The sequence below is a fragment of the Microcoleus sp. w2-18bC1 genome (assembly GCF_036700365.1).
Lineage (GTDB): Bacteria > Cyanobacteriota > Cyanobacteriia > Cyanobacteriales > Microcoleaceae > Microcoleus.
In genome coordinates this window covers 115,343-171,313 of record NZ_JAUBOS010000004.1, presented here as the reverse complement: position 1 = coordinate 171,313, position 55,971 = coordinate 115,343, and the positions used below count along the sequence as shown (strand labels likewise).

The following is a 55,971-nucleotide window of genomic DNA, read 5'->3' as shown; positions in this document are numbered from 1 at the left end:
TGCTTTGGTAGAAAGGCTATTATTGGCCAAGCTAGTCAGCGGCAAAATATGCTGAATGCTTGGCATCGCCAAATCGATTTGATTTTTATTGTTTAAATTAGAAAGTGCTACTTCATTAAAACCATCTATATTGACGACCATATCCAGTTCTTGTCCTAAAGCCAAAAAATAATTTAAAATTAATAATTGCTGCGGTTGTTTATACCCTCCGGTAGCAAAAGACAAAATTATAAATTCTTTATCTTTCAAACCCGGAAGCTGCTTTATGTATTGAGGTAAAATTTTGTTTTGAACTTCAAATACTCCATAATTAGAAGCCACAGAACCGCCAAAAACTCCGATAATAAATTGATTTTTCTTAGTTTTTTTCAAAGGGTAATCGTAAGGAGAGATAAATCCGTAGTTGTTAACCTTAAAACCAGGGCGAAAATCGGGGCCTGGTTGTTGAATAAATCCCAAAAAAGGATGAAACCTTTCAACAATAGACTGATTCAGCCGCACTCCTTCTAAATTAATTCCTAAAGCCGACTTATCTTGCGTATTTTCCCTAGTATAGAAAAATTGCTTGTGCTTGACAAAATACCATGCCAAAGAGCCAAGTTCCAGGAAAAACAGTAAAAACGCTAAGTTAATTAAAGCAATTTTTAGAAATCCTTGCCCTTTTTTGATAAATTTAAAATCTTTCATAAACCTCTATTTCGACTCTCTTACTACTTTAATAATAGAACTAGAAACATAGTTTGCCAATACTTCGTCTCCGACTGAATTATAGTGGCAGCAGGCATCTTTGTAAACCGTTTCTTTTGTATTGTCTAAAATATTCACTGCGCTAAACACATTAACCCCAGCTTTTTGCAAATCATCGACTTTGGACAACAATACTGGATAACCTTTTTTCACACCTTCAATGTAAGGACTCTTCTGGTCGATCGCGATTTCGTTTTCCTTGGCGGTAAACGCTCTCTTAGTGGGATAATACTGGTTGGGCTGGATAAAGTGAAAATACTTAATCTTTCTACTTGATAAAATTTGATTCATCCCGATCGACGATTGGTACCACATCGATGCCATTTTGTCAAAAGCAGCGGCATCCTGCAAAACAAAGTCAGCTTTGGGAATATATACTATACCGCTATTTGCCGTGTCTGGGTTGGATTGTTTGACTTGTTGATCGTACTTGACAACTGCTTGCTGGTAATTGTTGACTAATTGTTTCACCTGTAGCGAGGTGACAGCGTGACACAAAGCAAGTTGACAAGTTTGCAATTTGTCAATACCTGCTTTCAATTGTTTTTTGTTTTCGTTAATTTTCACGATCGAGCTCATCGCTTCCGGTGACAAGTTATTGTTTGCTAAACCAGTCAGAGGCTGTATGTGCTGAACGCTGGGCATTCCTATTTCTACTTGGGCTTTGTTGTTTAAATTTGACAGGGCTACTTCGTTAAAACCATCAATATTTATGACTAAATCTAATTCTTGACCCAAAGCCAGAAAGTAATTTAAAACTAATAATTGTTGGGGCTGTTTGTAGCCGCCATTCCCAAAATTTAAAACAATAATTTCCTTGTTTGCAAATTCTGGATAAGTCTTCAATTTGTTAGACAATCTGCGAGTTACGTATTCATCAACTGCAAAATTATTCGCAACTGAACCGCCAAAAACTCCGATAATAACTTGATTTTTATTGGTTTTAATAAACGGATATTCGTAGAGTGAAAAAAAGCCGTGTTTGTTGACTTTTAACTTTAATTTTTCATTAGTAAAAGCACCTTGTTTGAGTACATAGCCAAAAAGTGGGTGCAGTCTTTCTACGATAGATTCATCAAGTCTAATGCCGATCCTTTCAATATCTTCTACTACTTTTTCTTTGGCTTTAGTTCGGGTATAAAAAAACTGCTTTTGGTTGATAAAATAAAAAGCTAGCGATAAAGCTTCCAGACAAATAAAGGCGATCACCAAATTAACCGCGACTATAATTAATATGTTTTTGCCTTTTTTCAAAGCCGTTGAATCTTTCATGAAATTTGACTGATTACGGTTGTTTTTTGGGTACTTGAGACTGCTTCAAATTTTCGCACAAATTTCGGTTGATGAGGATACTAGCCAGTCGGTGTCCGAGTTCATTCCAGTGACCCCCACAGGGGACAGAATTATCAAAACCGTGGGCGCAGACTTGATATTTTTCAGTGTAACCTTGGATCTGTTCGGATAAATTCAGTACCCGAAAACCCTCGCGCGCGCCCAAATTTTCCAGCCGCCTATCGGGATAAAACAAATCCTGAATGTTGTTCTTTCTCATAAAATTTTTTCGCCTCTCGGCCTCCGGTATAACTTGCATCGGATCGCCGATCGTCACAACCAAGAAATCAGCATTTTTCTGCACGACTTCATTCCGCATCGTCACAATCAAACCCTCTGTCACCCTCCAAGCCTCTTCCCAAGCTGCATTTTGAGGTTCTTTGAGGTTCAGGGTACTTAAAGTGGTAAAGTGTCCCGATAACTCCCGCTTTTTCCGATCTAAGTCTACTTTTTTAATGACCTGCAAAATGCGCGAATTGTTGACGATAAAACTGGGCATTCGGTCTACGAAAGAAACTGCTCTTTCGTTGCGATCGATCGGCGCCAGATTGCGAAAAGACATATCCGGTAATAACTTGCCGCTAGCATCATAAGCAAAAAATGGTCTGTATCGATCGTATTCCAATTGTGGCGAATTATTTATCACATCATTGCCAATAAAAAAAGCAAGAATTACAATATCAGGATTGTAATCCCATACTTTTTTTCGCAGCATTATCAATTCTTGAGCAGTACCGTAGCCCTGCACCCCGAAATTCATTACCTCAACATTTTGGCGTCCCTTAACAGTTTCGCAGTTGCCTAACTTTCGTTCCAATTTTGACCAGAAAGTTTGTTCGACAGGTACGTGAATTGCTTCGGTGAAAGAATCGCCCAAAACCGCAACGCGCAAAGTATTTGGAGGTTTTGCTTTTGTATGTTCACGATCGCGCAAACCCTCGCTATTCACCTGCACAAAACTTGCACCTTCCCCATTCCACTCCCCCGACGCGCCCGGTTTCAGCTTCCAGCCCAAATTTGGATCGGAAGTGTGGAAACGAGTTGGCGCCGAGTCTACAAAATCTCCTATTTTTGGATAGCCCTCGACTTTAGCAACTCGCAATCCAATTTCGCCAATTACCACCCCCATCAATAAACCACCGAGTGTCAAGCCCAAATTGACACCCAAATTTTTCAACTTGCTCATTATTTCAAAACAGCGTGTAAATAAATGGAGCAATCACAGAACCCTGACTCAATACAATCAAAGCTCCCAAAAAGACTAAAGTCACAATGAGCGGCAACAGCCAATACTTTTGGCGTTCTTTCATAAACGCCCACAAATCTTTGAGAAAATCTAAAGTTGCTTCAAACACTTAAAAAGGACGCTCCATACTAACTTTGGTTCTTTCTTTACTTGGGACGCGGTAAGTATCCATTTTCGGATTTAGTTTTCGCCGCATTGCATCTTCGCCGAAAATCTTTTTGATTGCTCCCATCGGCCAAATTATAAGGTAAAAAACTATCCCTAAGACGATCGGCGTTTCGATTTTGTTAAGAATAATTCCAAAGCGCATCCACGCGTGATAGATGGGATTCAGCGATTTCGGCGCAACTAATCCTAGCACGATTAGGACTGCGCCGATTGCCCAGGGCCACCAAGGTAGAGAATGCCGCCGCAGTAAAGGTACTGCTAAACCGAACAGCACTGCAATCAAGCCGCCAATTAGCAGCCCGAAATCGCGCAAGCCTTTTTTGTCGAGTTTTTTAATTTCGTCGCTCATTAGAAATGGGGAATGGGGAATGGGGAATGGGGAATTAGTTATTAGTTATTCGTTCCAACTAATAACTAATAACTAATGACTAATGACTAATGACTAATCTAGTTCAAATTCATTTTTCCAAGCATCATCTTGTTTCCAAGGAATTTGTTCGGACTTGGGAAGCAAGTAATTTTCCAAAACCAGATAGTCCATTTCGGTTCGCATGAAACAGCGGTAAGCATCCTCTGGAGTGCAAACAATGGGTTCCCCTCGGACGTTGAAAGAAGTATTTACCACAATAGAACAGCCCGATCGCTTTTCAAAATGGCTAATTAAGTCATAGTACCGAGGATTAGTTTCTTTGTGAACTGTTTGAATGCGAGCCGAGTAATCGACGTGGGTGACAGCCGGAATCTCGGAACGGGGAATGTTGAGCTTTTCAATGCCAAACAACTGCTCTTGTTCGGGAGTCATCGGAATGCGGAGACTGGATTTGACAGGTGCTACCAATAGCATATAAGGACTAGAATGGTCAATCTCGAAATAATCCGCAACTCGTTCGGCTAAGATTGACGGAGCAAAAGGTCGAAAAGATTCCCGATATTTAATTTTTAGGTTCATCACGGACTGCATTTTAGCACTGCGGGGATCGCCAATGATCGATCGACCGCCCAGAGCCCGCGGCCCAAATTCCATCCGCCCCTGGAACCATCCCACCACATTTCCCTGTTCCAAAATTTCAGCCAACTGCGGCATTAATTCAGCATCGTCCAATCGGTGATAGCTGGCTTTGACAGCATCCAAATATTCGAGAATTTCTGCGTCAGTAAACCTCGGCCCCAAATATGAGCCCCGCATTTGATCGTGACAAGTTAAATGAGTAACCGACTTCGCCACAGTTGCCACCGCTTGGTTGGCAGTGAGAACTTCAGTCCTCTCCTCAACCGCTGCGTTTGTAGTGGCAAGTTCAGTTTTGAGGGATTCTATACTATTTGCTGTCGAGTTGGCGCTCACAGTGCGAGTTTGTTCGCAATACTGATACCAAATCGCCAAAGCCGCGCCCAAAGCACCACCAGCATCTCCCGCTGCCGGCTGAATCCAAATATCTTTGAAAATACCTTCCCGCAAGAGTCTGCCGTTAGCAACACAGTTGAGAGCAACGCCGCCCGCCAGACAAAGATAATCGACATCCAATTCTTTTTTAACTGTTCTGCAAAGCCGCAAAACAACTTCTTCGGTAACAACTTGAATCGAAGCCGCAATGTCCATTTCTCGCTGAGTCAATTTTCCTTCAGCTTGGCGTGGCGGTCCTTCAAACAGTTCGTCAAACTTCTTGTTTGTCATGGTTAAGCCAACAGTATAGTTGAAATAATCCATGTCCAAACGGAAAGTTCCGTCATCTTTGAGGTCGATTAAATAGTTGAGAATCTTGTCTACATACTTGGGTTCGCCATAAGGTGCTAAACCCATGAGTTTGTATTCACCAGAGTTGACTTTGAAGCCAGTGTAATAGGTGAAAGCTGAATAAAGCAAACCCAAGGAGTGGGGAAAATCGATTTCCCACTGAGGTGTAAGTTGGTTCCCGTCTCCCAACCAAACCGAGGTTGTGGCCCACTCGCCCACGCCGTCGAGGCACAAAACTGCTGCTTTTTGAAACGGGCTGGGGAAAAATGCCGATGCTGCGTGGGATTGGTGGTGTTCGGTAAATAGCAGAGATGGCAGTTTATTTGTTTTGCAGTTTGCTATTGCTGCCAGATCTCTTTTGAGCATGGTTTTGAGGTAAAGCTTTTCTTTGAGCCATATTGGCATGGCTTTTAGGAAAGAGCTAAAACCTTGGGGTGCGTAGGCTAAATAAGTTTCGAGAAGGCGCTCGAATTTGACTAAAGGTTTGTCGTAAAAGACTATTCGATCAAGTTCCCGCAAATCTATTTTCGCTTCTTTCAAGCAATAAGCGATCGCATTCTTAGGGAATCTGGCGTCATGCTTTTTGCGGGAAAATCTTTCTTCCTGCGCTGCTGCTATAATTTCTCCGTCGCGAATTAAGGCTGCGGCGCTGTCGTGATAGTACGCCGAGATTCCAAGTATGTTCATCGCTCTCCTCACAAATCGCAATGCGTTTGCTTTTGACTATTTAGAATAGCTAACGATTATAGCTGCTTAAGTGCTGATTGGGAATTGAATTTTGCGATCGCCTCTAATTTTACCTGGATCGATGTCGGTGCAAAGTCCTCGGACGATCGGCTGTTGGACAGCATTGAAGCTAGCGTCGGCTTATCCTGCGCCTCCAAGCTCTGAAGTAAGTGACCACCGGGAATTGATAAAATTCACCTACCAACCACAGCACAATGCCTAAATGCGACAAAAAAGCTAAGCCTGTCCAAGCTAGGGGCAGCCATGACAACCGGCTGCCGGGAACCGGGGGAAAATAGTAAGCTGAAAGTCCCAGCAAGGTGGTGGGAAGGAAAATTAGACCCAAAGCCGCTGCCAAGTAGGGCCATCCGAATTCTACGCCTTCGAGGTGGGCTCCTATCCACTGTTTGCCGTTCCAGTGCCAAGTTACGGGCGGTTGGCGATCGGCCATTTGGAGCGATTGTCTTTCAACGCTTGCGGTATAAATGTGCTGGCAGAAGTTGCAAGCTAGGGCGTCCATCAGCGCTAGGGTGGAAATTTGACCGGTGCGGCACACGGGACAGGGATATGTATCTTGAGGGTTGAAAGGTCGGGTTGATTTTTTGAAAAGCTGCATAGATCAGGCTGTTTGTCAAGATATTGAGCGATCTTAACAAAGTACAAAGATTATGGGTTGGCTGAAGGTGGTTTTTGTATCTAGATTGTTGGTGATTTAACAGGTTTTTTCACGCTTACGGGCCCCACGGGTTAATGCGGGTTGATATTAGACCTCTCCAATCATTATTATGGTGGAACAGGCATCCTGCCTGTTCAAGACTAGCAATTCTTGCGATGTCTATTGAATGATTCGGATTAATTGCGGTGATTGTTGCTGTACCGAATTCGGGCTCCTGCCCAGTGAAGTTTTTCCCTCAAAGTGTTGAAATAAGAATAGTTTTCCCGCAAAATGATAAACTTGGCTTCGCAGTCCGCCCTCCGCACGTCTACGCGCTGTCCTGGCCAAATTGCAGTACCCAAAATGCCGTCTGTCCAGAGTTTGGTACTGAGTTCGTAATCTGCTAAAGGCCAAATGCTGACGACGGAACCGGGGGGGAGGACGATCGCCCGACTAGATAAACTCAAAGGGCAAATCGGAGTAACGGCGATCGCCTCCATTCCCGAGTGCATAATCGGCCCGTTGGCAGATGCGGTGTAGCAAGTCGAACCGGTGGGAGTTGCCACAATTAAACCGTCGCCTTGATACTGATCGACTACTTCGCCGTCAACTTCCATTTCTAGAATACAGCTCGGCATTCGATCGGCTGAAGCAGGTTTGACACACATTTCATTTAGTGCCAAAAATCGATCGCTTTGGGGTTCGAGATTGCTTCTGTTTCCCTCAAAAACTGTTGCCTGCAACATCATCCGCTTCTGCACAGCATACCTATCTTCCGAAAGTCTGTCCCAAATCTCCTCAGTATTTTGGAAATCCTCAAAAGACTCGGTTAAAAAACCCAGATGTCCCCCCACATTCGCTGCCAAAATCGGAATGCCGTCAGCCGCCAAATTCCGCGCGGCAGCTAGGGCCGTACCGTCGCCGCCCAGCACTACCGCTAAATCAATTGGGCTGTTACTAGAAGCTAAAAACACAGGATACGGGTTATCTTTCGGGCCACTGGGCCCCATTAAAACGTGACACCCGCGACTTTCTAATTGGCGAGCACACTGTTCTGCCCACCGCTGGCTGAGGGTATCTCTGGCTTTGTGGGCGATAATTACTTGTTTTAGTTGCACAACCTATCGATTTTAGATTTTAGATTTTGGATTGTGAGATTTTAGAGTGAGTGAAAGATCTTAAAATGTTCGATTGTCGATCGGCAAATACGGCAATGACATCAACCCTCTGCTCTATCGACACTGACAACTCCCTCTAATCCTTTCTGATTGTAATTTAAATCGCACTCACTGCGGTTAAATTGATAAATATTCATCATTGGGACGATATTGGGATTGCTATCAAACAACTTGCTGACATTTTTATCTGAATAAACCACAGCCCTGCCGCTCGTGGGGTGGTAACCACTAATAACAAGGAAACCCGGACGGTGGCTGTGATGGTGGTGCTGGAAAGGTTGAGGCTACTCAAAAGGTAGTTTGTTGCAATTTATTCATAATCATATACGCGGATCGTCGTATTGTTTCCAAAGTTTATTTTGAGCAGTATTGATCTACAACTAGCAGAAATAAAGGAGGCGTTAATTATGCCTGATAGCATGACGCAAATTCTCAAAGCTGGTCCTCCAGGAAATAAACGCAACATCGCTGTCCTTGGAGACGGCTTCGCAGAAGCCGACCAGAACGTTTATAACCAAAAAGTCAAAGAGATTCTTCTAGATGGAGTGTTCGGTCATGATTATTTCTATGAAGATGCTCAAGCTTTCAACATTTACCGAGTCAACCTGATCTCTAACGATTCAGGGGTCAGCCAGCGAGTTTATGACGAAAAGGGAACTCCCGCCGACCCCAGCGATGACGTAATTGTCAGTACGACCCTGCGAAATACAGCACTTAGGTACATTTTCAACGGTTCTTGGGCGCACTGTTGGTTGGAAGAGGGTGCTAACACGGCAACCCTCGTTCAAAATGCCCTCAACACCTGGGTCCCCGATTACGACCTTGTTTTGATTATCCTCAATGAATCTGGCTTCGGTGGCTGCGCGTGGGGGAATAAACAACACGTTACCCTTGGCTCAAGTTGGGAAGTGATGGCTCATGAATTTGGACATGGGATTGGCAATTTAGCAGACGAGTACTGCCAACCAGGCACTTATATTGGTGGAGAGCCAGGATCTGTCAATATTACCGTCAATAGTAACCGAGCAACGCTCAAGTGGAGGCGATTTGTCAACCCCGCGACCCCAGTTCCCACGGGAGTCAATGCCTCGCCAAACTCGGGAGCCTGCACTAACCATAATCAGGGAACGAAACCGTTAGGTTGGAGCAGTAGTCAGGATGTGGGTCTATTTGAAGGGGCACAATATCGCGACAAGGGTATTTACCGACCAGTGGAAAATTGTCGCATGCGCGGGAACTCGCCCCCATTTTGCCCGGTATGTTACACTGCGCTCAAAGAAAAACATCACCCGTATACGGGACGAACCTTTTCCAAGTGCTATGCGGGGGACTTTAACGGCGACGGTAAGGACGACCTGCTCGTTCATAACGACAACTCGATCCAAATCTACCGCTCCAATGGCTCTAAACTCGACATGGTTTTTAGTGTAGTGGAAAGAGTTCCAGGTTCCTGGCAATTTAAACCGAATGACCAATTCTATATCGGCGATTTTAATGGGGACGGTAAAGATGAAGTCGTAATTTACAATAGTACTGATTGGGGGATGGAATATCTTGGGTTGCTTGTCGATGATGGCAACAATGGTCTAGAGTTGGTTGCTCGTTACGATGACTCGATGCCCGGTTGGCAATTCCAAAAGAGCGATCGCTTTTATGTGGCTGACTTTGATGGCGATGGCAAGAAAGACCTGTTTGTCTTCAACGGTGTGGAGTGGCCTACCCCCTATCTGGGAATGTTGAGGTCTACAGGGTCAGGATTTTCCCTGGTGAAACGCTACGACGGTAGCCTCCCCAGTTGGCAGATGGGCAAGAACGATCGGCATTACGTGGGTGACTTCGACGGAGATGGAAAAGAAGACTTGTGGGTGTTCAATGGCTCAGACTGGTCCATACCGTATTTAGGCATTCTGCGTTCACAGAGTACCTTCCTATCCATGGTGAAGCGTTATGACAATACTCTACCGGGCTGGCAAATGAAACCCAATGACCAGCACTATGTGGGTGACTTCAACGGAGATGGGAAAGCGGATCTGTATATCTTCAATGGGCAGGACTGGTCGATGGCATACCTGGGGATGCTCAGCTCGAATGGTGCTGTCCTGAACATGGTGAAGCGTTATGATGACACCGTTCCTGGTTGGCAGATGCGTAAAAATGACTCTCACTACCTTGCCGATATCAATGGTGATGGCAAAGTCGATCTCTTTGTATACAACTGCAAAGACTGGTCGCGGGAATACCTTGGAACGATGATTTCCAATGGTTCTGCTCTAAGCTCTAATTGGGTTGAGGATTGGGTCGGCGAATGGAATTTAGGAGCAGTTGACCAGTTTATTCCTTGTAATTACGAGGGAGTTGCTGGCAAGCGCGATCTATTTGTTCATAACCAAAACTGGTTTGGCATGATCCGAGCAAATCCCGTCCTCTCACTCCAGAAAATTTACTACCGCTGGATTCACAACTATCGCTACGGTCGCAATTGGTAATAAGAAGGAGCCTAACCATGATTGATAAATTGACATCCAAATCTAGGAAGGAAGAGGAACTGCCTTCCTCCAGAGAGAACGTTCAACTTCCTCAGATGAGTGAGGTAGCCCAAATTCAACCGGGAGTCATGCCCAGCCAGCCAGAACCTGGTAGCGAAGGTCTGAGCTTCATGTCAGCCATATCAGAAGAAGAGGGTATGGGATTGATGGCTCCAGTATCGTTGGAAACCCAGGCTAGACCAGACCAAGTAGAGCAATCAGACAAGCTCATGCAGCAGCAGTTGGCTCAAGAGAAATATATTCGTTTGCGTTTGCACATTGAGAACGGAGAACTTTCTGTCATTGGTGTACGTGCAGTGGAAGGTTCCCTGACTATGGAGAAGCACTTACAAGGTGAGGTACTCTATGAAGTCAACTCTGGTCAGACGCTAATAGCGGTTGGCTCGCTCCCCACACTGGGTGAAGTGCGAGGACTACCATATCCTGATGGTCTTCCAGAACAGCAGATGCATCATATCACTGAGCTATCGAGCGATGAATTTACGGTTCGGATTCCGCAGCAGGATATCTCCTTGGCATCTCTACCGGATCTGCAAATCACCGTCTATCGAGCCAAAGGCGGTTCTCCAGGTCAAGAACTCACTGCTGAACCACTCAGCATACAGTTTGGTGAGCAACTGCGTAAGGTCGCTCAGCTCCAGGGCATTCACTTGGAGACATTGCCAAACACTCTACAAGGGGAACTACAACAGGCACTCCAATAAACTGTTTGTGACGGAAATTTCTTTCCTCAATAGAAAGCTGGATCTGCGTTACCAGGCTCTGCCTGGTAACGAGAAAAATTCCCCATTCTTTAATCGAAAATTGTATTACCCTTCCATACCTCGGGATTTCGGGCGGGGCCATGTAATGCTGGAGTCGGCCGCGAGTAGGCTAGAAACTGCACTCGCCCCAAAGCGGTTGAGGTGACTGGGGTCAACAAAATAGTCATTGCGGCCCGGCCACCGCTGCGAAAAGTCGCGGAAAGCGAAGCCTTTTTGCCGCGAGAGTTGCTGCATTCGTTGCCGGAACTGCTGTTCTGCCCGCAGGCGAGTTCCGTCTAAGTAGTCGTTGGTGAGGGGTAAATTGACGAAAATTAGGGGAATTTTGCGAGCTTTGGTAAATGCTACAACTGAGTTAAAGGCTACTGCTTGTTTGCCTCCGAGGTTGAAGTTTTTGTAGTCGCCATCGTACTGACCTGAAACGTAAGCGCGTTCTCGATAATAAGTGTTGGGATTGTACTTGCCCGACATTGCCATGAATCCGTTGGAGTCGATCGATTCTGCCAATTGGTTGAGTTGTCTGATGGCTACTGTTGTGCGTCGCGAAACTGGAATCAATTGTGCTTTATGAGTTGCTGCATTCGCTGCGATCGGTTTTAACTCATATCTTGTAGCATTTGAGGCAACGGGCAAGATGCCCGTTCCACTCGACAGGGATTTGATTGGGGGGTGGGTGTCAGCAATGGGCAAGATGCCCGTTCCACTCGACAGGGATTTGATTGTGGGGAATAGGGGTTGGGCATCTTCCCCGCCCCTGAAAGGTCGATCGACAGATGCCAATGCTTTGCGGAAAGTGTTGTTATCGCATGGCTGCGGGAATCTGTAACACTCGGGAATCACATTCGGTTCATCCAACTCTAGTTCGGGGCGAACGCCTGCGGCTAAAAGTTGACTGCCTTCAGAATCGACGATCGAATTAAAAGTGCGATCGTCCCGGCCGCTGTTAAATGCCCGCACACCATCGGCCCAGACAATCATTTGAGGCAAATGACCGGGCTGCAAAAGCCGCCGCAGTTGAAAGTCAACTACTTGTGCAGTTGCGCCATTGACTGAAAAGTTAAATACTTTTAAGCCCGGACGGCCCCTTTGGGCCAAAGATTGTTTTAGCTGTCTGGGATCGACCCCCTGCAATGCGCGGGAACTGCCGACAATCAAAACATCTGGTGGGCCGACTGCAGCAACGTAGGATAGGTAAAGTTGTAGTTGTTCGTTTAGCAAATCGCTGCTGAAGCTGACTGTACTGGCTTGCGATCTGGTTGCGCTCGCTTGCTGCTGGGAATAAACCAGGTTTCTCATGTACTCGATTACTTTTTTCTCCGCAAACGCCCGTCTGGGACTGCCGGGGGGAACGGCTTGCATCCAAGCGACGGCCTGCACCCACAGGGCGGCTACTTCGTCCCAGTCTTGTTTTGAATTGGCTGATTGAGCCAAATTAGAAGCTTGGGTGGCAAAGTTAACTGACTCCGTGAAGGCATCGTTTTGCGGGCAAGAGGGAAGGCTGAGGGTTTTTCTGGTTTTGTTGCGGTTTTGAGCTAACAAAGACGTTGGGGACTGCGCTAGGACTGCGGATTCGTCGATCGAACCCGATGGCGCTGCGGTGTTGGGCGGCTTCGTTGATGAACATCCCAAAGTTACGGCTAATACAGCGGCTGCGGCGCAGGTACGTTTGAGGATGCTGGTGCTGATGCTAGCAATGTAGCGGCGAATCATAAAGCTTTCAGCGATCGCGAAACATTACTAGATATTACCGCAAACTGCCCATTCGTCTGCCGCCGCGATCGTGACTTTTGAGTATTTATGTATGGGATTCGATAACTGCTTCGGCTTGCAGGGCGATCGACCTCAATTTATCCAATGTATCCTGGTTCGCACTCTCCCACAACCCGCGCTGACGAGCTTCTAGCAATCTTTCCGCCATATCTCGCAGTGCCCAAGGATTGTTTTCTTGAATAAATGCCTGCACTTTCTCATCAAAAATGTAAGCCTCTGCGATTCCTTCATACATAAAATCCTCTACACAATTTGCCGTAGCATCGTAAGCAAACAAAAAATCAACAGTTGCTGCAATTTCAAATGCACCTTTATAACCGTGTCGCATCGCACCTTCTATCCATTTGGGATTTACAGCCCTGCTGCGATAAACCCGCGCAATTTCTTCTCTCAGTTGCCGCACTTTCGGATTTTCGGGAATCGAGTTGTCGCCGAAATAGGTTTCAGGATTTTTGCCTTGCAAATTGCGAATTGCCGCCGTCATTCCCCCTTGGAATTGATAATAATCATCCGAGTCGAGGATGTCGTGTTCCCGGTTGTCTTGGTTTTGCAGAACTATTTGCATTTGGCCGAGGCGTTTTTCAAATGCTTCGGGTGCAGAACATCCCCATTCACCCCCCCTAGCCCCCCCTTGTAAAGGGGGGGGACAAGAGTTGGAATTAGCCCCTCCTTGTAAAGGAGAAGAATTAGATTTAGCCCCCCCTTGATAAGGGGGGGTTGGGGGGGTACTTGTATAGGCGTAACTGCTCCAATTAATGTAAGCTTTTGCTAAATCGCTGTCGTCTGTCCAGTTTTGAGCTTCAATTATGCCTTGAAGTCCTGCGCCGTAAGCACCTGGTTTTGAGCCAAACACTCGAAATTGCGATCGCCCTTGCGCCGCTTCCTGACTCAAACCTGTAGATTCCCAATACAAAATCTCTTCCTTAACTTGTGCTGCTAAAGGGTTGTCTTCTGCCGATTCCTCTAAATCAGCCACAGCTTTTACCGCACTGTCAAACAAATCAATTAAATTAAAAAAAGCATCGCGGAAAAAGCCAGAAATTCGCAAAGTAACATCAACGCGCGGTCGCCCCAACACAGAAACGGGCAAGATTTCAAAATCTACAACCCGGCGCGAAGGGCCATCCCAAACTGGTTGAACTCCTATCAGTGCCAAGGCTTCGGCGATGTCGTCTCCCCCCGTCCGCATGGTGGATGTTCCCCACACTGACAAACCCAAAGTTTTCGGATATTCGCCATTTTCTTGGGTGTATCTTTCGATTAAATTTTCGGCAGCAACTCTGCCAACTCTCCAGGCGGTTTCTGTGGGAATGGCGCGGATATCTACTGAGTAAAAATTGCGACCGGTGGGCAATACATCTGGTCTGCCGCGAGTGGGCGCGCCGGATGCGCCGCTTGGTATGTGCCGCCCATCTAATCCGCGCAAAAGGTTGGTAATTTCTTGGTTTGTTTGGAGGAGGGAAGGTAAAAGATAGTTATTTATCCACTCTAATTCTTGTTGGGTTGCTTCTCCTATTTGTTGGATATTTTTAACCGCAGATAAACGCGGATAAACGCGGATATTTTCGATTAAGCTATCTACTAATTCAGCGGCTTTTTCTTCGAGTTCTGCTGTTAAATCACCTGCTGTACGGTGCTGAATTATCGACGTTGGATCGCAGGTTAAAGGGTCGAAATCGTAGCCTGAGTCTTCTGCTAGGGCGCGGGTTAGGCCCGATCGCCCGTTGGTGGGATGGCGGGCGATCGCAATTATCAAATCTCTCAACTGTCTACCTTCGGGACACTGCCCGAAAATGTGCAATCCGTCACGAATTTGGGATTCTTTGAGTTCGCAAAGATAGCCATCTGTGCGGGTGATAAATTCTGTAAATTCCGATTTATTTAGTTGTATTCCTAAGTCTTTATCTAAGTTTTCTTTGTTGGTGAGGGCGAGAATGCGATCGCGAATCATCGGTAATCTAGACGGATCTAAACTTTGGGCTTCGCAATACTCGTCGATTAAGGTTTCCAACTGCTGCAAAGGCCCGTAGAGTTCGGCGCGAGTCATCGGCGGTGTCAGGTGGTCGATTATCACGGCTTGCGATCGTCTTTTTGCTTGGGAACCTTCCCCCGGATCGTTGACAATGAAGGGATAAAAATTCGGCATCGCGCCTAACGCTACTTCTGGATAACATTTGTTAGACAAGGCTATACTTTTACCGGGAAGCCATTCTAAATTTCCGTGTTTTCCAGCATGAATTATAGCGTCAATTCCCAACTTTTCGCGCAGCCAATAATAGTAAGCTAAATAATTGTGAGTTGGTTCTAAGTCTGGGGCGTGATAATTTAATGCGGGGTCAATTTCATATCCCCGCGACGGTTGAATTCCTACAAACACATTCCCAAACTGAATCCCCGGAATCAGAAAAGACCTATTGTTACTTATTAAATCTTGTGCATAGCTTCCCGGAAGCCCCCATCTTTTACAAATTTTCTCTTGCACTTCCTGGGGCAAACTCGCAAAATATTCTTCATATTCTGCCAAATCCAAAGATTGATGAACAGGCCGCAATTCGCGTCCTTCCGGGTCATTTGTCACGCCCGAAGTCAGGAGTTCAATTAACTCGTTGCCGTTAGCAGGGATGTTTTCAATTTGATAGCCTGCTTGCTGCATAGCTTTGAGGATTTCGACACAGCTAGCGGGCGTATCTAAGCCGACGCCGTTGGCTAAGCGGGCGTTGCGGGTGGGGTAATTTGCTAGAATTATGGCGATGCGTCTGTTGGCGGCTGGGGTTTGTTTCATCTTCACCCAGTTCGCGGTTAAATCTGCTACAAATTGAATGCGATCGCCCGCTGCTACATAGCCTACTACATCTGTTTCTAATTCGCTGTTCCAAGTCTGTACCGCTTTAAAAGAAACAGCCCTAGTAATAATTTTTCCGTCTACTTCCGGCAATGCTACATTCATCGCCACATCGCGGGGAGAAAGTCCTTGTAATTCAGTTTCCCACTGTCCCAAACCGCCGCCGCTGAAGATTGCTTGCAATACAGGGACATCTAAGGATTTTAAACTATTTTGTTCCGGTTCTTGGCTGCTAAAACCGGAGACTGCAAAACTTGTAGTGTTGAGCAATAATTGAATAGGTTCTGATTCTTTGGGTTGAAAATATTCCAGCAATTCTATTTGCAAATCTGGTTCACGTAGAGAAGACACAAAGACGGGAACTGGTACTAAGTTTCGCTCTGCTAGAGCTTGACAAAGTGCATCAATTGGTGCTAAGTTTCCGGATAAATAATGAGCGCGATAAAATAAGATTCCCACCGTAGGGGCGATGCCCCCGTGTTCGCCCTCGCCGTCCCCTTTAGGGAGTGTTTCCAAACCCGGAGATCCCCCCCAGCCCCCCTTAAAAAGGGGGGAGGAAGAAGTTGTCAAACTCCCCCTTGTTAAGGGGGATGTAGGGGGTTCTGAATCAGGTTTGAAAGTTGCAAAACACTCCTCCCCGCGCCCCATCCAATCATAAATTCCCACGCGGGAAACTGTTTGAGGGAGGGGCGGATTATAAGCAGTTTTCAAGCAAGTATCGGCGGCAAATTTTAGTGCATTAATAAAGTTTTGGACTCCGCCTTCTGTGAAATAGCGCCACAGTTGATTTACTGCTGATAGCGATACATTGGAATGGCTGATTAAATCGGGATCTGGACTGTCTTCTCCCGGCATTACAATCAGTGATGCGTTAGTTTTTTGCACCGTTTCCCGCAGAATCTCTAACCCGTAAGACCAATAAGAACGCCCTCCTAAAAGTCTTAAGATTATGACCTCGGCGCGTTCTAAAACTTCTTCGGCATAAGTGTCAATTGTTAGTTGTTGCTGCAATTGAAGCAGGTTTACAGCGCGCACTTTGGGGAATGCTGCCGGCATTTTGGATGCCGCCGCTGCGAGAGTTTGAATGTCGGTGTCAGCAGCACTAATAAATACTATTGGTGCTGGGGTTTGCTGAATAAAAATTACTCCTTCTGCTTGAGGGTTCCAACCTCCGGGTGTGGCTGCTATTTTGTGCATTAATTTTTCCTCTATATATAACAAGTCGAAATTAAACGAAGTCTCAGAGGCACAGCCTCTCGCTTAATTATGCCACGAAAAAAGCGTCCGCAGCCTCGGAATGCAAGTCCTCGGATTTTGGAGAGGGCTTGCCTTCCGAGGCTGCGAAAAAAATTACATAAAACATGAGAAATTTATAATGTTATAAATAAAACTCCTCCCATCATGATAGCAGCCCCTAAAAATCTTTCTTTAATATCTTTTTCCTTGAAAATGAAATGGCCGAACAGTACACCCATTAATACGCTGGTACGCTTAAGTGCTATTACTTGCACGACTAAAGTCATTGTCAAAGCTTGCATCTGAAAAATGACTCCTAAAGCATTGAAAAAGCCCGTTGCCATTAGCATCGGTAAGTATTGGAGAATTTGGCGCTTGGGGTTAGAGGTTTTGTGCAGTAAAACTGGCAGCAATAGGACGCTCATACTCGTCAATAAAGCGAACACCCAAAAAATCGGGGAAGAGTTTTGCACGCCGATTTTGTCAAAATTTGTGGTAATACTCCAGAGAAAAGCTACGAGTAACATCAATTTTGACCCTGGTTGGTGCACAAGTGCTTTGAAGGGGGCTAAGTAGCCTTGAGATTTTTCTTTGATGTTTAATAGATAAGATCCCATGACAATGAGAAAAACTCCAATACCATCAAAAAAGTTGGGATACTCGCCGACAATTAACGGTGAGGTCAGCAGCATGAATAAGGGCGTCAAAGCTACCAGTGGCACGGCGAGGGATAAATCCGACAGTTTGATGGCTTTAATGTAGAGGAGAGCAATGACTGCGTTCATGCTGGCTCCGATTAACAAAGCTATCCAAAATTGTTGGTTTAATGGAGGTATTTCTATAATAAATAGCAACGGAGTTAAAAAGACTGCTGTAAAAAATGTTAGCGACCAAGTTACGACATATTCGTCGTTTGCTTTCAGGTTGTGTTTGCTAACAACATCTTTTACTGCTTCAAAAAAAGCGCTCAAAATTGCCAAAATTAACCAAGTCATCCTAAATATGCGCTCCTGACTCGCTCGTCGTTTAGCAAATCTGCTCCAATACCTGTGAGAGTAATGTTACCAGCTTCTAGCACGTAACCCCGATCGGCAATTTGCAGCGCTAAACTGGCGTTTTGTTCCACTAAAAGGATTGTAACGCCCGTGGAGCGGAGGTTTTGAATGATTGCAAAAATTTCTTTGACGATCGCAGGTGCTAAGCCTAAACTAGGCTCGTCTAATAATAGCAGTTTAGGGCGCGACATCAACGCGCGGGCGATCGCCAACATTTGCTGTTCCCCACCGCTGAGGGTTCCTGCTAGCTGGCGGCGCCTTTCTGCTAAGCGCGGAAATATCTCAAATTGGCGCTCTAAATCGGCTTTTACTGCCGCTGAGTCCGATCGAATATAGGCCCCCAATTCCAAGTTAGTTAACACCGTTTGCTGGGCCAAAACCCGCCGCCCTTCGGGACTGTGGGCGATTCCCAATTTCACAACTTCGTGAGCTTGACGGCGGCTAATATCGCGCCCGCTATAAAGAATTTGTCCCTGCCGCAAATTAACTATTTTAGAAATTGCTCTCAGGGTGGTACTTTTGCCCGCACCGTTGGCACCGATGAGACTGACAACCTCGCCTGCATTAATCGTGAGATCAATATTTTGTATGGCTTGAATTCCGCCATAATTTACAGAAACATTTTTGAGTTCTAAGAGGATGTTTTTGTTTGTTTTAGGTGGGCTATGTTGCATTTTGTTTGACGGGATTTTTGATAACAAAACTGTCTCTTTTCTAGCAGTGGGCCAGGGGTTGAAACCTGGCTCATAGCTGAATTACTCTTCAGATGGCTGGAAGATTCATTTAAGGCTAACTATTAATTTTACTCGTTTCCCGTCAGAGCAGGCAAACATTTATATTTTTTACGTTTCATCTCCCAAATAAGCCTCAATTACCGCCGGGTCATTCCTCACAACAGCAGGTTCTCCCAAAGCAATAAGCTGACCGAAATGCAACACGGCAATCCGATCGCACAATCCCATAACTAGCGGTACATGATGCTCGATCAATATTACAGTTAAATTGAATTGCTGGCGTATTTCTCGGATAAATTCGCTTAATTTATGCTTTTCATTGGGATTCATCCCCGCTGCAGGTTCATCTAACAAGAGTATTTGCGGTTCTAAGGCTAAAGCGCGGGCAATTTCTAAGCGCCTCTGGTCGCCGTAGGGCAAGTTTTTGGCTTGTTCGCCCGCGCGATCGCCCAATCCGACTAAATCCAACAATTCTAAGGCTTTTCGCTGGGTTTTGCGTTCCATTGCGTTAGATGCTGGCAAGCCGAAAATCCCCGCCAGCACGGATAAAACTGGATTGCCCGATCGACTGTGGATGTGTCGGGCGATCGCCACATTTTCCACAGCAGAAAGTTCCCCAAACAACCGGATATTTTGAAAAGTTCTGGCAATACCTTTATTAGCAATTTGATAAGGCTTCAATTGGGAAATATTTTCATTTTGATAAATCAGGTTGCCACTAGAAGCAGGTATCAGTCCAGTCATTAGATTAAATAGAGTTGTCTTGCCCGCGCCGTTAGGGCCGATTAATCCAAAAATTTCGTGTTTTTCAACTGTAAAAGATACGTTGTTTACAGCAATTAAACCACCAAAACGACGAGTTAATCCTTTTGCCGCTAAAACAGGATTGCTTGTTGAGAGGGTAAGGGGTTCGGAAATCATAAACACATCATAGAACGAATATAAGATATCTAATTATGCCTTAGACTGCCGAATGTTCTTAAAGTCACCCTTTTTAAGCAGTATTTAGGGCGATCGATTGCACCACGGGCAAGCACAAATTTAGATCGCCCGGAGTCCTGAAACAGTTTGATGAGAATGTATACACAATTATTCAAATGGCTGAGACGGCTCATCAAACACAAGGATTCTAGCCCATGACGAAGCACTACCGACACAGATTAGCTGCCGTAATTGCCCTCTCGTTTCTATCTTTCACATCGCCTTTGCTGTTGACTCGCAATGCTGCGACTGGAATTGGGGAGGAACCCACAGCTAATCCCAAACAGATTGCCTTCCTCACCGAGAAGTTAAATATTAACGATGAAATAGCACTTGATCCAGCTATTAAGCTGTTACGAAAAATAGGTGAACCAGCCATCCCTGATAGGATGGAAGCTTTGCAGGATCAGAATTTGTCAGTCGCTCAGAGTGCTGCTGAGGTTCTAAGACAAATCGGTCTTCCTGCTATTCCTGCCTTTGTCAAAACCTTGAAAGACTCAGATGTGTCGGTTGGTGCAGAAACTAAAATTGCTGTGCCGCAGCTAATTCTGTTGCTGAAAGACTCCGATGCCACTGTGCGTAGCCGTGCTGACTATGCTTTGGGCAGGATAGGTGCAGAAGCTAAAACTGCTGTGCCGCACCTAATTCTGTTGCTGAAAGACTCCGATGCCACTGTACGTAGCCGTGCAGCCAATGCTTTGGGAAAGATGGGTGCAGAAGCTAAAACTGCTGTGCCGCAGCTAATTCTGTTGCTGAAAGACTCCGATGCCACTGTGCGTAGCCGTGCAGACTATGCTTTGGCAAGGATGCGTGCAGAAGTTGAAACTGCACTACCACAGCTAATTTCCCTGCTTCAAGACTCAGATGCAACTGTGCGTAGTAGTGCAACCAATGCTTTGGGAAGTTTCGGTGCAGAAGCTAAAACTGCACTGCCGCAGCTAATTGTCTTGCTGAAAGACTCCAATCCAAATGTGCGTAGTAGTACAGCCTCTGCTTTGAATAAAATCCGTGCAAAAGCTTAAACTGCATTGCCGCAGCTAATAGTCTTGCTGAAAGACTCCAATCCAAATGTGCGTAGGTAGTGCAGCCTCTGCTTTGGGGACGATTGGTGCAGGAGCTAAAACTGTTGTGCCACAAATAGTTCCGCTGCTGAAAGACTCCGATGCCAATCTGCGTAGCCCTGCGGCCCCTGTCTTGCTAAGTATTGCTCTTCACCTTCAAGAAAAAGCAAAGACGCTAACCTCACCGGAGTTAAATCAGGCTGTATCAAACCTAGAATCAGCCTTAAAAATTTTGGATGAACCTAAAGCTAATTTGTCACAACCAAAAATCGCAAATCTCCGTGTATACATCAATGCTCTCAAAGCTGAACCAAGCAATTGCCACTGCATCAAATCACTTCCAAAAAGTCCCTACATCTGGGAAGTTTACTTGTTTTTCCTCTTCCGAATCTTTGGCATCTGCCCACTGTGGCTGCTCAAAATCTACGAAACCTTAGAACCGAAATAGTCGGCGTCAGAGACATCACCGTCTTGCTAGCAAAACTCTATGTCAAACAACTCATTGCCAAGAAAAAAGGCACAGCAGAAGGCAATTCACCCACTACTATTTTTGAGTAAATACTGCACTATTTAAACCGAACAAACCGCAGCGTAACAGAGGATAAAGTCAGCGATTACACCGCTAGATATTAACGGCAACGATGAGAGTTAATGGCAAGATTTATTGAAGGTAGCCGACTCCCAAAATTAATCAGAAGCGATCGCAGGCTTTCTGTTAGCCGTAAAAAATTGCTATCTCGATAAAATTCCCGGTCCAAAAGATACTGACTTTCTGCCGCAAGAAATCACATCGCGCTATAATATTACAATTACCGTACCGCTTCAATCTCCTCAAGCCGTCTCGCCTGGGTAATCTTATGACGATGTACGAACCGGATTCGCCACCTTCCCAAACAAAAGTCCTCCCTACGATGTATGATTTACCCAGTGAAGACCCGGAGGAACCCGGTTTGCCTGACGAATTCCACGACTTTCAACCTGAACTGCTGCGTTTAACCTGTCGCCCCGCAAACCATCCGCCAGAACAAATATTTATAGCGACAGACCTTAATCTCTACTACGATTCTAACCATCTCAATTGGTACAAAAAACCTGATTGGTTTGTCGTCTTGGGGGTTCCGAGATTTTATCGAGGTGACGAATTACGCCTCAGCTACGTGATGTGGCAAGAAAATGTCAGTCCTCTGGTAGTAATAGAACTGCTATCACCTGGAACTGAAGATGAGGATTTAGGAATTACAGAAGAATCCCGAAATAAACCGCCTACTAAGTGGCGAGTTTACGAACAGATTTTGCAGATTCCTTACTACTTTGTTTTCAGTCGGTACAACAATCAACTGAGAGTATTTCGTTTGATTAGCAATCGTTACCGCGAACAAGTTTTAACCGAACCCCGATTCTGGATACCGGAATTAGAATTAGGTATAGGTTTGTGGGAAGGTTGTTATCAAGGTTGTTCGAGGTTGTGGCTGCGTTGGTACGATGTCAGTGGCGATTGGGTTCTGACTCCAGAGGAGTTTGAAAGGCAGCGAGCCGAATTAGAAAGTCAGCGAGCCGAATTAGAAAGTCAGCGAGCAAATCGTTTAGCCGATCGCCTCAGAGCAATGGGCATTAATCCAGATGAGCTGTAAAATTAAATAGCAGCATGAAATGGTGCAAGCTGCAAGCGCTGTCCATAAAAACTTATTAACTAAAAATAAATTATGCCAGACTCTACCTCACTGCGCGATCGCTACCTAGCCCTAATCGACAAAATTGTCGAAATCACCCTCAAAGGTCAAATTCGCTCCAAAGAACAAGTTTATCAAATGCTGGTGCAAGACATTAGTACCGGTACTGGCGAAATCTTTGAACGCTGTTTCGGCGAACGCCTTGATGCCGCCGAAAATCAACTCAGAAATGAAAAAGACGAAATCAAACAAGCAAAGGCAAATCGCACCCTCAGAGCTCTCAAAACCATCCAAGGAGAATGGGAACGTTGGCAGAAAGATAACCGCGTCGATCGCGCAATTGCCTCCTCAATCCAACAAATCGTTAGTGCTGAATCTAATGCCCGCCTCTTGGCATTATTGCAAGTAATTGATCCGAATAAAGAACATCCGCTGACTCTAGATCAATTGCAGCAATTAGCCAAATCTCTGCACCAACAAATGCTGCAAACTGCCAATCCCGAAACCGAACAAGATTTGCAGCAAATCACCGCCGGCATCGCCAAAGGTTTAGAATCTTGGCAGCGTTTGGAACCGGAACTTGTGGGCTGGATTTATCAGCCGCAGCAGCTAGGATTTGCCGGTAGTCCCGAACAAAATGGGCCTTGGGCTTTTTGGGCAAAAAAAGTTAACAGTCCCTTTCCCCAGGCTCTTTTGAATACTATTGCGATCGGTGAATCTGTAGTTCAATTCGCAGCCCAGCAATCGAATTTAGATTTAGGCATATTGGTGGAATTAGCGATTATTTTGCAGTGCTTGCAGCGGGCGTTGGCGACATGGTTTGACAAGCAAGTTTACGATTCCAAAGTGTCAACGAAAGCTTCTATTTCTACTTACATTACTTTTGCGGTAATTTGGAGTCAGCTAGCTAGTGGGTTTAATAATTCTACCAAGAGCGGGGAGCAGTTAGCCAATGCTTGTTTTCAAGTAACTTTGCAAATTTTGCGGGCTTTTTCTCAACGAGAATACTTTCCGCTTTACGGGGGAATTTTTGCTTCATTTGATGGTAAAGCTCTGCGTCATACTTTGGATTATTTAGATGAACCGCTGCGGCGAGTTGAAGGCACTCAAGCAAAAGCTCGAATTCTGACGCTTTTGGGTTATTCGATGCAGGCGGCTGGGGCTTACGAGCGATCGATCTTGTTGCACAAGCAAGCGCTGGAAATTGCCCGTACCGAAGGGGACAAAGCTTGCGAAGTTGCCAATCTCAATCACATCAGCCGCAACTATGTTGCTCAAAAAAATTATCAGGAAGCGATTAATTACAGCCAGCGGGCTTTAATTATGGCACGACAAGCGGGAGAGCGACAAGGCGAGGCAAATGCTCTGGCTAATTTGGGTTACAGTGAAGTGTTTCAAGCGCGGCAGTTGGAGGAGGTGGAACCGGAGGTTTACGAGAGTGCGATCGGTTATTTGGAACAAGGTTTGTTGCTATCGGAAAAATTGGGCGATCGCCAAAGTCAAGCTTTTTGTTCCAGCAGTCTCGGTATCGCTAAAATTGCCCTGGAAAATGCTGAAGCTGCGATCGAATATTTGCTCAAAGGTTGGCAAGCAGCTCAATTCTCAGGGGATTTATATTTGCAAGGTCTGAATTTGGCTTACTTGGCTCAAGCTTATTACAGAATCAACTCACTAGAAAAAGCCATATTTGCTGGCAGTTTGGGGATGTATACTTTGGAGCAAATTGGTGCGATGGAGTGGCGTCAATCGGCTGGCTTGTTGACTATTTTGCGGGGTCAAATGGGGGCTGAATCTTTTAAACAAGCTTTGGCTAAAAGTCGAGCGAATATCATTCCGGCGATCGGTGTTGATGGGTACGATTACATCCCGGAGTTGCTGGAAAAATATCAGCAATCTATTTAACTCTTTGTGGAACAGGCCAAAAAGCCTGTTGCTGAGGGGGGTGCAAAATGTAAGTTTTAACTCACCCAATAGCTGCATTATCAATAAGTCTTTCATGGGCGGGCATGATGCCCAGCCCACAACCAAATTTAAGTCTTTGTGGAACAGGCATCTTGCCTGTTCATTTGTTTTTATGCACCCCAACCTCGGAATAACTAATGCTCAACTATCACCGGTGTGCCAACTGCGACTTTCTCAAATAAAGCCTGTGCGTCTTTGTCAAACATTCTGACACAACCGTGAGAAGCCGCCCCCCCGATCGACTCTGGATTCGGAGTACCATGAAAACCAATCACATTCTTGCCATCCGTCCAAAATCCCATCCACCTACTCCCTAATGGATTATCTGGCCCAGCAGGAATAAGTTCTCCTGTCCAAGGATTTTGCCAAACTGGATCTTTGATCATTTGCATCACTTTAAAATTGCCTGTAGGAGTTTCCCACCCGCCTTTTCCCACAGCAACCGGGAAACTGGTTTGCACCTTATTTTGTCGGTAAACATAGACGCGGCGTTCTCGCAATTTCAGGACTAAACGTACTTCCTCAATAGGATTTACCGCAGGCTTTGGTTCCTGGGGAATATAACGAAATGGTTCTCCCAAGGGCGGCAGTTCTGGGGTTCCAAGATTCGGCAATTGTGTCTCGGATGTGGGCCGCTGCGCTGCGATCGCACTATTACTTGAATTAGCCACCAATTCGGCAGTCGCCTGCTGCTGTAGGCCGACCGACAGCGCGGCTGCACTCAAGCTCAGTACAATTAACTTGTTAAACGAAAATTTGCTCTTCACCATTGTTTTCTTCGCTAAACTCCTCACCAGCATTTCCTACAAAGTTCCTATCTAATTATCCGCCAACCGCACCTGATGAGAAAATTTTTGAGATGGCTTTTTGACGGCAACTGCGCTGTACAGTTTTTAGTTGAAATTTCACCACTGATAACTTGTAGCTCAACACAAAGCTTAAGCAATAATACCAAAACAACAAGGTTTTTATAAGTAGCTCAGTGGAGTTACGCAATAGAATGTCGTTAAAAAACCCGGTTTATGGGTAAATCTTGCAAGAAAATGATTAAGTTTTCCCTCCGACTAATTGGATTTTTTAGTAATGGCCGACTGGCGATCGAGTATTCAAACTATGGCGCTGCTGTATCCGGCAAGCACAATCTGTCTTTGGGTAGAGTTCCCCCCAGCAACAGTTAGGTGGGCGGAAAAAAACTGCAACGGTCGATCGAATAAACTCAATATATCACGGCAACACTCTAGAGATGCAAACCGCTGAACTTGTTGTAAATCGGGAACTTATGATGTAAAATTTAGTCTTTCAATACTTGTTCGATAATCTTTTTTTGAGATTGTCATAAATTTCCTACTCTGGGGATTAAACTGGATTAGGTATAGAAGTTGGGACTTTCGTGCAGCGGAAGCAAACCCGACCCTGAATAGCAGTTAATGTGAGGTTTCAATGCGTCTTCAGAACATCAAATTATTGACAGGTGCAACACTGTCGGTGGTAATTTCGGCGGTCTCAGTAAATCCTGCGATGGCTAACCCTGCAACTCAAATAGCCCAAACGCAGACCACCACAACAGCAAACACTACAACCATTGTCGGTTTTGTCAAAAGTATTGTCGGCGATGTAGTAACTATTCGCGAAGAAAGCGCGCCGTACAGGACTCTCAGGATTCAAAGATGCGTCCTGAGAATTATTGGCTTAGTACCGGGAATGAAAGTCAGAGCCACCGTCGCCGGATCTCAGATCCAAAATATCGCGGTGATCCCCGATTATAAGGTGGTCGCCACAACGGTTGCTCGTCCCGCAACCCCAGCACCGGCACCGCGTCCGGCTCCAGAACCGCCACCGCGTCCGGCTCCTCGTCCGGCTCCGGCTCCGGCTCCTCGTCCGGCTCCCCGTCCAATTCCGGCTCCGGCTCCGGCTCCGGCTCCTGTGAGAGGACTTTGGTAGACCTAGGTTATACGATTTTAGATTTTTGATTGTCGATTTTCGATTGAAAATTGGCAATGACAATCAAGCAATTTGATCCGGGCCCCCCGGATTTATTAGTAGGATCGCTTTCTTCAATCAACAATCTAAAATCGCAAATCTAAAATCGATTGACTGATGAAGCTCAAGGTTTGAAACACGGGCCTACAGTTGCCTTCTTTTTTTGCAACTGGTATGAGTAAGCGAAATTAAGTCACCGCGCACGCGGTGGCTTCGCTGTTTAATAGCAGTTAGAATAATATAATTGTCTAGCAATTGTGGAGAAATCGCTGCTATGTATTACCTGCGTTTCTTGCTACTAATTCTGCTGTTGCCGATGATTGCGTGCGATCGAGCTACAGATGCGATCGCCCCTGCTGTGGGCGACAACGGCCCCGTGTCGCAAATTCCCTCCCGTGCACCGCTGGGAAATGTTGGGACAAATCAAATTGTACCGACCAAACCGCTTTCGCCGCAGCCAATCCGCATTGTTGCTACTTCTTTGCCGCGGCCAGGAGCCAGCGAAAGCGCCTCAAAACCTCCTCAAGTAATACCGATTCCCGCATCGCCAGTGCTGCGAGTGCCTCCTGGCTTTGTCGTCAACGTTTTTGCTGACAATTTAGACGCTCCCCGATGGCTGGCTTTGACGCCGACAGGCGATGTTTTGGTAACAGAAACCCGGCAGAATCGGATTACACTGTTGCGGGATGCCAACGGCGACGGCGTTGCTGAGGTTCGCAAGACTTTTGCAAGTGCTCAAAACGGGTTAAATATTCCCTTTGGCATGGCTTTTGCCGATCGCTATTTTTTCCTCGGAAATACCGATGAAGTTCGCCGATTTCCCTACACAAAAGGGCAGGAACAATTGACCGGTACTGGTCAAAAAATTGCTGATTTACCGGGCGGTGGCTACAACCAACACTGGACGCGAAATGTTGTCGTTTCCCCCGACAACAGCAAGCTTTTCGTCTCAGTTGGATCGCAGTCTAATGCCGATGTCGAACCGCTGCCGAGGGCGTCTGTTCAAGTGATGAATTTGGAAGGCAAGAACCAGCAAATTTTTGCTTCGGGTTTACGAAATCCGGTGGGATTGGATTTTCACCCAAAAACCAATCAACTCTACACGACAGTCAACGAACGCGACGGTTTGGGAGATGATTTGGTGCCGGATTACTTGACAAGAATTCGTCAAGGCGAGTTTTACGGCTGGCCTTACACTTATTTTAAGCCGAATTTGCTCGACCCGCGCCACTCCAGAAATGGCAATAGCGATCGACCTGATTTAGCGACTAAAACATTAATGCCGGACGTTTTGTTTCAGGCGCATTCGGCGGCTTTGGGGCTTCAGTTTTACGACGGCAAAACGTTTCCCAAAAGATTTCTCAACGGGGCATTTGTGGCGTTTCGCGGGAGTTGGAACCGGAACGCTGGAACTGGTTATAAAATCGTGTTTGTACCTTTTAATGCCGCGAACGGGCGCCCTCAAGGTTATTATGAGGATTTTCTGACTGGTTTTCTCACAGATCCGTCGGGCCCGACAACTTGGGGAAGGCCGGTTGGTTTGCTGGTTTTACCTGACGGGAGTTTGCTATTTACTGAGGAAGCGAACAACCGGATTTATCGGGTGCAGTATCGCGGGTGACGATGGGGGGATTAATAAATTCTTCACCAGCGTCTACTTTTTGTTGAATCAACAATGGATCTTCTTTTCTAATTTCTATTCAATTTGAGATTCGCTGGGTTGGGGCGGGTTTTGTAGACAGATTGCCTGCTGTTGGTTGTGATTGCGCGCTAAAACCGCCTCTACAACCTCGAATATATCAGAACGATCGAGATTTTGCGATCGCCCTTTAAAATCCAGAACCGGGTTGTTTGAGAAATTCCGCTTCTTCGGGGGTTGTTTCGCGTCCTAGAATTTCATTGCGGTGGGGAAATCTCCCAAAACGTTCGATTATTTCCAAATGCTTCTGCGCGTATTCAATGACTGAATCGCTGTCAGGTTCGCCGCTGAGTTGGCGAAATAGTTCCACAGATTTTTGCTGGTTTTCTAATTTTTCGCTGTGTTCAAAAGGCAGATAAATAAACCATTTTTGTACAGTAACCAATTCGCGATCGAAGTTATGATTAATAGCGTATTCGGCGGTGGCTAAAGCTTTGCTGTCTGTGGCGAATGCTTGGGGCGTTCCGCGAAACATATTGCGCGGAAATTGATCGAGCAGTATAATTAATGCTAGGCAGTATTCGGGGGAATCTTGCCATGAGTCGAGTTGACCGGAGGCGGCTAGTTCGTATTGCGGGAGAAAGCCCGATCGCACTTCTGCATCAAAATCCGCATCTTTTTCAAACCATTTCTTGTGGACTTTGCCAAACTCAGGAGAGTGCGCTCGACCAAACCAAAAATCTAAAACTTCATTCATTACCAATCTAGTGTGCGATTGATTCTTGATGGGAATTTAGGTATCTGTAGTTGCACAAAATCTACTTAATATGCAACTACAAATCCCAGGGATTAATTATTACCAAAGATGACTCCACCCAAACACAGGTATTTGCTTTCCGACGCTATCGAGGGTCGAGAAAAAAAATTAGATTACAGAGTTTAAGCTTCCAGATTCATCTGTTATCGAGTAAATCTAAAATCTAAAATCTAAAATCTAAAATCTAAAATCGACTGACTTAGGAACCTTTGTTGTCCAGTGCTTAAATTTACGAACTAGCAAACAATCTGTCCCAAGTTTTGCCTCCCACAACTCCGTCTACAGGAATATGAGCTTGCCGCTGAAATCTTTTCACTGCATCTTCGGTTGTCGGACCGAAAACGCCATCAATTACGATCGGGTGTCGGGACAAGCCCCGCGCGTTCAACAACTTTTGCAGTTTCTTCACATCGTGCCCTTTCGAGCCACATTTTAAAATCCTTTTATGGTGTCTTACTACTGGTTCGTGGCAATCATTAGTGGGGCAAATTGCGCTGCCCGCTGTATAGTTTGCTGCATTTGCGCCAGTCAAAACTAATAAGCCCAGAACTGCAAGTAAATAATAAAAAGTCTGCGATCCAACCATACTTTCCCTGTTAATTTTCTCAAGCGTTTTTTGCAAGTTGGACGATTGTTTGAGGGTGAGAAACCGGGTTTCTGGGATGGGGGCATCCAATCTCGATTCACCTGGTTTCTGGCAACAGTCAACCGACATTCTACAATATAAGTGGCTTTACTGCAAAATCTCCGATCGTGCAAGTTAAATTTTGTTGCTGTTTGGTAGCAGCAAAGGTAACAATAACTTCGCAGGCAACTGCAACTGTCAGGATTACCAAGTTTCGCGCCAGCGGGTAATCGCAAACGTCATCATTCGTCGCTGAAGGAACCCGATAGTGTTGGTTCCAAATTATTTCGGAGTAATCGGCAGCTAATCCGACGTGCACGCAGGGAAGGGAGACACTCGCACAGTAATCCTTGACTGCTTGCCGCCCGACACTGTTATCAAAAGTATCGATGATTGTGGCGCTGTTGGCAAGCAGCCGATCGACATTTGCGGGTGTCAATTCTTTTGAGTGCGCGTCAATGCTGACTCCCAAAGCGCGGTAGAGGTTGTTGGCGAGAATTTTGGCTTTGAATGCGCCGATGTCCGATCGATAATAGGGTTGAGTGGAAAGGTTGCGTTCCTCGATGCGATCGCGATCGATGACTTTTAACTGACAAAAGCCCGATCGCGCCAGACTTTCTGTAATATTCGCACCCAAAGCGCCCGCGCCGCACACCGTTACCGGGAAATTTTTGATCTGCGACATCACTGCGGCACTTCTGTAAAGTTGTTCGTGAAAAAATATACTCATGGTCAGTAGTCAGTAGTCAGTAGTCAGTAGTCATTATTTCCTATCTATCTTCAACTACTCCAACTAATGATTGCAAGTCGAAGTCTTTGTCCAATCCGCTGAGACAAATGCCAGCACTCATAACTGTCAAGTCATTTTTGGCGATCGCAGAAGTGTGGTGTTCTCCTGTTCCGCTAGTCCATTCAACTAGCCAATAATTTTCGCGATCGAAAAAATCCCGCAATTCACCGCCTCCCATTTTCAACGCCCGCTGCAAGCGCTTTTCTTCCCGCACTTTCGGATCGAAACCTTTAATATTTCGGGACACCAATTCGTAAACTGTTCGCATTTCCGGTGTCATCCCTTTGAAGCGAACTTCTTGAGGCAAAATCAACTTTCTTAAAGCTGCTTTCAACTTTTCAGATGGCAGCGGATCGGCGCGCCTGTCAATCTCTTCAAACCACAAACAATGACCGTCCCACCGCGCAACAATCGGCTCAAATTGCGAACCTTCAGTTACTAAATGAACTGGTACGGGTTTCGCAACACCTGTGCGCTGTTTAGCATCAGATTCGTTAACAGGATAAGCCAGCCAACTTTGCCCTTGCAGCACACAAGCCAAGTGCAAGCGAACAGGTACGAGCAGTTGCAAATACTCGGCCACTTGCGGCAAAATCGGCTCCTCAATTACCGCAACAATTTTCTCATTTACTGGCGCAAAAATAGCCCATCCTTCAAAGTTGCGTGGCTGCGGTTGAAAAGTATAAACCATTGAGCTAACTCTTATCCGCACGCTTCCCCCGCGCACGCAGGGAGCCAGGAATTGGGTATCGAGTAGTTGCCCTTCTTTGGCCGCAAGTTGGCTGAGAATTCTGCGAATATCTGCCAATGGATTGACCTCCGTAATCTTACTTATTGTACATAACGCACTTTTAATTAAAGCCACTACAAAGAATTGTAAACACTCTTGACACGAATGAATATCCTAATATAATATTGAGCGAGGATAGAATTTTAACCTTGTAAATATCTCAAGTAAATATGCTGCCAAAGCTTTTTTCTAAGTTGGTTGTAGTGACAGCTCTGACACTTCCTATTTTGGGGTCAGCCCAGGTAGCTAAAGCTCAGACCACCTATGGAGCTACTGCTTATTCTGCGACTTCTGGCGCCACTGGTATTAGTTGGAATCATGATTCACAGAGAGGCGCACTAAACGCAGCAGTAGCCGCTTGCAATGAAGAAACAGGAGGTGCTGACGACTGTGAAGCGCTGACCTATAATACCAATAATTGTGGAGCGATCGCATTAGGCGAAGGAGGAGCAGGTGCGGGCTGGGGTGACGACAAATCAGCAGCAGAAGCTCAAGCTCTCGCCGCTTGCAGCGAACTAGAGGGTGGCCGTTGTAAAGTGAAGCTTTCAGCTTGCAACGAATAATTAAACTGATAAAAATCGGTCGGAGTTGTTTATATTTTCGCTGGTAAAACAGCTTATAAAATGGTAAGTGTAAAGTGCTCTTCGGCGCACCTTCCACTTACCATTCGGCTAAACGTAGGGTGCTATCAGAGCGCACCTTACAGTTAATCTCCTACTTCGGAAGTAACTGCATCAGGTGGCAGCAAACTTTCTAATCTATCTTTAGACCAGTATTCAGTAGGATAAGCGAGTGCAATAATATCAGAGAGTCGAATCAGCCACGTAACTTGTCCGTAAGCATCGATATTTTCCGCCTGTTCGTTAGGGGGGACTATCACCAAAAGTTCCACGAAGTCCGCAAACAAATTAATCGGGATGCCGCCAAAACTGCTATTATTTGTTTTAATCCAAACTTTGCTGCCTCGATCGAGAGCTTCTTGCAGTCTGGTGCAAAGCAAACTGGATTTTTTGACCTGGGATTTTTTGGCTTTCGACTTTTTTCCCATAGTTTTAAGAAGTTAAAGTAGTTGTATTGTGGGTTGCACAGTTCGTTGAACCGTGGGTTGAGATTTAGTGCGATCCTCTTCGTTGGCGTAGCCCCCGTAGGGGCGGGCTTTCTTTCGGATCGCAACGCTTTCGCTAACGCGGTTTGGTATTGAAACGGACAAAAGGAAAAAGGGCGATCGCCCCCTCGCTACCCCATTACTCTAGTCTATAAGAAAGTGCTGTACTGCGATCGTAATAACAATTTAATCGCAAAATCGGGAAATGACACCAGTTCGCAAAAAATGCGACTCTAGCCAAGGTTCAAACCCTTAATTCATCAGTGATGCCCAATCTAAAATCTAAAATCTAAAATCTAAAATGGTAGGACCTGCGGTGGCACTGTTACAAAGTCAGTCCACAAGACCCGTGTTTCTACTGTGCCCAAATGCAGTATAATTGGCGGAATCTTCCCCAATCGTTTAAGTAAAACAATGGACTGGCGAAAGCTCATTAATCCAAACCCGAAAGCTTCAACAAGTCAACCAGCAGCCCCAGAAACTCGATTGTCTGTAGAATTTTTGCTAGGGCTCTTTGCTGCGGGATGGACTCAACAGCAGGTGTTAGAGAAATATCCTGCACTGACTGAGGGAAAGTTGCGCGCTGCTTTGGCTGCTGCTGATTCCCAGTTACTGTCATCCATCGCTAATCCAGAATTACAAGAAATTATCGCAGAAGGAAGAAGAAAGAAGTCGATGTGAAAATGCAATAATACGAATCGCTTGAGGAAAGGCAGTCGGGAGTTTGGGAATAAAGGGCGATCGGATTCCTCACTCTATGAGTTTACTCTCATTTGTAGGATTTTTTCAGTATCATTCTCTTCATCAAGCCCAAATTTTTTGCAAACTTCATCGAGTGTCTGAGGTTGAATGACTCTTGCTTTAGCTCTTTTTAATGCTGTAAACAAACGAGTTGCATTTGCAGGCGACCTCAGCAAATAAAGCGTTTCTAGCAAACTTTCTAATTCTGCCTCAGAAATCAAAACGGCATTTTTGCCGCTAGGCCTAGTAATAACTATTACTTCCCCAGTTTCAACAGCGCGATTACAGAGATTTTCTAAATTTGCTTCTGCTTCAGTGTATGTAATCTCAGTTGACATAAAATTCTAACTCCGACTAATTTAATGACTCAACTTTTCTCACTTTACTAATAGTGATAGCGCCCTTTCAGAAAATCAATACGGTCCTCACTTACTAAATAAACAATACGATGTTCTTTATTCAAGCGACGCGACCACGCGCCCGAAAACTCGTATTTCAAGGGTTCCGGCTTGCCAATGCCTTCAAACGGGTCTCGCAGAATTTCTCTGACCATTTTGATTAAGCGTAACGCCATCTTGCGGTCAGTTTGTACCCAATATTCTAGGTCTTCTAAAAACTCCGGCTGAAAAACGGCCTGACGTTCTACGCGATCGCTCTCACCCTCAGCACTCATCTGGCAAACCCTGAATCATTTTTTCAATTTTATGCTCCCTCCTAGAAAAAATAAAGTGAGCATTGGCCGCAAGCTTAACTCACGAGCCATGCTCAATTATATCACTTGTCATCCCTCACAGGCAGCGACGTGTCCATAATTTCCATCAACAATTCCAGTCGCGAAGGACGACTCAACATCGGCACTAAATTCGGCAAGGAGTAATAATCACCTGCAAAGGTAAAGGTTTCCACCGATACTTTTTTGTCCTTCAATTGCTTCTGGACATATTCGCACCAAGAACCAACTCGCACAATCACAACATCAGGATCTACCCCCAAACTGCGGCAGTAATTCTGATAAGCATCTGCAAAATAAGGTGCAGCATTTTCGCCTTCATCTGTTACGATAATGAATTGCTCGACAACCTGCTTTTTAATTCGCATTGCTTCCACCGCGCAACCGCAACTTGTGCCGCCGCCGCTGCGAATGTGTTTGAAAGCGGCTTCCCAGTCTGTCAATTCGCTGCCGTTTGCTTGCACTGGATACGGTATCGTGTCAAAGGCATAAACGAACAGTGCAGCGTCGGAGATGCCCGAAATCAAAGCAGCGAGACGCTTGCCGACTTCGATCGCACTTTCCATCGAACCCGACTTGTCAATCAACAAACCGGTTGCTTTCGCAATCTTGCCGCGCTTCTTCACCTGTTCGTTTGTCACCGCTTCCAGCTTCGCCGCCGTTGCTGCGTCGAAGTTCGCGCCCGCGCCCGCAACACTCGCTTTGTAAGCAGAAACCCGATCGCACTTTGCCGCTTCATCCAGCTTCGAGTCAATCAACTGCTTAACTTCGGTGTGATCCATCGCGCCACGCGACTGAATCGATTTCAAATTGTTGATGACTTCCTGCGGCGACATCGAATTAATCAGCGCGGCCAAAACCGTTGGCGTTAGCTGTCTGATCGCACCAACTGCGATCGTATACGGAATCTTGTACTCAACAATCAAATTCGCCTGTTCCGCAGGTGTCGCCGCCTTTGCTAACTGCTTCAAAACGAATGCCAGAGAGTCTTCCGGCGGATTGTCTTTAAACAGGATAGCATTAGCGCGATCGCTCGGCTTGACGTGCAGCGTTGCGTACAAATGCTTCATCGCCTTGCGGTTGCGGATGGCGGCGCGATCGAAAAACTGTGCATTCTTTTCCCGCGATTTCAGATAGCGAGTGACAGCAGTGCGCGCGCTGCGGGGAACCTTATTCTGGTGCTGCTTCATAAAGTCCACAATCCGCGAAACCTCGTAGGGAGGGAACTCTTGCAGCATCATAAAACCGGCATCTCGGTGTTCCGTCAGCGCCGAAGTCAGCAAATTTCCGGCAAAAACTTCCTTGTGATCGCGCACGTCGCCGTGACGTTGATACCACACTGCTAAATGACCGTAAAATATTGGGTCTAATTCGATAATTAACTTGTGAATTTCTGCTACTTTTTCTAATTGACGGTGCGGAGTTGTGAGGAGACTGTTGAACATTTCCAAACGCAAATCGCGCTCTGCTGTATTCATATTCATTGGTGTTACCTTCCTATTCGATTTTGGATTTTGGATTTGATAAGTATTCAAAATCGGTGGTTGGCAGTTGTTGCACGCTAGCAAGTGAAATTTAAAAATCACCGCGCAAGTTTGGGGAGCTTTTTTTTAGTAAACCTATGGCTAAACCTAATAGGGTCTGTATGTAAGCTCTCGCGATTGGGGCGCGGCAAAAACTGCGATTTTAAATTAACTATTTCAGGGAAACTCTTTCTAATTCGATCGCTCTCAAGTCTGGTTCAACCCAGCTATTTCGGGCTTCCCAAGACATCAGCCGATCGCGCGTGTAGTAGCGAAATGGTAAATTGCGTGAAGCGGAGCTATCCCGTAGGGAATCGGCATATTTGGCAATCAAACCATTAGCCAGATATACGATCGAGCGATTTTGGCTTTCATCGGCGAGATATCGGCGAATAATTCGTACCCAAAACAGCGTTAGCGTTTCGTGATATCCACTGTTTTTTGTGGTTTCAATTCCTTGAACCGAGTTGAAACGTTTAATGCCATTGCGAATCGCATTTATCACTTCTTGCTCCGAGTCATAACACAGATACCACAGGGCAACAGTTAAATGTGCTTCGTGGGTCCATTGACTTCGCGACAGGTTGCCTTCTTGGAAGGCATGAATCAGACTGTCTATCTCCTTGGGCGATCGGTAAATTGCCAGTTTTTTTCTCATGGCTAATACCCAATTTATTTTTGAGGACGGAAGTCTTCAATACAAACAGGATTACTTAATTATTATCCTGAATTAACAACAAGAGTTTATAGCGCATAAAAAGTCACTTCGCGCAAGTTAAGAAAGCCATTGGCACATACGCAGGAGTTGAACCCGCGACCAGTCCCTTAAGAGGGAATTGCTCTACCAATGAGCTAGTATGTAAGCTTCCTTTGTTGGGGCGCCAAGTGGAACTTTTAAGCGCCGGATAGATATAACAAATTCAGCTATAAGAGGCAGCGCACAAGTCAGAGAAGCTTTAGCCTCACGGCAAGTAGGAATTGAACCTACAATTCGATTTTAAGTCGAACGTATCCAGTTTGTAAGCTTCTTTTGTTAGGGTGCGCTGCCTAATACGTGCTTTAAATGAATTTCTAGCCGTAAACAGCTTCTGGGCGGACAATTAAATCGCCGCTGGGACGGCGATCCAGAACGTAAGACTCGAAGCGATCGCCTTTGACATCAAAATGATTTGCTAGACGTTCCTTAATAGCCTTGTCGCTCATTCCTGCCGCGATACCCAGTTGGTCTTCTGCCAGATCGTAGGAACGTCCTTCAAAACGAATGTGAACCATCACCGATACCTCCTAGAGCAATTTTGGATTTGGGATTAGTAGCTTATCTGCTCTCGACTTTGGCTTTTTGTGAGACTTAGCAAATTGCCAGTATCGGTAAAGATTCACGAAATCTGATAATCTTTACTGAAAGAAGCGCCGTTCTAAATGATAAGCTTGTTTAATTTTGCGGATTTCCTCAGCCTTTTTGCTTGATTTAAATCTGGCTGAAATTGTCGGTTCTGAATCCGCATGAAATTCGTCGAAATTAGACTGATTTCGTACAATATCTGACTCTGCTCGAGTCAGTTTGTAACCGAACAGTCTCGTATAAAGTAACAACATGACCATCGAGTCTATATTACAAGACTTTCAAATTGATGTTCGTTGAAATTTTGAGCAATATTTAGTTGTCAACGTTCATAATTTGCACGAAAAATACAGGTTTTTGCTTGTCCTGAGCTTTCCATACTTATATACTACATACATACTACACAGGTGTCAAGGGGGTAGCAAAAGTTTTTTAGATAAAACTTACACGAGTGGCGAGAAACCGGGTTTTTTCACGAAAATATTTGGTTGCTACCCGCATATCCGGTAAAAAACCGGGTTTCTTGGGTCGGAGTGCGTAAGTCCTGAGATATTGCACCATTCTCAATAAGCTTTTTATGAATAGGCAAGATGCCTGTTCCACAAAGAGTGAATTTTCTTGTGGAACAGGCATCTTGCCTGTTCGTGAGAATGGTGCAAGATGTGAGTAAGTCCCTATCAATTAAATATCCTTAACATAAGAAATGCTCTTGCGAATATTGTGAAAGCCTACTGATTCGTAAAGCCGCAGCGCACCGCAGGAATTTTCAGCATCGACGCCGAGAATAGCCGTCTCGACACCGGCAGCTTTGAGTCGATGCAAACCAGCCAGCAACATTGCTCGTCCCAATCCAATTTTGCGGAAGCCGCGCCGCGTACCGAGAACACCAATCCAGCCTTCGTTTCTGCCGGTGCGATCGTTTTCATCGGGGTTAATTTCGCAGTAGCAAAAAGCGGCAAAAGTGCCGTCTGCTGCAACAGCGATCGAATCTAGATCGTTTCTATAATTGGGTAGAGTTGAATAGTAATTGGATTTCTCTACTGTAAAATCGTGGTGGTTCCAGTGGTCGATAAACGACTGGTTGAACATTTCTACCCAAGCTTCCGCATCCTGTTCGCAGGAGACTTGACGCAGCAAGAAACCTTCGGGAAATTGCGGTTCTGGGATTGGTTCACAGAGCGATCGCGCCATGCGGAAAAAATAGCGATCGGCCCTGAAACCGCAACTTGCGAGCACAGAAATGCGATCGCAATCCTCAGCGCGAGCCCAAGATCGCAGCTTCACGGGCGCGCTCCGCATCGCAGACACCTCGCGCATCCGCACTTCACCCCAGGCGATCGCGGCTGCTTCCACATCGCCGGATCGCGCGTCGGGGTGGACGCGAAACCACAGCCAACCGTCAATTACTTCCCCCGGTTCAGAAACCGACAACTGAGCAAAACCGATTAATTTTCCTTCCGCATCTTCCCAAAGGCGGATATCGCGGGCTTTGTCTAGGGACGGTTGGTTAAATTCTTGTTCTAATTCCGAGATGGAAGTACCTTCATCGAGCCGATCAACTTCTTCGCAAGTATTGATTAAATGTGCGATCGCATCTAAATCGCGATCGCCCCCATAGCAGCGCGTCGAGAGACTTGCCATCATAGCTAATCACCATTTCCTGTCGTTATTCAGTTTAAAAATAGCTTGGGCGATCGCACTTTTATCGATCGGGCGGGTCGATTGACCTTAAAAATCCGAAAACGCAAACACTCACTGTAATCCAACCGCTACCGCCCTTGGCTGCTATCGTGAGCGAAAAATGGGCTAAAAGCGACATACTAGAGACAGTTTAAAGTCTCAAAGCCTTGTGAATAGTAGGTTATTGGGGATGGGAGTAGAAGGACTTGAACCTTCGACCTTGAGATTAAGAGTCACCTGCTCTAACCAACTGAGCTATACTCCCGCATCTAAGCTATTATAACACAACCGTTCTGAAAAATCAACTTTTTTTGTAAAAATTTGTGGCGATCGGTCTGACTCAACATTGAAATAGAGAAAATACCGCATACAATTTTTGTGTAATTCCTAGAAGATCATTTTGTAGTAAGGACTTCAGTCTTTTTTCGCCCGCAGTAATTGCAACTAATAAAGTCCTTATCGCTAATGCTTCACTCGATAATGAAGCAACATGAAACCGTTGCTGTAGATTTTGCGATCGGCAACTTCCAAATTGGTCGGCTCGATTGCACCGGAAAAAAGAGGAATTCCCGCTCCAATTACTACCGGATTCAACTTCACAATCATCTCGTCAATCTCAGAAAAAAGAGTTGCCGCTAAAGCCCCACCACCGCACAGCCAGATGTCTTTAGCTGTTTCTTTTTTCAATTCCCTAACAAATGCAACAGGATTGTCCGCAACAAGTTGAATATTCTCATCAGGACTGGCTTCCATAGTGCGCGAAAATACATACTGCTTCAAGCTGGGATAAGGATTAGTTACACCAACATTTAGCCCTACCTCATAGGTTTTCCGTCCCATCAAAACCGCATCAAACTGCTTGTTTTCTGCACGAATGCCTCGTGCTTCCTGAAAGTGAGCCGGAAAAGTTTCAGGAAAGGAATCGAACAAATCAGCGAAATGCTCTCCTTCCATGGGAAAACAATCAAATGAGCCATCTTCGCGAGCAATAAACCCGTCAACGGTGCAAGCAACGTAATATTTTAGTTTTCTCATGTTTCACCTTATTTTATTAAGTTGTTTGGTTACTGCTTGTTTCTGAATGTAACTAATATATCCAATCGCTCCCTTGGTTAGAGATTTGCGATCGACCTTTTTATTTGTTAGCGCACAGTTTCGCAGCAGCAGCCATTTTATCGCGCTGCGCCCGCATCCCTACAGACGATCAGAGCAAAGCGCGATCGGTACTCGGAAAGAGGATAAGCTGATGTCAACTAAACATGACTGCTTGAAATGGCTGACAAAGAAGAGACTGCTGTGATCAAAGTCACAGTTCCCAAGCGTTTGCACGAAAAACTGAGAAACATCTCCCAGCAGACAGGAGTTCCTATGTCCACTCTGCTAGTCATGGCGGCTATCAAGGAATACAACCTCGTGGAGGAAACTGAAACTAAGTAACTAATAGCATACTGTAAGTACCCTTGAAAGGTACTATATGGTACAATCCAGGAATAGTCAACCCTGGAGGTGTGCTTGTGAATAAAGAAGAACTCGAAGCCCTTGTCGATGAACTCGGCTTAGTGTCAGTCGTCAGCCTGCTGGCAAATATCTGCCACAACAAAGCCCGACAAACCTTGTGCCTGAAAGGACAAGGGGCTACTCCTTATACCGCTTGGAACAGCAATGGCTTCTTGCTGAAGCAGTTGATGACCAGACTGCGGCCAATCGGCAGCTACGATCGCGATTTAGACCTCAAGAACAACTGAGGTTCTGAGGTTCAACCCGTGCAAGTGCGTAAAGCATTGGTTTTGGTCGGTTAACAGCCGAGTATGTATGCTTTAACTGTTAGGGCACGGGTTGAAACTCTTCGATTTGGACTTGAACCTTGAATGGAGAGGACGGGACTCGAACCCGCATCAATCGACAGCAACTTTCAGGAAACGCGCTTCCTTACTGCCCGCAAGCAGACGGGAACTGCCCCCATCTCGGACTGTTAGTTCCTTTCAGTGCCTCCGCAACCCGCTGCCAGTTTGCGTTTTCAGGGAACGTCGCGAAGCAACTTTTTACCCTACTCAACAAACCCGATCGTCCTTTTGGGAGCCGCTTTTCCAAAGTTTTTACGGTGCCATTCCACTTAGGTGACCTCCCCATAATTTTGCTCGCTGTATGATAGTAAATCTCGTGAAAATAATTAACCATAATTCTCCCTTATTTATATATAAAATCATAAGAAATCCACCGAGGAGGTACTGCCCCTCCTATCCCCGCGTTATCAGCACGGTGTCTCGCTTTTCGACTTCCGGTGGTTAAAAGGAAGATGAAGGAATCGAACCCTTACAGTTACCTGTACCCCAGTTTTCAAGACTGGTTGCCAACCATTTAGCGGCATCTTCCAAGGGGTGTCTGACGGGGATTGAACCCGCTATTACTGGTTCCACAAACCAGCGCCGCGACCGCTTTGGCTTCAGACACCGCAGTGGAATCAAGGAGAATCGAACTCCTAACCTCTTGCGTGCAAAGCAAGCGCTCTACCAATTGAGCTATGACCCCGGGTAAAAGATTCACCTGTCGAGTAAATCTAAAATCTAAAATTGGTGTGGTGGATTGCGATCGGATTTGAACCGATATCTTTCTAACAGCCAGTTAGATGCTTTACCAATTAAGCTACGAACCCCAGACAGCAGGAGCGGTAGGACTCGAACCCACAACATTCGAGGTAGAAGCTCGACACTCTATCCACTTGAGTTACACTCCCGTATTTTTTGTTGATTTGTACGATTCCCTACGGGATAGCTGCGCTTCACGCACTTTGACGTGCAAGTTATCAGAGCATTGCGTTTTCTCAGTTACTAGAGGGACTGGGCCGATGAGTTATTACACACTCTTTAAAGGATGGCTACCTTTAAGCCAACCTGCCGGGTTCAATGCACTCCTCGTTCTCAAACGCCCGCTGAATTTGACAGCGTTACCTTTCCTCTCGTACTAAAGTATGTAGGCTCCAAAGATAGGGACACGCAAAGGGCGATCGCTCTTACTAGAAAAAATTATCCATTCAATGGAATCAACCTCCTTAAATTAAAGCAAAAACAACGAGAGTGGCAGGACTTGAACCCACAACATCCGCGTCCGAAGCGCGGCGCTCTATCCATTGAGCTACACTCCCATAAATTAGTAGTCCTGACAGGAGATTACCCCGCGTCTGCTTGTAAGGCAAACGCTCTACCATCGAAGCTCAGGACTACAAAAGCGGATGATGGGACTCGAACCCATGCGCTGAGAATGGCATACTCAGATGCTAGCCGCTACATGACATCCGCAAACCGATTTTAGATTGGAAATTTGAGATTTTGGATTGAAAAAACCTCTCGTTTAGCCAAGCGGATAACGAGGCTCGAACTCGTGCCTAGAGTTTGGAAGACTCGAATGCTACCGTTACACCATATCCGCAATTAGTTTAGCGATTGTATCTCTTTAACCTCAACATACAGCCTTTACAAAATTGTCAAGTAAGTTTGCGTTGGACTGATGGGTAAAGTTACTAATCGCTGATTTTTTAAATCTAATTCAATTCCCAGGGCTTCGAGAGGAATCACGCCTAATAAAGGATTCATACCTCCGGGCAATTCCAAACACTCAAACGTGCCTTCGCGTCCTACTAAAGAAATTTTAGCATCCTGAAAAATTCTGGCTTTACCAATGCCATTAGCAGTCTCTACATCCACTTCTTTGAGCAATTCTAAACCGAGTTGTGCAATGATACTTGCAGGCAAACACAATGTTGTTGCACCTGTATCAACTAGCACATTATTTAGAGTGACTGAACGGATTTGGTCGGAAGGCATAAATCCTCTGGCTGCGACATTTTGATCGGCGCGGTTAGTCACGGTGAGTGTGGTAATAATTTTTCCCATTGAGGTGTTGTCAGTTGCTAGCATAGTTTAACCTTGAACTACTCAACCTCAATTATGACAAGTTTTTGGAAAAATGAGTACGATCGTCCTTAGCTATTTGCTAAACTAGCGTTCGGAGATAAAACACATGAAACTTATACTTACAGCACCAAATCCCGAACTATTCGCGGCATTCCAAGAACATTTTTTCTACTTACCCAATCTCGAAATTACCAACAAATGTTTCGAGGATTTAACCGAGTATGACTGTTTGGTGAGTCCCGCTAATTCATTTGGCATGATGGATGGCGGTATCGACGCAGCTATCGTTAGTTTTTTCGGTCATTCTCTGATGGTTAGGGTTCAGCAGCATATCTTGGAAGACTATTTAGGCGAACAACCAGTTGGCACGTCATTCATCATCGAAACTCACCATCCCAAACATCCTTTTCTCGCTCATACTCCCACCATGCGCGTACCTATGTCTGTTGTGGGTACAGACGTTCCGTATGTGGCAATGTGGGCAATGCTATTAACAATTCGGCGCTACAATCGACACGCAGAACGTAAAATTGAGAGTGTCGTTTGTCCGGGTTTAGGAACGGGGATAGGCAGAGTTCCTTATCGCGAAGCCGCGCGGCAAATGGCGCTGGCTTACGACTATTTTGTTTATCCCACGCCGTATGTAAACTGTTTTGTTGCCGCAGAACGACAACTGCAAATTTGGGAAGGTGGCGATCGCAATTCTGGCTAAATAGCGATCGTATTTTCCCAAGCAGGTGACAGGAGTTGAACCTGCAAGAAAGCTTTACAAGAGCCTCATGTTGCCAATTACATCACACCTGCATTTTTGGTTGCGGGGGCAGGAGTTGAACCTGCTATTAAGAGGCTTATGAGACCTCCAAGCCTACCCAGGCTACTTCACCCGCGATGTCACCAAATACCCCTGACTGGCATCGAACCAGCACTAACTAGATCCTAAGTCTAGCGCCTCTACCAATTGGGCTACAGGGGCAAAACGGATTTTAGATTTTAGATTTTAGATTGAATAAAACCTAATACCCCTGACAGGCGTCGAACCTGTAAGACGCTCATTCTGAGTAAGCGATGTTTTCCAATTAAATCACAGGGGCAAAGTCGGGATGGTTGGATTTGAACCAACGACTCCATGCTCCCAAAGCATGGCTTCTGGCCGCTGAATTACATCCCGTTCATGCTCCTGGTGAGACTCGAACTCACAATCAAAATAGAACAGATTTTAAGTCTGCCGCGTCTGCCAATTCCGCCACAGGAGCAAGTAGAAACTTAGTTGAAAATTTGGTACTCCCGGTGAGATTTGAACTCACACACCACAATTTTTGAAATTGCGGCCTCTGCCAATTGGGCTACAGGAGTGTAATTTATCTGCTTTGGTAATAGCAGAACTGGGAAGGCAGGGATCGAACCTGCATTTTGCCGCTTTCAAAGAGCGGTGCCATACCGATTAGGCGACTTCCCAATTATTGGGTGCCGGGGTAGGCTTTGAACCTACAGAAACTCCTATTTCAGAGATAGGCGACTTTACCAATTTGTCTACCCGGCAATTAAAAAAATGGCTGCCCCAGTAGGACTCGAACCTACAACCTAGCGGTTAACAACCGCTTGCTCTACCATTGAGCTATAAGGCAACGCAATCCCCCAAGTCAGTATCGAACTGACGACCTCTTGTTCTTCAGACAAGCGCTCTACCAACTGAGCTATCGGGGGAAAACGGAGAAGGAGGGATTTGAACCCTCGACGGCTGTTAAACCGCTCTTTCTTAGCAGGAAAGCGCCTTAAGCCACTCGGCCACCTCTCCTCAGCGAGCGAGAACGGAGGGATTTGAACCCTCAATCTTCAGTTTTATTAACTGAGATGTTATCCGGCTACACCACGCTCTCAAAATTGCAACTGCGGATTAAATGCAGTTACAAATGGGTCGGGCTGGAATTGAACCAGCAACGCTTTAAGCTACTGTTTTACAGACAGCTACCCACGCCAATAGGAGGGCCGACCCAAGATAGAAATTTTGGTAGGTCGTCGAGGAATTGAACCTCGATCCATCCGCTTAAAAGGCGGCTGCAAAACCATTCTGCCAACGACCCACGAGAAGTGCTGACGGGAGTTGAACCCGCAATCACTTGGGTGAAAACCAAGCGGCTTAAACCATTTGCCTACAGCACTATAAATTGGCACAGGAACTGAGATTTGAACTCAGAATGCTGGTTTTGGAGACCAGAGTGTTGCCAGTTACACCATCCCTGCTTTTGGTGGCAGCGGCGGGATTTGCACCCGCATTGACCAAGGTATGAACTTGGCGCTTTACTATTAAGCTACGCTGCACTGTCACTTTCACTTCGTTCCTTTTCAAAGTTAAAAAATTCAATTAAAAGACTGTTAGTTTAATCTTTTAATTTCTAATTTTTAATTTCTGATTGGGAACAGAGGTTAGGGCGGGATTTGAACCCGCGAAAATCGGTTTTGCAGACCGACGCTTTGAGCCACTCAGCCACCTAACCTGGGAGTCCCGACGAGGTTTGCACTCGCAATCTTCTCCTTGAGGGGGAGACGGCTTGACTTTTGCCTACGGGACTTTGACCCCCGCCGAAAAACGGATACTTGCTTTCCGACAGGAGGTGTGGATTTTAGACCAAAGTTCCAATTCCCAGATTCTTCTCCTGTGGAGTAAATCTAAAATCTAAAATCTAAAATCTAAAATCGAGTGACGGGAGTAACGAGACTTGAACTCGCAACCTTTCGCTCGACAGGCGACTGCTCTGACCGATTGAGCTATACCCCCGCGAAAATGAACAATATTCTGTCCTTGAATTACTCAAGTTGGGACGGGGTGGCGGTTGATTCCGCGTACTACAACCCGATCGGGCTATTGTTGCCGGAGTCTACACCGCCGATGTCCACAATTATGTGACATGATTAACTTCCTATTCAGTTTTCAAGGTTCATATTGCTTGAGGGGCAAGGCTTTGAAGCTCTTTCCCCTTCGCCATACATTTATACTACATTGCGTAATACAAGACTGTCAAGGGGGTAATACAACTTTTTTTTAAATTGGGTTTTTTAAAGGGGTGTTGATCGCTCCCCCCAACCCTCTACGTTCGCCAAAACCCTTATAAATAAAGAGATATTGCGGCTCAACTGATGTTGTAGCGTAAGGTAAATCTGATGCTGAAACTGTACTACACTCCAATTTCGCAGAATTCTCGCCGTCGCGCGAGGTGGCACTTCTGGAAAATGCGATAATCAGCTTTTAGATATCAAATACTACAAATCAAACCTTGTCGGAATTGCCCTTAACTCCCGTGCCCGCATCCCCAGAACCCGATCGCCCAAACGTCCATCACTGGCTACACTCGTTAGATACCTGTCCGAGTACCAACAGTTGGGCGATCGCCCGCGCGGCCCAACTCCACCACGGAGATGCAGTATTTACGAAGCGACAAACCAGCGGGCGCGGCCAACACGGGCGCACCTGGCACGCCCCAAGCGGTGTCTTGACTGTTAGTTTTGTACTCGAAAACCTCAACCCTACTCTGTTGCCGGGACTCAGTTTAGCAGCGGGTTTAGCGGTGATTTACGCGATCGAAGATTTAGTTCCTGACTGTCGTGATATGCTGCGCCTGAAATGGCCAAACGATGTCTGGATCGATCGCCACAAATTAGCCGGCATTCTCTGCGAAGCCTCTTCGGGCAATGCTTTGGGCAAAACTCGCGCAGTTGTGGGAATTGGACTCAACCGCTGCGTAGATTTCGCGGCTGCGGGATTGGATGAAAGGGATCTCGGCAATGCGGTAAGCTTGCATTCTATTGCTAGTACAGTACCAGATGAACTGTGTTTGCTCGATCGACTGCGGCACTATTTACTCGAACTAGCCGATATGTTTTCTACCACAGACAAGCCAGCCTCCAAGTCCGGTTTAGCGCTACTTTTGCCGGAATTGCGCCGCCGCGATGCGTTGATTGGCTGCCCGGTGGCGATCGAACTTTCCTCAGAAACCATCTGCGGAGAAGCCGCCGGCATTGATGGATGCGGCCGCTTGTTAGTATGCTTGGCGGGCGATCGAATACAAGCCTTTACCTCTGGGCGAGTTCGATTAATTTAAGAGGAAGAAGTCATTAGTCAGTAGTCATTAGTCAGTAGTCAACAGTCAACAATTCCCCATTCTCAATTACCAATTCCCAATTCCCAATTCCCCATTCCCTATTTCTAATTTATCACCTCAAATACTACCAATCTGCTCAGCCACAGCGGTTGATTGGCCTCCACACCTTCGGGACGACCCTTGGTAGAAGCAACTTGTATTCTGTTGCCATTTATCCCTTGTCTAACCAAAATATTTTTCACATTTGTCGCCCTTTCCAGTGCCAACTTTTGAGTTTCTACCGGAGTGCTTTTAAAATCGCTGTAGCCAACTACCCTTAAATTCTTCGTGCGATTTTTCTCCATATATTCCTTGACTTTGCTAAGCTTTTCTGCTACATCTTTCGCCTGCAAACTTGCCGAACCTGCACCGAAATATACGCGAACTGGCATTATTATCTTGGGTGGCGGTGGAGTTCCTATTATCACTGTATTTGTTACAGACTTCACCCCCGGAATTTTCTCAAAAGCTTGAGTTATTTTCTGAGCATCTGGTACTTTGCTTACGCTGCCTGCAACGGCGACTTTTCCCTCTGCATAGCGAGCTGAGATATTAATGCTTTCTACTTTATTCAAAAGAGCTGCTGTCCGCTTGACATCGGCTTCGACTAAAACCGGATCTGGCGGTACTTCAACGGCTATAATTTTATTTTCAATTCTTGATTGGGGAGCCACTTGCTGAGCGATTTTTTCCGCTTTCGATCGCAGATTTTGATTCGGCACTCGTCCCGAAATCTCCAATACTCTATCTTTAACATCAGCCACGAGGCGATAAACTGATAAATCGGGAGCAGATTGTAATGCTAAATTTGTATCTGCTTCTAAGCTCGCTGCAACTCTGCTGCGGTATTGATGAATTCCCCAAGGTACGCCAATTAAACCTAACGCTGCCAAACCGATCATGGGTAAAATTGGACGTTTACGAGATTTAACTTTTACCTCTGTATCGATTAATTTTTGCAATTTCGAGTTTACTTCGGGTGGCACAGTCGCTGGATCGCCGTTGAATGACTGGATTCGATCCCCGTATTCTTGAACAATATTGTTGAATATCGATCGCATTTTATACTTAAACCACTGGCGGGTTTCTCCTTGCATAACTACGGCCAGATAACACGAACCCGCTACTTCCAATACTATCTTAGATGTCCCGTATTCTATAGCATCAATCTCTGCAATATTTCCCGACTGAGATATGCAATCGTTAACAAAAGCCCGAATAGCAGTCAGCATCCCTGCTACCATCTCTGATTCTAGCTGTTCGCGTTCAGACTTCTGCACTGCTGAAATTACTAAGCCCGATTGCGTTTGAATTAAAAAAACCGCTTTAACACTCAGTGGTGTTGTTTCTTTCATCAGCAATTCTGCTTCAGAAATGCCCTGTAATTTGGCTTTAATTTTGCGACTAATTCCCTCTAGACTTAAAGATGCTTCGAGTTTTTCATTAATCTCCCGCATCATCTCGGCAATGTATTTTAAAATCGTGCTGCCGATGATCGGATAAAGTGCATCCGACATTGCTTCTCGCTTGAGATGAATTTGCTGTTTGATAGCGGCGGCCATTTCCGGCGCGATCGCCATGGCAATTTCATCGGGCGATTCACTCATTCTGTGGCTGATTCCCACAGTCAGAGCCGGCGATATGGCTACTCCCATCGATTGTCGATTTTCTCGGGTTTTGGTATTAATTATTTCATCAATTATCGGAGCTATGGTTTCGACAAATGATTGTTTCGACTCATTAATGGTTTGGAGCATCATTTCGGGAAACATGATTTTAATTCGGGCGATTAATTCTTCCCGATCGCCTCCCCATTCAGCATCAGTAATTTTGCGATCGAGTTCCCCTACTTTATCGTTGAGTCTGTAATTATAACTTACAACTTCATCTAACAATGGTAAAATAGATTCGATGACCGACTTTTGTAGTTGGGCGTGATGGCTAACCATCAGCTCATCAATCAAAGGTTTCAGTAAATCGGTAAACAAGTCTGTGGATTCATAAATCCGGTGTTCGATCGCCACAATCTGTTGTTCGATCTTCCCGAGTCTTTGATCGATATTTTTATTCTGAATGATGGCATCGACAGCGGGGGCGATCGCAGATTCTATCTCTAGCTTTGCTTCCCCGATGTTTCGAGACAGCATTTCTACAATCACTGGCATTATTCTTGCCATCAACCCTTCTATCTCGGCTAAAACTTGCTGCTGAACTTCGACAATCTTAGTTTCATTATTTAATATTTGTGCTGCAATACCGCTGTTTTGAATAGCAGTGTTGACACCAGGTGCGATCGCCTCTCTCAACTCTAACTTTGTCTCCTCGATTTTTCTGTTCAGCGACTCAATCATTAACGGCATTAACCTTGCCATTATATCTTCCGGCTGAGTTTTTTGCTGTCGCTGAAGATTATTGAGTCTACTTTCTACGTCGCTCAATTTTCCTTGAACTTCTCTTTGAAGAATTGCTGATTCTATCAAAGGTTGGATCGTCGCTGCTACTTGTAATTTTGATTCATCGATTTTCTGATTCAGCAAATCAGTTATTGCCGGCATTAGCATCGCCATTATCTCTTCAGGCTTCTGAATTGGCGACTGTTGCGTAGCCGCCAGTCGGCGTTCGATGATGCTCAATACTTTTTCTTCTATTTCTACCCAAGCTATTCTTACCTGTACTGAGGGAGCAACAGCTTCTACAATCTCTAATTTTAATTCACTAATTTTCCGGTTCAGCAAATCGCTAACTACTGGTACTAGCTGCTTGATTAAATCTTCCGGTTGCTGCTGGTAACGCTGCTGAATATTCGCTACTCTATCTTCAATTCTTACTACCTGTTCTTCAAGTCCGTTTTGATTGTGAATTACTTGATTGACTCTCGGTGCGATCGCCGAAGCTACCTCTAACTTAGACTCCTCTACCTTACGGTTTAGCAGATCGCCCACCACTGGCATCAGCCGTTGGATTAAGTGTTCTGTATTCGGCAGTGGCTGCTGGTTCAAGTTAGCAATTTGATTTTCCCAATCTGCTAATTTTGCCTCCAACTCGATCGGATTAATTTTATTATTGCTCGCGAGGTCGATCGCCTTTTTTAATTCCGACTTCAACTCCTCTAATTCTTCTCTGACTAACTCAGGAATTAACGGCCTCAGTAAAATCATCAACTCTTCGGGTTGAGACATCAGCTTTTCAAAATTTTCTAACCTTTGTTCCACGCTCAAAACATTACTGTAAAATTCCGGTAAATCTCTTTCAAACAGTAGTTGTTGCAACTGTTTAAACTGCTCAACTGCTTGTTCTAATTCTTCCTCCGACTGCCGATTATTTTTTGCTACCTTCCCGGCTATAGATAAATCTGGTTCCTCATTATTGTTTTCTCGTCTTTGAGATGGGATCTCTTCATCGTTAGTTAATACTTCCGGTACAATACTCGGTGATTCGATCAGGAAAGACAATTGTTGGCGCCGATTTTCCTCATCCTCTAATCGCTGAACAGACTTTTCCGAAAGCGGTAATTTCAGCTCGCTTGGCTCTTTTTTGGATTTCTTTAATAACTGAAATTCAGTCAATATGGTTAGCAATTCCTGAAGTTGCTCTCCAGCTTTAGAACTTGCCAGAGTTGCATCAGAAACCTCTTTTTCTGACTGATATATTTTGCCGGAATTATCATTAAATGCTGCCATACTGCGCTACCAATAGTTGATTTTAATCGACCGAAGGAAATTACCAGCTTGCTTGCCGCCTCACCCCAGCGAAAATCAATAGGAATGACACAATTGTTCCAAGCGTCAGGCGTACTAAACCTATCGCCCTATTTTAACTGCTGTTCTGCGACTAGCCAACTGGGCGGCAAACTGCAATGCTGCCTTCATGCTGGAGGCATCTGCAATCCCTTGACCTACAATATCAAAAGCTGTGCCGTGATCCGGAGACGTGCGGACAAAAGGCAAGCCAATTGTAGTGTTGACTGCTTTATCGAAAGCCATCAATTTTACTGGAATCAACCCCTGGTCGTGGTACATTGCCAAGTAACCGTCGTGAGCTTCCTTGGCTAAACCGTACCAAACTTTAGCCGGTTTTACCCACAGGGTATCAGGGGGGACTGGCCCGTCTAACTGCACTTGAGGAAAGCGATCGCGCTGCGTTTCCAACCAAGGTATCATCCAGTCTTGCTCTTCATTTCCTAGCTTGCCGTTTTCGCCGCTGTGAGGATTTAAGCCAGAAATCGCAATTTTCGGTCTTTCCAGCCCAAAATCTTCCCGCAAACACTCTACCAGCAATTCTAGTTTTTCGCTGAGTAATTCTGGACTCAACGCATCGGGGACTTGACGGAGGGAAATATGTGTGGTAGCCAGTAAAGTTACCAGCGTCCAGCCACTGTGTGGAGATGTGGCGGCAAACAGCATTCCGAACCGCTGCGATTTCGCCCTTTCTGCGAGGAGTTCTGTTTGTCCGGGATAATTGTAACCGGCAGCCTGCCAGCAAGTTTTGGAAATCGGGCCTGTGACGATCGCGGAAAATTCGCCGGCGAGGGTAAGGGCGATCGCACTTTCCATATAAGCAAAGCTAGCCGCCCCGCTAGCTGCACTCCCGACACCGGGTACTATTTCGCCCCACTTGCTGTCTGGTTCGATATCAATAATATTTAATGTTTCGGGATTTACCGCTTCTGCTGCGGGATTGCTCGATCGCAACTTATCGTAAGTTTGCTGCAAAACTCTCTTAGATCCGAAAACCGTCACCATCAAAGCAGCAGCGGGATCTGCCAATGCCTTGAGAATCACTTCCGGGCCAATTCCCGCCGGATCTCCCAGAGTTACAGCTAGTTTTGATTCCCGATCGAGACTCAAGGCAGTTTTCTCCAACAAAATACAGGAATTGCGGCACTGAAATTTTAGCATTCATGTACCGGGTTGCCCCAAATTATATTATCTTTATTTAATGCGATCGCCCAATTAGACTTATCAAATCATGAATCCTGAAATTTTCAATGCAGCCTTTTTGTCCTTTTCCCTAATTTTCGTGGGTATAGGTGGAGGCTTCCTCCTGCTCAAATTGCAAGGCGGCGAAGAATAAGTTTTTTTCAACCAATCCTTCAGAAGCCTTCTACCTTCTGCCTTCTAGAGTCTACTTGCTGCCGAAAGCAAGCCTGCTGGCGAATATCTCAAGCCTAAAATGAGAAAATATCAGGTTTTTGTTAAGTTTGTTATAAAAACTTAACAAAAACCTGATACCATCTTATAGAAAGTTTAAGATTCATAATTAATCCCTAGATGACTTTATTGATTTTAGGTGCCACCGGCACTCTCGGCCGCCAAATAGCCCGCCGCGCCCTAGACGAGGGCTACCAGGTGCGCTGTTTAGTCAGAAGTTACAGAAAAGCTGCATTTTTGAAAGAATGGGGCGCTGAACTCGTACCGGGAAACCTTTGCCAGCCAGACAGTCTGCCTCCGGCCCTAGAAGGCGTCAGTGCTATTATCGATGCAGCAACAGCCAGTGCAGCAGATTCTGTCAGCATCAAAAGAGTAGACTGGGACGGAAAAGTATCGCTGATCCAAGCAGCAGCAGCAGCAGGCATCAAGCGTTACATATTCTTTTCCTTTCTCGACGCCGAGAAATATCCCCAAGTCCCGTTGTTGGAAATCAAGCGTTGTACCGAACTGTTTTTAGCAGAATCCGGTTTAGACTACACAATCTTGAGACCTTGCGGCTTTTTGCAAGGACTGGTGAGCCTGTATGCAATGCCGATTTTGGACAATCAGGCAGTCTGGCTGCCCAACAAGCCATCCGCCCTTGCCTACATGAACACTCAGGACGTTGCTAAATTTGCCGTCCGGGCTCTTTCGGTTCCTGAAACCGAGAAAAAAAGCTTTCCGGTGGTGGGAAATCGCGCTTGGGATGCTGACGAAATCGTGCGGTTGTGCGAACGGCTGTCAGGGAAGCAAGCCAAAATTACGCGCACCCCAGACGCCTTGTTGAAGGCTACTCGTAAATTAGCTACCTTCTTTCAGTGGAGTTGGAACGTAGCTGACAGATTGGCTTTTTCAGAAGTTTTGGCAGCCGGAAAACCCTTGAAAGCTCCGATGGATGATGTTTACAGTGTCTTCGGAATCGACCCCAAAGAAACTACTACTTTGGAGTCTTATCTCGAAGAATACTTTAATCTGATTATGAAGAAGCTCAAGGAAATAGAGTACGAGCAGCTTAAGACTAAAAAACGGAGTAAACAAAAAATGCCCTTTACATTTTAAAGTGCCGAAAGCAGGGATTATATACAACGACGTTAAACCTGTGGCTTGTCGCATCGCCGCAGAGTTGGAAGACAAGCTGACTGCCCGCGGCTGGGAGGTTTGCTCGGTTTCTGGTTCCGGAGGAATTCTGGGCTATTCTAGCCCCGATCGCCCCCTGTGCCACACTCAGATCGAACAACTCGTCCCCCCCGGTTTTGACAGCGACATGGAGTTTGCAGTGGTTTTGGGCGGCGACGGTACGGTGCTGTCGGCATTTCGCCAAGTCGCTCCGATTGGAGTGCCGCTGCTGACTGTCAATACGGGTCACATGGGCTTTTTAACAGAAACTTACCTGAACTTGCTGCCGCAAGCTTTGGAAAAGGTAATCGCTGGAGAATACGAAATAGAAGAAAGATCAATGCTAGCGGTGCGGTTGTTTCGAGAAAACGACTGCCTCTGGGAAGCCCTTTGTCTCAATGAAATGGTGCTGCACCGGGAACCGCTGACTTGTATGTGTCATTTTGAAGTGGCGATCGGCCAGCACGCCTCTATTGACATTGCCGCAGATGGAGTCATCATCGCGACTCCCACAGGTTCGACAGCTTACGCCCTTTCTGCCGGTGGCCCTGTCATCATTCCCGGAGTGCCGGTGCTGCAGTTGCTGCCTATTTGCCCGCATTCAATGGCTTCGCGGGCTTTGGTGTTTTCCAACACTGAGCCGATCAAGATTTTGCCGGCGAGTCCAAACCGCCTGGTAATGGTGGTAGACGGGAACGGCGGATGTTATGTTCTGCCGGAGGATTGGGTGCAAGTCGAGCGAGCTCAGTACCCAGCCCGCTTTATTCGGGTGCAATCTTTTGAGTTTTTCCACATTTTGCGGGAAAAATTGGGCTGGGGCTTGCCTCACATTGCTAAACCGAGTTCGGTTGAGTTGCCTTGATAGTTGTTGTTGACACTCCCCGACTATCAAGGTACGGGGATTGTTGGCTCAATCAGATGAACAAAGCCTTCTTGTTCAACGTGCCGAATTTAAGTCCTTGACTGCTATTCAGTAATGCGAATCGAATCTTGAATTTGCTGAACTTGCTTTTCCGTATCACTGTCGGAGTAAAGAGTCAGTAGCATAATTGTTTCTTTTTTCCCTGTGGCAACATAGGTGACAATGCCTGCGGGAAACCCGTCGTTATAGTCTTCATATAAGCGCACTGCTTTTTTGCCGTTAATCGTTAGACGTTCGGTTTTAGTCGTCGTCTTAGGCCAAGCTCTAGAATTCGGTTTTGTCGCGGTTTCCAGGTCTTCCTCACTGATGGTTGCAACCACGCGAATCAAACCCTTGGGGGCAAATCCACCGCCTCTGTTGGGGAAATTTTTGTTGTGTAATTCAAGGCTATTCGCACTTGCGCCCCTTGGATTTTCGAGCCAATTTCGGGGTGCTTTGAAGGTCAGATTGCCGATCGCGTGGGTTTTGAGCTGTGATTCTTGGGTTTGGGCTTGGGCGAGTAGGGTACTGTGTTCTACGAATAGGGTGGGTGTCGCGATCGCGATCATACTGGCGAGGATAGTCAGGAATTTCTTCATTGGCCATTATGTCCGATTGATAGTTTTAGCAAATATTATGCAGGCTTACAATGCCCGCCATGTTTCACGATTCAAGAAAAAGCCATTACCTTTCCCATTCGTACAAGTCAAACCGGCTGCCATTGCCTTACAGCTCTGTTTATTCTACCAATTTTCTGTAGGTCAAGCTCTCGATCGAGCTTCCGAATCATCTCCAAGGTCAGGCCGTGTTTACGAGATAACGATCGCGCTCACCGGACGCAAATAACATTCGCAACTTAACCAACAAATTTGGAACGTTCCGGTGCAGCGCGGTTGTTAGGCTCCCTCAAGCAACTAAAACAGCAATGCTTTAAATTCCTCGCATATATTTTCCCTAAAACGTTCAATACAATGCAAAGAATTTTTACTTTCTAAAATGCATCTCCAATAAGAAGTACCTGATTGACAAAAATTAGATATATGACTTTGATGGGTTCCCTGCCAAATGTTTTGTAGGGTATCTTCGCTTTTAGCAATATTGAATCTAACTGAGGCTAAAAATTCTAACTCATTGATGCATATGGAATCTAAAAGATTGAAGGACGATTGAGAATCGTTGTCTAGTTGTTGATAAAACAAGCAATAATCAGGGCTTATAGGGAAATAAATTCCTTCTGCTGTTGGAGACCATAGTACGGGGGAATCCGAGATAATAAAATTTACACCTTGAGTAGCTCTTATAAGCTCCAATTTGAAATTAGAGATAATTTCAGATATGCGTTTAATATACTCTCCCTCTAGTAAATTTAATCCTTGTATTTGCCTTGCATCTTTGTCGTTTTGAGCTAGAAATACAGCGATATTTTTTACTGCAGGCGATCTCATATATTGATAAACAACATACGTTGCAAGTTTTGCTCTATCATCATCGTTCAATACATCGATATTGTGTTGCTCAACTAATTTTTTTATAACTGGAGCGATTTCCCCATCAATTTTGTCAAAAACCTGCTTGTCATAATCAAGAGTGTTGCTTGTATTTTCATCTTCTATATCTAAAGAGAAGCTATAAAAACTTTTTTCAGCACACAGATTATCGACACTGCTACTGATAATTTTTCCATTTTGATCTTTCATCAAACAAAATACACCTTGAGTCTTGACAAAATTTCTGAGGATTGAGCGGGGAACATAATGCGGATTATACTTCTTCATATTTTCGTTGTTCAGAACTTGCAATATTTGACCGGACTCATACTATTTCTGAGAGGTTAGCGAATTTGGGAAAATATCGCTCAAACGATTCGGCAACTTGGGCGACAAATTTTCATCAAAAAGTAATTTCATGCGGATAAGGTCGCCGTCATAAACCGACGCTCGCGGTCAGCAGCATAAGCAATGCAGGCTTTTAAATCTTCTCGCGTCAAATCGGGAAAATCGTCGATAATTTCCGCTTCGGTCATCTCGGAAGCCAGGTACTCAAGCACTTCATAAACCGTAATTCGCAAGCCGCGCACACAAGGCTTACCACCGCGTTTATTTGCTTCGATCGTGATGTGGTTTCGGTAGTTCATAGTTGGAATTATCGTCATTGCGTTCTCGACCTTTGCAAAAACTTAGCCTGGGGCTGCGGATCTGGCCAGGTTGTCAATCTTGTTTTTAATCTGCTTCTGAGCACATCAGGATTAAGAGAGGGAAACTGCCAACAGATAAAGTTTTATTCTTCTACCCGATAGCCCAATTCCGCCAAACGAGTGCGAGACTGCCGCCACTTCGGCTGCACCTTGACAAATAACTCCAAATACACTTTGCCTTCAATTAACTTTTGAATCTGTTCCCGGGCCGCACTGCCGATCGACTTGAGCATACTGCCGCTTTTACCGATTAAAATGCCTTTTTGGGAATCCCGTTCGACGTGAATTGTCGCCAGAATGCGAGTTATTTTTGCTTCTTCTTGAACTATGTCGATCGCAATTGCTACGGAATGCGGCACT

General features: G+C 45.6%; 53 protein-coding genes and 30 tRNA genes (2 of these 83 only partly in view). 19 read left to right on the top strand and 64 right to left on the bottom strand.

Annotation, left to right across the window (positions count from 1 at the left end):
- From QT979_RS04840 to QT979_RS04805, 8 genes are all read right to left on the bottom strand, one after another.
- Window positions 1-687 carry the 5' portion of a hypothetical protein gene (locus tag QT979_RS04840; protein ID WP_333231001.1) on the bottom strand. The gene continues 648 nt to the left of window position 1, outside the view, so 687 of the gene's 1,335 nt are visible here — the first part of the coding sequence; its start codon is at window positions 685-687; the stop codon falls past the left edge of the window.
- A gap of 6 nt (window positions 688-693) precedes the next feature.
- A complete protein-coding gene (locus QT979_RS04835) occupies window positions 694-2,019 on the bottom strand; it encodes a hypothetical protein (protein ID WP_333308417.1) in 1,326 nt (441 codons plus the stop codon).
- A gap of 13 nt (window positions 2,020-2,032) precedes the next feature.
- Entirely contained in the window at window positions 2,033-3,265 is a 1,233-nt protein-coding gene (locus QT979_RS04830) for an SGNH/GDSL hydrolase family protein (protein ID WP_333308415.1), read from the bottom strand.
- Window positions 3,266-3,269: 4 nt separating this feature from the next.
- Window positions 3,270-3,434: a DUF5989 family protein gene (locus tag QT979_RS04825; protein ID WP_190657062.1), complete on the bottom strand. Its 165-nt coding sequence runs from the start codon at window positions 3,432-3,434 to the stop codon at window positions 3,270-3,272.
- A complete protein-coding gene (locus QT979_RS04820; protein ID WP_333209119.1) occupies window positions 3,435-3,842 on the bottom strand; it encodes an SxtJ family membrane protein in 408 nt (135 codons plus the stop codon).
- A gap of 93 nt (window positions 3,843-3,935) precedes the next feature.
- Complete coding sequence (locus tag QT979_RS04815; protein WP_333231004.1) at window positions 3,936-5,912, bottom strand: carbamoyltransferase; 1,977 nt, start codon at window positions 5,910-5,912, stop codon at window positions 3,936-3,938.
- A gap of 169 nt (window positions 5,913-6,081) precedes the next feature.
- On the bottom strand, window positions 6,082-6,567 hold the full coding sequence (locus QT979_RS04810) for a hypothetical protein (RefSeq protein ID WP_333209116.1): 486 nt from the start codon (window positions 6,565-6,567) through the stop codon (window positions 6,082-6,084).
- 236 nt (window positions 6,568-6,803) lie between these two features.
- Window positions 6,804-7,724: an NAD(+) kinase gene (locus QT979_RS04805; protein WP_333209114.1), complete on the bottom strand. Its 921-nt coding sequence runs from the start codon at window positions 7,722-7,724 to the stop codon at window positions 6,804-6,806.
- A 419-nt stretch (window positions 7,725-8,143) separates the two neighbouring features.
- Between QT979_RS04805 and QT979_RS04800 the strand changes: the two genes are divergently transcribed.
- Both QT979_RS04800 and QT979_RS04795 read left to right on the top strand, forming a co-directional pair.
- On the top strand, window positions 8,144-10,270 hold the full coding sequence (locus QT979_RS04800) for a M64 family metallopeptidase (RefSeq protein WP_333308413.1): 2,127 nt from the start codon (window positions 8,144-8,146) through the stop codon (window positions 10,268-10,270).
- A 29-nt stretch (window positions 10,271-10,299) separates the two neighbouring features.
- The gene (locus QT979_RS04795; RefSeq protein ID WP_333209109.1) at window positions 10,300-11,034 is read left to right on the top strand and encodes a hypothetical protein; all 735 of its coding nucleotides are present in this window, start codon (window positions 10,300-10,302) and stop codon (window positions 11,032-11,034) included.
- A 105-nt stretch (window positions 11,035-11,139) separates the two neighbouring features.
- Here QT979_RS04795 and QT979_RS04790 read toward each other — a convergent pair whose 3' ends face one another.
- From QT979_RS04790 to QT979_RS04770, 5 genes are all read right to left on the bottom strand, one after another.
- Entirely contained in the window at window positions 11,140-12,801 is a 1,662-nt protein-coding gene (locus QT979_RS04790) for a hypothetical protein (protein WP_333209107.1), read from the bottom strand.
- A gap of 85 nt (window positions 12,802-12,886) precedes the next feature.
- Entirely contained in the window at window positions 12,887-16,900 is a 4,014-nt protein-coding gene (gene cobN / locus QT979_RS04785) for a cobaltochelatase subunit CobN (RefSeq protein WP_333308411.1), read from the bottom strand.
- Between the two features lie 173 nt (window positions 16,901-17,073).
- Window positions 17,074-17,934 carry a DMT family transporter gene (locus tag QT979_RS04780; RefSeq protein ID WP_333308410.1) on the bottom strand — a complete coding sequence of 287 codons (861 nt, stop codon included), beginning with the start codon at window positions 17,932-17,934 and terminating at the stop codon, window positions 17,074-17,076.
- Window positions 17,931-18,668, bottom strand: a complete 738-nt coding sequence (locus QT979_RS04775) for an ABC transporter ATP-binding protein (RefSeq protein ID WP_333209102.1) — start codon at window positions 18,666-18,668, stop codon at window positions 17,931-17,933. The genes QT979_RS04780 and QT979_RS04775 overlap by 4 nt, the downstream gene beginning before the upstream one ends.
- Before the next feature lie 168 nt (window positions 18,669-18,836).
- On the bottom strand, window positions 18,837-19,649 hold the full coding sequence (locus tag QT979_RS04770) for an ABC transporter ATP-binding protein (RefSeq protein WP_333209100.1): 813 nt from the start codon (window positions 19,647-19,649) through the stop codon (window positions 18,837-18,839).
- A 215-nt stretch (window positions 19,650-19,864) separates the two neighbouring features.
- Between QT979_RS04770 and QT979_RS04765 the strand changes: the two genes are divergently transcribed.
- The 5 genes from QT979_RS04765 to QT979_RS04750 all read left to right on the top strand — a co-directional run bounded on the left by QT979_RS04765 (window position 19,865) and on the right by QT979_RS04750 (window position 24,342).
- Window positions 19,865-20,731 carry a HEAT repeat domain-containing protein gene (locus QT979_RS04765; RefSeq protein WP_333209098.1) on the top strand — a complete coding sequence of 289 codons (867 nt, stop codon included), beginning with the start codon at window positions 19,865-19,867 and terminating at the stop codon, window positions 20,729-20,731.
- A gap of 46 nt (window positions 20,732-20,777) precedes the next feature.
- Window positions 20,778-21,218, top strand: a complete 441-nt coding sequence (locus QT979_RS04760) for a hypothetical protein (RefSeq protein WP_333308407.1) — start codon at window positions 20,778-20,780, stop codon at window positions 21,216-21,218.
- A gap of 252 nt (window positions 21,219-21,470) precedes the next feature.
- The gene (locus tag QT979_RS28950; protein WP_445304752.1) at window positions 21,471-21,623 is read left to right on the top strand and encodes a hypothetical protein; all 153 of its coding nucleotides are present in this window, start codon (window positions 21,471-21,473) and stop codon (window positions 21,621-21,623) included.
- 4 nt (window positions 21,624-21,627) lie between these two features.
- Window positions 21,628-22,401 carry a Uma2 family endonuclease gene (locus tag QT979_RS04755; RefSeq protein ID WP_333308405.1) on the top strand — a complete coding sequence of 258 codons (774 nt, stop codon included), beginning with the start codon at window positions 21,628-21,630 and terminating at the stop codon, window positions 22,399-22,401.
- A gap of 72 nt (window positions 22,402-22,473) precedes the next feature.
- Entirely contained in the window at window positions 22,474-24,342 is a 1,869-nt protein-coding gene (locus QT979_RS04750; protein ID WP_333209096.1) for a tetratricopeptide repeat protein, read from the top strand.
- 194 nt (window positions 24,343-24,536) lie between these two features.
- Here the strand turns inward: QT979_RS04750 and QT979_RS04745 are convergent, their stop codons facing one another.
- On the bottom strand, window positions 24,537-25,172 hold the full coding sequence (locus tag QT979_RS04745) for a L,D-transpeptidase (protein WP_333209094.1): 636 nt from the start codon (window positions 25,170-25,172) through the stop codon (window positions 24,537-24,539).
- Between the two features lie 670 nt (window positions 25,173-25,842).
- Here QT979_RS04745 and QT979_RS04740 point away from each other — a divergent pair.
- Complete coding sequence (locus QT979_RS04740) at window positions 25,843-26,343, top strand: autotransporter (protein ID WP_333209092.1); 501 nt, start codon at window positions 25,843-25,845, stop codon at window positions 26,341-26,343.
- A 313-nt stretch (window positions 26,344-26,656) separates the two neighbouring features.
- Window positions 26,657-28,003, top strand: a complete 1,347-nt coding sequence (locus QT979_RS04735) for a sorbosone dehydrogenase family protein (protein WP_333209090.1) — start codon at window positions 26,657-26,659, stop codon at window positions 28,001-28,003.
- A gap of 208 nt (window positions 28,004-28,211) precedes the next feature.
- On the opposite strand, the gene QT979_RS04730 is transcribed toward QT979_RS04735, so the two are convergent.
- From QT979_RS04730 to QT979_RS04715, 4 genes are all read right to left on the bottom strand, one after another.
- Complete coding sequence (locus tag QT979_RS04730) at window positions 28,212-28,778, bottom strand: DUF924 family protein (protein ID WP_333209088.1); 567 nt, start codon at window positions 28,776-28,778, stop codon at window positions 28,212-28,214.
- Between the two features lie 289 nt (window positions 28,779-29,067).
- On the bottom strand, window positions 29,068-29,514 hold the full coding sequence (locus tag QT979_RS04725; protein WP_333209086.1) for a peptidoglycan-binding domain-containing protein: 447 nt from the start codon (window positions 29,512-29,514) through the stop codon (window positions 29,068-29,070).
- Between the two features lie 40 nt (window positions 29,515-29,554).
- Entirely contained in the window at window positions 29,555-30,193 is a 639-nt protein-coding gene (locus QT979_RS04720) for a ThiF family adenylyltransferase (protein ID WP_333209085.1), read from the bottom strand.
- A gap of 40 nt (window positions 30,194-30,233) precedes the next feature.
- Window positions 30,234-31,061: a hypothetical protein gene (locus tag QT979_RS04715; protein WP_333308403.1), complete on the bottom strand. Its 828-nt coding sequence runs from the start codon at window positions 31,059-31,061 to the stop codon at window positions 30,234-30,236.
- Window positions 31,062-31,213: 152 nt separating this feature from the next.
- Here QT979_RS04715 and QT979_RS04710 point away from each other — a divergent pair, with 152 nt between their 5' ends.
- Entirely contained in the window at window positions 31,214-31,606 is a 393-nt protein-coding gene (locus tag QT979_RS04710; protein ID WP_333082037.1) for a DUF4189 domain-containing protein, read from the top strand.
- Window positions 31,607-31,749: 143 nt separating this feature from the next.
- On the opposite strand, the gene QT979_RS04705 is transcribed toward QT979_RS04710, so the two are convergent.
- A complete protein-coding gene (locus QT979_RS04705; protein WP_333209081.1) occupies window positions 31,750-32,091 on the bottom strand; it encodes a hypothetical protein in 342 nt (113 codons plus the stop codon).
- Window positions 32,092-32,562: 471 nt separating this feature from the next.
- On the opposite strand from QT979_RS04705, the gene QT979_RS04700 reads away from it, so the two are divergent.
- Window positions 32,563-32,829 carry a DUF433 domain-containing protein gene (locus QT979_RS04700; protein ID WP_333209079.1) on the top strand — a complete coding sequence of 89 codons (267 nt, stop codon included), beginning with the start codon at window positions 32,563-32,565 and terminating at the stop codon, window positions 32,827-32,829.
- 74 nt (window positions 32,830-32,903) lie between these two features.
- Here QT979_RS04700 and QT979_RS04695 read toward each other — a convergent pair whose 3' ends face one another.
- From QT979_RS04695 to QT979_RS04655, 9 genes are all read right to left on the bottom strand, one after another.
- A complete protein-coding gene (locus tag QT979_RS04695; RefSeq protein ID WP_333209077.1) occupies window positions 32,904-33,227 on the bottom strand; it encodes a type II toxin-antitoxin system prevent-host-death family antitoxin in 324 nt (107 codons plus the stop codon).
- Window positions 33,228-33,274: 47 nt separating this feature from the next.
- Window positions 33,275-33,562, bottom strand: coding sequence for a Txe/YoeB family addiction module toxin (locus QT979_RS04690; protein ID WP_333209076.1), 288 nt, complete (start codon window positions 33,560-33,562; stop codon window positions 33,275-33,277).
- Between the two features lie 101 nt (window positions 33,563-33,663).
- Window positions 33,664-35,103 (bottom strand): hypothetical protein, encoded by a 1,440-nt coding sequence (locus tag QT979_RS04685; RefSeq protein ID WP_333308399.1) that lies wholly within the window; start codon window positions 35,101-35,103, stop codon window positions 33,664-33,666.
- 211 nt (window positions 35,104-35,314) lie between these two features.
- Window positions 35,315-35,800: a hypothetical protein gene (locus tag QT979_RS04680; RefSeq protein WP_333308397.1), complete on the bottom strand. Its 486-nt coding sequence runs from the start codon at window positions 35,798-35,800 to the stop codon at window positions 35,315-35,317.
- A gap of 130 nt (window positions 35,801-35,930) precedes the next feature.
- A tRNA-Lys gene (locus QT979_RS04675) sits at window positions 35,931-36,003 on the bottom strand.
- 210 nt (window positions 36,004-36,213) lie between these two features.
- Window positions 36,214-36,414: a hypothetical protein gene (locus tag QT979_RS04670; RefSeq protein ID WP_333209070.1), complete on the bottom strand. Its 201-nt coding sequence runs from the start codon at window positions 36,412-36,414 to the stop codon at window positions 36,214-36,216.
- Between the two features lie 751 nt (window positions 36,415-37,165).
- Window positions 37,166-38,128, bottom strand: coding sequence for a GNAT family N-acetyltransferase (locus tag QT979_RS04665; RefSeq protein ID WP_333308395.1), 963 nt, complete (start codon window positions 38,126-38,128; stop codon window positions 37,166-37,168).
- 227 nt (window positions 38,129-38,355) lie between these two features.
- Window positions 38,356-38,429 (bottom strand) — tRNA-Lys (locus QT979_RS04660).
- A 197-nt stretch (window positions 38,430-38,626) separates the two neighbouring features.
- Window positions 38,627-39,199: a dihydrofolate reductase family protein gene (locus tag QT979_RS04655; RefSeq protein WP_333209066.1), complete on the bottom strand. Its 573-nt coding sequence runs from the start codon at window positions 39,197-39,199 to the stop codon at window positions 38,627-38,629.
- A gap of 237 nt (window positions 39,200-39,436) precedes the next feature.
- On the opposite strand from QT979_RS04655, the gene QT979_RS04650 reads away from it, so the two are divergent.
- The gene (locus QT979_RS04650) at window positions 39,437-39,601 is read left to right on the top strand and encodes a ribbon-helix-helix domain-containing protein (protein WP_333203442.1); all 165 of its coding nucleotides are present in this window, start codon (window positions 39,437-39,439) and stop codon (window positions 39,599-39,601) included.
- Window positions 39,602-39,678: 77 nt separating this feature from the next.
- A complete protein-coding gene (locus QT979_RS04645; protein ID WP_333308393.1) occupies window positions 39,679-39,909 on the top strand; it encodes a hypothetical protein in 231 nt (76 codons plus the stop codon).
- Between the two features lie 545 nt (window positions 39,910-40,454).
- Here QT979_RS04645 and QT979_RS04640 read toward each other — a convergent pair.
- From QT979_RS04640 to QT979_RS04600, 9 genes are all read right to left on the bottom strand, one after another.
- Window positions 40,455-40,537: transfer RNA gene (locus QT979_RS04640), tRNA-Ser, on the bottom strand.
- 4 nt (window positions 40,538-40,541) lie between these two features.
- A tRNA-His gene (locus tag QT979_RS04635) sits at window positions 40,542-40,615 on the bottom strand.
- Between the two features lie 5 nt (window positions 40,616-40,620).
- Window positions 40,621-40,693, bottom strand: a tRNA-Ala gene (locus tag QT979_RS04630).
- A gap of 47 nt (window positions 40,694-40,740) precedes the next feature.
- Window positions 40,741-40,817 (bottom strand) — tRNA-Ala (locus tag QT979_RS04625).
- 7 nt (window positions 40,818-40,824) lie between these two features.
- Window positions 40,825-40,898 (bottom strand) — tRNA-Arg (locus tag QT979_RS04620).
- Between the two features lie 335 nt (window positions 40,899-41,233).
- Window positions 41,234-41,306: transfer RNA gene (locus tag QT979_RS04615), tRNA-Arg, on the bottom strand.
- 82 nt (window positions 41,307-41,388) lie between these two features.
- Window positions 41,389-41,460, bottom strand: a tRNA-Gly gene (locus QT979_RS04610).
- Window positions 41,461-41,519: 59 nt separating this feature from the next.
- A tRNA-Gly gene (locus QT979_RS04605) sits at window positions 41,520-41,590 on the bottom strand.
- A gap of 44 nt (window positions 41,591-41,634) precedes the next feature.
- Complete coding sequence (locus QT979_RS04600; RefSeq protein ID WP_333101624.1) at window positions 41,635-42,078, bottom strand: retroviral-like aspartic protease family protein; 444 nt, start codon at window positions 42,076-42,078, stop codon at window positions 41,635-41,637.
- 103 nt (window positions 42,079-42,181) lie between these two features.
- Between QT979_RS04600 and QT979_RS04595 the strand changes: the two genes are divergently transcribed.
- A complete protein-coding gene (locus QT979_RS04595; RefSeq protein ID WP_333209063.1) occupies window positions 42,182-42,787 on the top strand; it encodes a macro domain-containing protein in 606 nt (201 codons plus the stop codon).
- 20 nt (window positions 42,788-42,807) lie between these two features.
- Here the strand turns inward: QT979_RS04595 and QT979_RS04590 are convergent.
- From QT979_RS04590 to QT979_RS04495, 20 genes are all read right to left on the bottom strand, one after another.
- Window positions 42,808-42,879 (bottom strand) — tRNA-Thr (locus QT979_RS04590).
- Window positions 42,880-42,884: 5 nt separating this feature from the next.
- A tRNA-Met gene (locus QT979_RS04585) sits at window positions 42,885-42,963 on the bottom strand.
- A gap of 11 nt (window positions 42,964-42,974) precedes the next feature.
- Window positions 42,975-43,048 (bottom strand) — tRNA-Leu (locus QT979_RS04580).
- 122 nt (window positions 43,049-43,170) lie between these two features.
- Window positions 43,171-43,243 (bottom strand) — tRNA-Pro (locus tag QT979_RS04575).
- 4 nt (window positions 43,244-43,247) lie between these two features.
- Window positions 43,248-43,328 (bottom strand) — tRNA-Leu (locus QT979_RS04570).
- A 23-nt stretch (window positions 43,329-43,351) separates the two neighbouring features.
- A tRNA-Leu gene (locus tag QT979_RS04565) sits at window positions 43,352-43,428 on the bottom strand.
- 29 nt (window positions 43,429-43,457) lie between these two features.
- Window positions 43,458-43,531: transfer RNA gene (locus tag QT979_RS04560), tRNA-Gln, on the bottom strand.
- 5 nt (window positions 43,532-43,536) lie between these two features.
- Window positions 43,537-43,615: transfer RNA gene (locus QT979_RS04555), tRNA-Gln, on the bottom strand.
- Window positions 43,616-43,625: 10 nt separating this feature from the next.
- Window positions 43,626-43,700: transfer RNA gene (locus QT979_RS04550), tRNA-Asn, on the bottom strand.
- 6 nt (window positions 43,701-43,706) lie between these two features.
- A tRNA-Phe gene (locus QT979_RS04545) sits at window positions 43,707-43,779 on the bottom strand.
- Between the two features lie 4 nt (window positions 43,780-43,783).
- A tRNA-Ser gene (locus tag QT979_RS04540) sits at window positions 43,784-43,870 on the bottom strand.
- An 8-nt stretch (window positions 43,871-43,878) separates the two neighbouring features.
- Window positions 43,879-43,952, bottom strand: a tRNA-Tyr gene (locus QT979_RS04535).
- Window positions 43,953-43,986: 34 nt separating this feature from the next.
- Window positions 43,987-44,068: transfer RNA gene (locus QT979_RS04530), tRNA-Tyr, on the bottom strand.
- A gap of 13 nt (window positions 44,069-44,081) precedes the next feature.
- Window positions 44,082-44,156: transfer RNA gene (locus QT979_RS04525), tRNA-Lys, on the bottom strand.
- Between the two features lie 5 nt (window positions 44,157-44,161).
- Window positions 44,162-44,235 (bottom strand) — tRNA-Glu (locus QT979_RS04520).
- Window positions 44,236-44,241: 6 nt separating this feature from the next.
- Window positions 44,242-44,316, bottom strand: a tRNA-Trp gene (locus QT979_RS04515).
- Between the two features lie 3 nt (window positions 44,317-44,319).
- Window positions 44,320-44,394 (bottom strand) — tRNA-Met (locus QT979_RS04510).
- A gap of 102 nt (window positions 44,395-44,496) precedes the next feature.
- Window positions 44,497-44,570: transfer RNA gene (locus QT979_RS04505), tRNA-Cys, on the bottom strand.
- Window positions 44,571-44,645 (bottom strand) — tRNA-Glu (locus QT979_RS04500).
- Between the two features lie 132 nt (window positions 44,646-44,777).
- Window positions 44,778-44,851 (bottom strand) — tRNA-Asp (locus QT979_RS04495).
- 6 nt (window positions 44,852-44,857) lie between these two features.
- Here QT979_RS04495 and QT979_RS04490 point away from each other — a divergent pair.
- Together QT979_RS04490 and QT979_RS04485 are read left to right on the top strand one after the other, a co-directional pair.
- On the top strand, window positions 44,858-44,980 hold the full coding sequence (locus QT979_RS04490; protein WP_278187183.1) for a hypothetical protein: 123 nt from the start codon (window positions 44,858-44,860) through the stop codon (window positions 44,978-44,980).
- 367 nt (window positions 44,981-45,347) lie between these two features.
- Window positions 45,348-46,172 (top strand): biotin--[acetyl-CoA-carboxylase] ligase, encoded by an 825-nt coding sequence (locus QT979_RS04485; RefSeq protein ID WP_333308390.1) that lies wholly within the window; start codon window positions 45,348-45,350, stop codon window positions 46,170-46,172.
- A gap of 104 nt (window positions 46,173-46,276) precedes the next feature.
- Here the strand turns inward: QT979_RS04485 and QT979_RS04480 are convergent, their stop codons facing one another.
- Together QT979_RS04480 and pdxA are read right to left on the bottom strand one after the other, a co-directional pair.
- Window positions 46,277-49,891 carry an OmpA family protein gene (locus QT979_RS04480; protein WP_333308388.1) on the bottom strand — a complete coding sequence of 1,205 codons (3,615 nt, stop codon included), beginning with the start codon at window positions 49,889-49,891 and terminating at the stop codon, window positions 46,277-46,279.
- A gap of 120 nt (window positions 49,892-50,011) precedes the next feature.
- The gene (pdxA, locus tag QT979_RS04475) at window positions 50,012-51,109 is read right to left on the bottom strand and encodes a 4-hydroxythreonine-4-phosphate dehydrogenase PdxA (RefSeq protein ID WP_333308386.1); all 1,098 of its coding nucleotides are present in this window, start codon (window positions 51,107-51,109) and stop codon (window positions 50,012-50,014) included.
- 70 nt (window positions 51,110-51,179) lie between these two features.
- On the opposite strand from pdxA, the gene petM reads away from it, so the two are divergent.
- The 3 genes from petM to QT979_RS04460 all read left to right on the top strand — a co-directional run bounded on the left by petM (window position 51,180) and on the right by QT979_RS04460 (window position 53,378).
- Window positions 51,180-51,284, top strand: coding sequence for a cytochrome b6-f complex subunit PetM (petM, locus tag QT979_RS04470; RefSeq protein WP_172189541.1), 105 nt, complete (start codon window positions 51,180-51,182; stop codon window positions 51,282-51,284).
- 197 nt (window positions 51,285-51,481) lie between these two features.
- Complete coding sequence (locus QT979_RS04465; protein WP_333209055.1) at window positions 51,482-52,459, top strand: NmrA family NAD(P)-binding protein; 978 nt, start codon at window positions 51,482-51,484, stop codon at window positions 52,457-52,459.
- 1 nt (window position 52,460) lies between these two features.
- Window positions 52,461-53,378 carry an NAD(+) kinase gene (locus QT979_RS04460; RefSeq protein WP_333209053.1) on the top strand — a complete coding sequence of 306 codons (918 nt, stop codon included), beginning with the start codon at window positions 52,461-52,463 and terminating at the stop codon, window positions 53,376-53,378.
- Between the two features lie 104 nt (window positions 53,379-53,482).
- Here QT979_RS04460 and QT979_RS04455 read toward each other — a convergent pair whose 3' ends face one another.
- From QT979_RS04455 to era, 5 genes are all read right to left on the bottom strand, one after another.
- Window positions 53,483-54,016 carry a hypothetical protein gene (locus tag QT979_RS04455; protein ID WP_333308384.1) on the bottom strand — a complete coding sequence of 178 codons (534 nt, stop codon included), beginning with the start codon at window positions 54,014-54,016 and terminating at the stop codon, window positions 53,483-53,485.
- A 315-nt stretch (window positions 54,017-54,331) separates the two neighbouring features.
- Complete coding sequence (locus tag QT979_RS04450) at window positions 54,332-55,192, bottom strand: DUF4238 domain-containing protein (RefSeq protein ID WP_333308382.1); 861 nt, start codon at window positions 55,190-55,192, stop codon at window positions 54,332-54,334.
- A gap of 42 nt (window positions 55,193-55,234) precedes the next feature.
- Window positions 55,235-55,324 (bottom strand): DUF5615 family PIN-like protein, encoded by a 90-nt coding sequence (locus tag QT979_RS04445; RefSeq protein WP_333308380.1) that lies wholly within the window; start codon window positions 55,322-55,324, stop codon window positions 55,235-55,237.
- Window positions 55,321-55,551 carry a DUF433 domain-containing protein gene (locus QT979_RS04440; RefSeq protein WP_333101609.1) on the bottom strand — a complete coding sequence of 77 codons (231 nt, stop codon included), beginning with the start codon at window positions 55,549-55,551 and terminating at the stop codon, window positions 55,321-55,323. Before QT979_RS04440 ends, QT979_RS04445 begins: the two co-directional genes overlap by 4 nt.
- Window positions 55,552-55,694: 143 nt before the next feature.
- A protein-coding gene (gene era / locus QT979_RS04435; RefSeq protein ID WP_333308442.1) for a GTPase Era crosses the window boundary here: on the bottom strand, window positions 55,695-55,971 show its 3' portion. Its footprint extends 635 nt past the window's final position; only the last 277 of its 912 coding nucleotides appear in the window; the start codon falls outside the window, past its right edge; the stop codon is at window positions 55,695-55,697.

What these genes read in the sequence shown, in the direction of transcription:
- QT979_RS04750 (WP_333209096.1), top strand. Translation starts at nt 22,474, where the DNA reads ATGCCAGACTCTACCTCACTGCGCGATCGCTACCTAGCCCTAATCGAC.
- QT979_RS04655 (WP_333209066.1), bottom strand. Translation starts at nt 39,199, where the DNA reads ATGAGAAAACTAAAATATTACGTTGCTTGCACCGTTGACGGGTTTATT.
- QT979_RS04440 (WP_333101609.1), bottom strand. Translation starts at nt 55,551, where the DNA reads ATGAACTACCGAAACCACATCACGATCGAAGCAAATAAACGCGGTGGT.
- QT979_RS04770 (WP_333209100.1), bottom strand. Translation starts at nt 19,649, where the DNA reads ATGATTTCCGAACCCCTTACCCTCTCAACAAGCAATCCTGTTTTAGCG.
- QT979_RS04595 (WP_333209063.1), top strand. Translation starts at nt 42,182, where the DNA reads ATGAAACTTATACTTACAGCACCAAATCCCGAACTATTCGCGGCATTC.
- QT979_RS04465 (WP_333209055.1), top strand. Translation starts at nt 51,482, where the DNA reads ATGACTTTATTGATTTTAGGTGCCACCGGCACTCTCGGCCGCCAAATA.
- QT979_RS04670 (WP_333209070.1), bottom strand. Translation starts at nt 36,414, where the DNA reads ATGGTTCACATTCGTTTTGAAGGACGTTCCTACGATCTGGCAGAAGAC.
- QT979_RS04740 (WP_333209092.1), top strand. Translation starts at nt 25,843, where the DNA reads ATGCGTCTTCAGAACATCAAATTATTGACAGGTGCAACACTGTCGGTG.
- QT979_RS04685 (WP_333308399.1), bottom strand. Translation starts at nt 35,103, where the DNA reads ATGAATATGAATACAGCAGAGCGCGATTTGCGTTTGGAAATGTTCAAC.
- QT979_RS04450 (WP_333308382.1), bottom strand. Translation starts at nt 55,192, where the DNA reads ATGAAGAAGTATAATCCGCATTATGTTCCCCGCTCAATCCTCAGAAAT.
- QT979_RS04765 (WP_333209098.1), top strand. Translation starts at nt 19,865, where the DNA reads ATGACGAAGCACTACCGACACAGATTAGCTGCCGTAATTGCCCTCTCG.
- QT979_RS04490 (WP_278187183.1), top strand. Translation starts at nt 44,858, where the DNA reads ATGAACAATATTCTGTCCTTGAATTACTCAAGTTGGGACGGGGTGGCG.
- QT979_RS04730 (WP_333209088.1), bottom strand. Translation starts at nt 28,778, where the DNA reads ATGAATGAAGTTTTAGATTTTTGGTTTGGTCGAGCGCACTCTCCTGAG.
- pdxA (WP_333308386.1), bottom strand. Translation starts at nt 51,109, where the DNA reads ATGCTAAAATTTCAGTGCCGCAATTCCTGTATTTTGTTGGAGAAAACT.
- QT979_RS04790 (WP_333209107.1), bottom strand. Translation starts at nt 12,801, where the DNA reads ATGATTCGCCGCTACATTGCTAGCATCAGCACCAGCATCCTCAAACGT.
- QT979_RS04700 (WP_333209079.1), top strand. Translation starts at nt 32,563, where the DNA reads ATGGACTGGCGAAAGCTCATTAATCCAAACCCGAAAGCTTCAACAAGT.
- QT979_RS04650 (WP_333203442.1), top strand. Translation starts at nt 39,437, where the DNA reads ATGGCTGACAAAGAAGAGACTGCTGTGATCAAAGTCACAGTTCCCAAG.
- QT979_RS04745 (WP_333209094.1), bottom strand. Translation starts at nt 25,172, where the DNA reads ATGGTGAAGAGCAAATTTTCGTTTAACAAGTTAATTGTACTGAGCTTG.
- QT979_RS04755 (WP_333308405.1), top strand. Translation starts at nt 21,628, where the DNA reads ATGACGATGTACGAACCGGATTCGCCACCTTCCCAAACAAAAGTCCTC.
- QT979_RS04705 (WP_333209081.1), bottom strand. Translation starts at nt 32,091, where the DNA reads ATGGGAAAAAAGTCGAAAGCCAAAAAATCCCAGGTCAAAAAATCCAGT.
- QT979_RS04775 (WP_333209102.1), bottom strand. Translation starts at nt 18,668, where the DNA reads ATGCAACATAGCCCACCTAAAACAAACAAAAACATCCTCTTAGAACTC.
- petM (WP_172189541.1), top strand. Translation starts at nt 51,180, where the DNA reads ATGAATCCTGAAATTTTCAATGCAGCCTTTTTGTCCTTTTCCCTAATT.
- QT979_RS04680 (WP_333308397.1), bottom strand. Translation starts at nt 35,800, where the DNA reads ATGAGAAAAAAACTGGCAATTTACCGATCGCCCAAGGAGATAGACAGT.
- QT979_RS04780 (WP_333308410.1), bottom strand. Translation starts at nt 17,934, where the DNA reads ATGACTTGGTTAATTTTGGCAATTTTGAGCGCTTTTTTTGAAGCAGTA.
- QT979_RS04480 (WP_333308388.1), bottom strand. Translation starts at nt 49,891, where the DNA reads ATGGCAGCATTTAATGATAATTCCGGCAAAATATATCAGTCAGAAAAA.
- QT979_RS04720 (WP_333209085.1), bottom strand. Translation starts at nt 30,193, where the DNA reads ATGAGTATATTTTTTCACGAACAACTTTACAGAAGTGCCGCAGTGATG.
- QT979_RS04445 (WP_333308380.1), bottom strand. Translation starts at nt 55,324, where the DNA reads ATGAAATTACTTTTTGATGAAAATTTGTCGCCCAAGTTGCCGAATCGT.
- QT979_RS04600 (WP_333101624.1), bottom strand. Translation starts at nt 42,078, where the DNA reads ATGCTAGCAACTGACAACACCTCAATGGGAAAAATTATTACCACACTC.
- QT979_RS04835 (WP_333308417.1), bottom strand. Translation starts at nt 2,019, where the DNA reads ATGAAAGATTCAACGGCTTTGAAAAAAGGCAAAAACATATTAATTATA.
- QT979_RS04455 (WP_333308384.1), bottom strand. Translation starts at nt 54,016, where the DNA reads ATGAAGAAATTCCTGACTATCCTCGCCAGTATGATCGCGATCGCGACA.
- QT979_RS04710 (WP_333082037.1), top strand. Translation starts at nt 31,214, where the DNA reads ATGCTGCCAAAGCTTTTTTCTAAGTTGGTTGTAGTGACAGCTCTGACA.
- QT979_RS04830 (WP_333308415.1), bottom strand. Translation starts at nt 3,265, where the DNA reads ATGAGCAAGTTGAAAAATTTGGGTGTCAATTTGGGCTTGACACTCGGT.
- QT979_RS04820 (WP_333209119.1), bottom strand. Translation starts at nt 3,842, where the DNA reads ATGAGCGACGAAATTAAAAAACTCGACAAAAAAGGCTTGCGCGATTTC.
- QT979_RS04690 (WP_333209076.1), bottom strand. Translation starts at nt 33,562, where the DNA reads ATGAGTGCTGAGGGTGAGAGCGATCGCGTAGAACGTCAGGCCGTTTTT.
- QT979_RS04735 (WP_333209090.1), top strand. Translation starts at nt 26,657, where the DNA reads ATGTATTACCTGCGTTTCTTGCTACTAATTCTGCTGTTGCCGATGATT.
- cobN (WP_333308411.1), bottom strand. Translation starts at nt 16,900, where the DNA reads ATGCACAAAATAGCAGCCACACCCGGAGGTTGGAACCCTCAAGCAGAA.
- QT979_RS04665 (WP_333308395.1), bottom strand. Translation starts at nt 38,128, where the DNA reads ATGATGGCAAGTCTCTCGACGCGCTGCTATGGGGGCGATCGCGATTTA.
- QT979_RS04815 (WP_333231004.1), bottom strand. Translation starts at nt 5,912, where the DNA reads ATGAACATACTTGGAATCTCGGCGTACTATCACGACAGCGCCGCAGCC.
- QT979_RS04810 (WP_333209116.1), bottom strand. Translation starts at nt 6,567, where the DNA reads ATGCAGCTTTTCAAAAAATCAACCCGACCTTTCAACCCTCAAGATACA.
- QT979_RS04760 (WP_333308407.1), top strand. Translation starts at nt 20,778, where the DNA reads ATGTGCGTAGGTAGTGCAGCCTCTGCTTTGGGGACGATTGGTGCAGGA.
- QT979_RS04695 (WP_333209077.1), bottom strand. Translation starts at nt 33,227, where the DNA reads ATGTCAACTGAGATTACATACACTGAAGCAGAAGCAAATTTAGAAAAT.